Annotated in this window: 45 protein-coding genes and 1 pseudogene (2 of these 46 running past the window's edge); 31 read left to right on the top strand and 15 right to left on the bottom strand. The window is 56.7% G+C overall.

Translation table 11 applies throughout. From position 1 onward, the window contains the following. Window positions 1–736 carry the 3' portion of an aldo/keto reductase gene (locus QMG93_RS11055; protein WP_281936284.1) on the top strand. It extends 281 nt beyond the left edge of the window, so 736 of the gene's 1,017 nt are visible here — the last part of the coding sequence; its start codon lies beyond the left edge, outside the window; it ends in the stop codon at window positions 734–736. A gap of 89 nt (window positions 737–825) precedes the next feature. Here the strand turns inward: QMG93_RS11055 and QMG93_RS11050 are convergent, their stop codons facing one another. Then, window positions 826–1,071 carry a hypothetical protein gene (locus QMG93_RS11050; RefSeq protein ID WP_281936393.1) on the bottom strand — a complete coding sequence of 82 codons (246 nt, stop codon included), beginning with the start codon at window positions 1,069–1,071 and terminating at the stop codon, window positions 826–828. Here QMG93_RS11050 and QMG93_RS11045 point away from each other — a divergent pair. Then, entirely contained in the window at window positions 956–2,437 is a 1,482-nt protein-coding gene (locus tag QMG93_RS11045) for a leucyl aminopeptidase (RefSeq protein WP_309299667.1), read from the top strand. The genes QMG93_RS11050 and QMG93_RS11045 overlap by 116 nt on opposite strands. Before the next feature lie 108 nt (window positions 2,438–2,545). On the opposite strand, the gene QMG93_RS11040 is transcribed toward QMG93_RS11045, so the two are convergent. Then, window positions 2,546–3,136, bottom strand: a complete 591-nt coding sequence (locus QMG93_RS11040; protein ID WP_281936283.1) for a hypothetical protein — start codon at window positions 3,134–3,136, stop codon at window positions 2,546–2,548. Between the two features lie 205 nt (window positions 3,137–3,341). On the opposite strand from QMG93_RS11040, the gene QMG93_RS11035 reads away from it, so the two are divergent. From QMG93_RS11035 to QMG93_RS10985, 11 genes are all read left to right on the top strand, one after another. Then, window positions 3,342–4,298: a Gfo/Idh/MocA family protein gene (locus QMG93_RS11035; RefSeq protein WP_281936281.1), complete on the top strand. Its 957-nt coding sequence runs from the start codon at window positions 3,342–3,344 to the stop codon at window positions 4,296–4,298. Window positions 4,299–4,351: 53 nt separating this feature from the next. After that, a complete protein-coding gene (locus QMG93_RS11030; protein WP_281936280.1) occupies window positions 4,352–6,502 on the top strand; it encodes a PAS domain S-box protein in 2,151 nt (716 codons plus the stop codon). Between the two features lie 114 nt (window positions 6,503–6,616). Then, window positions 6,617–7,228: a sulfite oxidase-like oxidoreductase gene (locus QMG93_RS11025; RefSeq protein WP_281936278.1), complete on the top strand. Its 612-nt coding sequence runs from the start codon at window positions 6,617–6,619 to the stop codon at window positions 7,226–7,228. 220 nt (window positions 7,229–7,448) lie between these two features. After that, entirely contained in the window at window positions 7,449–8,567 is a 1,119-nt protein-coding gene (locus QMG93_RS11020; protein ID WP_281936276.1) for a UDP-N-acetylmuramoyl-tripeptide--D-alanyl-D-alanine ligase, read from the top strand. Between the two features lie 201 nt (window positions 8,568–8,768). Beyond that, on the top strand, window positions 8,769–9,197 hold the full coding sequence (locus QMG93_RS11015) for a universal stress protein (protein WP_281936274.1): 429 nt from the start codon (window positions 8,769–8,771) through the stop codon (window positions 9,195–9,197). Between the two features lie 189 nt (window positions 9,198–9,386). Then, the gene (locus QMG93_RS11010) at window positions 9,387–11,171 is read left to right on the top strand and encodes a LytS/YhcK type 5TM receptor domain-containing protein (RefSeq protein WP_309299665.1); all 1,785 of its coding nucleotides are present in this window, start codon (window positions 9,387–9,389) and stop codon (window positions 11,169–11,171) included. After that, complete coding sequence (locus tag QMG93_RS11005) at window positions 11,146–11,928, top strand: LytR/AlgR family response regulator transcription factor (RefSeq protein ID WP_281936270.1); 783 nt, start codon at window positions 11,146–11,148, stop codon at window positions 11,926–11,928. The genes QMG93_RS11010 and QMG93_RS11005 overlap by 26 nt, the downstream gene beginning before the upstream one ends. 236 nt (window positions 11,929–12,164) lie before the next feature. Continuing rightward, a complete protein-coding gene (locus QMG93_RS11000; protein WP_281936268.1) occupies window positions 12,165–12,494 on the top strand; it encodes a DUF485 domain-containing protein in 330 nt (109 codons plus the stop codon). A gap of 3 nt (window positions 12,495–12,497) precedes the next feature. Next, a complete protein-coding gene (locus QMG93_RS10995) occupies window positions 12,498–14,033 on the top strand; it encodes a cation acetate symporter (RefSeq protein WP_281936266.1) in 1,536 nt (511 codons plus the stop codon). Window positions 14,034–14,179: 146 nt separating this feature from the next. After that, window positions 14,180–16,636: a CoA-disulfide reductase gene (locus QMG93_RS10990; RefSeq protein WP_281936264.1), complete on the top strand. Its 2,457-nt coding sequence runs from the start codon at window positions 14,180–14,182 to the stop codon at window positions 16,634–16,636. Between the two features lie 15 nt (window positions 16,637–16,651). Continuing rightward, window positions 16,652–16,912: a metal-sensitive transcriptional regulator gene (locus QMG93_RS10985; protein ID WP_010493553.1), complete on the top strand. Its 261-nt coding sequence runs from the start codon at window positions 16,652–16,654 to the stop codon at window positions 16,910–16,912. Between the two features lie 124 nt (window positions 16,913–17,036). Here the strand turns inward: QMG93_RS10985 and QMG93_RS10980 are convergent, their stop codons facing one another. From QMG93_RS10980 to QMG93_RS10970, 3 genes are all read right to left on the bottom strand, one after another. Then, complete coding sequence (locus tag QMG93_RS10980; RefSeq protein ID WP_281936261.1) at window positions 17,037–17,876, bottom strand: SDR family oxidoreductase; 840 nt, start codon at window positions 17,874–17,876, stop codon at window positions 17,037–17,039. A 105-nt stretch (window positions 17,877–17,981) separates the two neighbouring features. Continuing rightward, window positions 17,982–18,392, bottom strand: coding sequence for a MarR family winged helix-turn-helix transcriptional regulator (locus tag QMG93_RS10975; RefSeq protein ID WP_281936260.1), 411 nt, complete (start codon window positions 18,390–18,392; stop codon window positions 17,982–17,984). A 161-nt stretch (window positions 18,393–18,553) separates the two neighbouring features. After that, the gene (locus QMG93_RS10970) at window positions 18,554–19,153 is read right to left on the bottom strand and encodes a TetR/AcrR family transcriptional regulator (protein WP_281936259.1); all 600 of its coding nucleotides are present in this window, start codon (window positions 19,151–19,153) and stop codon (window positions 18,554–18,556) included. 163 nt (window positions 19,154–19,316) lie between these two features. On the opposite strand from QMG93_RS10970, the pseudogene QMG93_RS10965 reads away from it, so the two are divergent. After that, a pseudogene (locus QMG93_RS10965) lies at window positions 19,317–19,997 on the top strand (DUF2306 domain-containing protein). 305 nt (window positions 19,998–20,302) lie between these two features. Here QMG93_RS10965 and QMG93_RS10960 read toward each other — a convergent pair. Both QMG93_RS10960 and QMG93_RS10955 read right to left on the bottom strand, forming a co-directional pair. Beyond that, window positions 20,303–22,909, bottom strand: a complete 2,607-nt coding sequence (locus tag QMG93_RS10960; RefSeq protein ID WP_281936257.1) for a LuxR C-terminal-related transcriptional regulator — start codon at window positions 22,907–22,909, stop codon at window positions 20,303–20,305. Window positions 22,910–22,986: 77 nt separating this feature from the next. After that, on the bottom strand, window positions 22,987–25,248 hold the full coding sequence (locus tag QMG93_RS10955) for a helix-turn-helix transcriptional regulator (RefSeq protein WP_281936255.1): 2,262 nt from the start codon (window positions 25,246–25,248) through the stop codon (window positions 22,987–22,989). Between the two features lie 248 nt (window positions 25,249–25,496). Here QMG93_RS10955 and QMG93_RS10950 point away from each other — a divergent pair, with 248 nt between their 5' ends. After that, entirely contained in the window at window positions 25,497–30,929 is a 5,433-nt protein-coding gene (locus QMG93_RS10950; protein ID WP_281936253.1) for an S-layer homology domain-containing protein, read from the top strand. A 128-nt stretch (window positions 30,930–31,057) separates the two neighbouring features. Here the strand turns inward: QMG93_RS10950 and QMG93_RS10945 are convergent, their stop codons facing one another. Continuing rightward, window positions 31,058–31,552 carry a DUF6022 family protein gene (locus tag QMG93_RS10945; protein WP_281936252.1) on the bottom strand — a complete coding sequence of 165 codons (495 nt, stop codon included), beginning with the start codon at window positions 31,550–31,552 and terminating at the stop codon, window positions 31,058–31,060. Between the two features lie 152 nt (window positions 31,553–31,704). Here QMG93_RS10945 and QMG93_RS10940 point away from each other — a divergent pair, with 152 nt between their 5' ends. Then, window positions 31,705–32,406, top strand: coding sequence for a MerR family DNA-binding transcriptional regulator (locus tag QMG93_RS10940; RefSeq protein WP_281936386.1), 702 nt, complete (start codon window positions 31,705–31,707; stop codon window positions 32,404–32,406). An 84-nt stretch (window positions 32,407–32,490) separates the two neighbouring features. Here QMG93_RS10940 and QMG93_RS10935 read toward each other — a convergent pair whose 3' ends face one another. Next, complete coding sequence (locus tag QMG93_RS10935; protein WP_281936250.1) at window positions 32,491–32,928, bottom strand: DUF6843 domain-containing protein; 438 nt, start codon at window positions 32,926–32,928, stop codon at window positions 32,491–32,493. Then, entirely contained in the window at window positions 32,922–33,827 is a 906-nt protein-coding gene (locus QMG93_RS10930; RefSeq protein WP_331488640.1) for a LysR family transcriptional regulator, read from the bottom strand. The genes QMG93_RS10935 and QMG93_RS10930 overlap by 7 nt, the downstream gene beginning before the upstream one ends. A gap of 232 nt (window positions 33,828–34,059) precedes the next feature. On the opposite strand from QMG93_RS10930, the gene QMG93_RS10925 reads away from it, so the two are divergent. The 5 genes from QMG93_RS10925 to QMG93_RS10905 are packed head-to-tail and all read left to right on the top strand — an operon-like array spanning window position 34,060 to window position 38,890. Beyond that, window positions 34,060–35,439: a GntP family permease gene (locus QMG93_RS10925; RefSeq protein WP_281936246.1), complete on the top strand. Its 1,380-nt coding sequence runs from the start codon at window positions 34,060–34,062 to the stop codon at window positions 35,437–35,439. Window positions 35,440–35,464: 25 nt separating this feature from the next. Further along, window positions 35,465–36,250 carry a 3-hydroxybutyrate dehydrogenase gene (locus QMG93_RS10920; RefSeq protein ID WP_281936244.1) on the top strand — a complete coding sequence of 262 codons (786 nt, stop codon included), beginning with the start codon at window positions 35,465–35,467 and terminating at the stop codon, window positions 36,248–36,250. Between the two features lie 35 nt (window positions 36,251–36,285). Continuing rightward, window positions 36,286–36,987, top strand: a complete 702-nt coding sequence (locus QMG93_RS10915) for a CoA transferase subunit A (protein ID WP_281936242.1) — start codon at window positions 36,286–36,288, stop codon at window positions 36,985–36,987. A gap of 15 nt (window positions 36,988–37,002) precedes the next feature. Next, entirely contained in the window at window positions 37,003–37,662 is a 660-nt protein-coding gene (locus tag QMG93_RS10910) for a 3-oxoacid CoA-transferase subunit B (RefSeq protein WP_281936240.1), read from the top strand. Between the two features lie 40 nt (window positions 37,663–37,702). Then, entirely contained in the window at window positions 37,703–38,890 is a 1,188-nt protein-coding gene (locus QMG93_RS10905) for an acetyl-CoA C-acetyltransferase (protein ID WP_281936238.1), read from the top strand. 78 nt (window positions 38,891–38,968) lie between these two features. Here the strand turns inward: QMG93_RS10905 and QMG93_RS10900 are convergent, their stop codons facing one another. The 4 genes from QMG93_RS10900 to QMG93_RS10885 form a co-directional block, all read right to left on the bottom strand. Then, complete coding sequence (locus QMG93_RS10900; protein ID WP_281936236.1) at window positions 38,969–40,393, bottom strand: sugar porter family MFS transporter; 1,425 nt, start codon at window positions 40,391–40,393, stop codon at window positions 38,969–38,971. Window positions 40,394–40,613: 220 nt separating this feature from the next. Beyond that, complete coding sequence (locus tag QMG93_RS10895; RefSeq protein WP_281936234.1) at window positions 40,614–41,960, bottom strand: helix-turn-helix domain-containing protein; 1,347 nt, start codon at window positions 41,958–41,960, stop codon at window positions 40,614–40,616. Beyond that, window positions 41,935–43,389 (bottom strand): histidine kinase, encoded by a 1,455-nt coding sequence (locus QMG93_RS10890; protein WP_281936232.1) that lies wholly within the window; start codon window positions 43,387–43,389, stop codon window positions 41,935–41,937. The genes QMG93_RS10895 and QMG93_RS10890 overlap by 26 nt, the downstream gene beginning before the upstream one ends. Next, on the bottom strand, window positions 43,386–44,372 hold the full coding sequence (locus tag QMG93_RS10885; RefSeq protein ID WP_281936230.1) for a substrate-binding domain-containing protein: 987 nt from the start codon (window positions 44,370–44,372) through the stop codon (window positions 43,386–43,388). The genes QMG93_RS10890 and QMG93_RS10885 overlap by 4 nt, the downstream gene beginning before the upstream one ends. 286 nt (window positions 44,373–44,658) lie before the next feature. Here QMG93_RS10885 and QMG93_RS10880 point away from each other — a divergent pair, with 286 nt between their 5' ends. From QMG93_RS10880 to QMG93_RS10855, 6 genes are all read left to right on the top strand, one after another. Then, the gene (locus tag QMG93_RS10880; RefSeq protein WP_220388992.1) at window positions 44,659–44,745 is read left to right on the top strand and encodes a putative holin-like toxin; all 87 of its coding nucleotides are present in this window, start codon (window positions 44,659–44,661) and stop codon (window positions 44,743–44,745) included. A 220-nt stretch (window positions 44,746–44,965) separates the two neighbouring features. Beyond that, a complete protein-coding gene (locus QMG93_RS10875) occupies window positions 44,966–46,195 on the top strand; it encodes a serine hydrolase domain-containing protein (protein WP_281936228.1) in 1,230 nt (409 codons plus the stop codon). Between the two features lies 1 nt (window position 46,196). Further along, entirely contained in the window at window positions 46,197–46,817 is a 621-nt protein-coding gene (locus tag QMG93_RS10870; RefSeq protein WP_281936226.1) for a TetR/AcrR family transcriptional regulator, read from the top strand. Continuing rightward, window positions 46,814–47,677 carry an alpha/beta fold hydrolase gene (locus QMG93_RS10865; protein WP_281936224.1) on the top strand — a complete coding sequence of 288 codons (864 nt, stop codon included), beginning with the start codon at window positions 46,814–46,816 and terminating at the stop codon, window positions 47,675–47,677. The genes QMG93_RS10870 and QMG93_RS10865 overlap by 4 nt, the downstream gene beginning before the upstream one ends. Before the next feature lie 70 nt (window positions 47,678–47,747). Beyond that, complete coding sequence (locus tag QMG93_RS10860) at window positions 47,748–49,268, top strand: hypothetical protein (protein ID WP_281936222.1); 1,521 nt, start codon at window positions 47,748–47,750, stop codon at window positions 49,266–49,268. Between the two features lie 283 nt (window positions 49,269–49,551). Further along, window positions 49,552–51,597 carry a methyl-accepting chemotaxis protein gene (locus tag QMG93_RS10855; RefSeq protein ID WP_281936220.1) on the top strand — a complete coding sequence of 682 codons (2,046 nt, stop codon included), beginning with the start codon at window positions 49,552–49,554 and terminating at the stop codon, window positions 51,595–51,597. Between the two features lie 58 nt (window positions 51,598–51,655). Here QMG93_RS10855 and QMG93_RS10850 read toward each other — a convergent pair whose 3' ends face one another. Then, window positions 51,656–53,308 carry an FAD-dependent monooxygenase gene (locus QMG93_RS10850; protein WP_281936218.1) on the bottom strand — a complete coding sequence of 551 codons (1,653 nt, stop codon included), beginning with the start codon at window positions 53,306–53,308 and terminating at the stop codon, window positions 51,656–51,658. 327 nt (window positions 53,309–53,635) lie between these two features. Here QMG93_RS10850 and QMG93_RS10845 point away from each other — a divergent pair, with 327 nt between their 5' ends. The 4 genes from QMG93_RS10845 to QMG93_RS10830 form a co-directional block, all read left to right on the top strand. Next, window positions 53,636–55,042, top strand: a complete 1,407-nt coding sequence (locus QMG93_RS10845) for an ABC transporter substrate-binding protein (RefSeq protein WP_281936216.1) — start codon at window positions 53,636–53,638, stop codon at window positions 55,040–55,042. A 70-nt stretch (window positions 55,043–55,112) separates the two neighbouring features. Then, the gene (locus QMG93_RS10840; protein WP_281936214.1) at window positions 55,113–56,051 is read left to right on the top strand and encodes a carbohydrate ABC transporter permease; all 939 of its coding nucleotides are present in this window, start codon (window positions 55,113–55,115) and stop codon (window positions 56,049–56,051) included. Further along, a complete protein-coding gene (locus tag QMG93_RS10835; RefSeq protein ID WP_025849374.1) occupies window positions 56,048–56,863 on the top strand; it encodes a carbohydrate ABC transporter permease in 816 nt (271 codons plus the stop codon). Before QMG93_RS10840 ends, QMG93_RS10835 begins: the two co-directional genes overlap by 4 nt. A gap of 54 nt (window positions 56,864–56,917) precedes the next feature. Next, window positions 56,918–57,671 carry the 5' portion of an NAD(P)-dependent alcohol dehydrogenase gene (locus QMG93_RS10830; RefSeq protein ID WP_281936212.1) on the top strand. It continues 305 nt past the right edge of the window, so the window shows 754 of its 1,059 coding nt (coding positions 1–754); its start codon is at window positions 56,918–56,920; its stop codon lies off the right edge, out of view.

Below are 57,671 nucleotides of genomic sequence, written 5' to 3'. Positions count from 1 at the left end.
GATGAAAACGGACGTCATCGATCTGCTGCAGATTCATTATGTCAACACAGTTCAAGAGTTTAAAGCGGCAATGGAAGAGAACGGCGCATACCAGGCGGCGCTTGAGATGAAGCGCAAGGGGCATGTCCGGTTTATCGGCCTGACCGGGCACCGGCCGGAGCTGCTTGCCAAATGGATCAGCAAAGGGCAGTTCGATCAGGTGCTGTTTCATTTGAACTTGGCGCAGCCGTTCGCTTTGGACGAGCTGATTCCGGAGGCGACCCGGCAGCAGATGGGAAAGACGGCGATGAAACCGCTCTCGGGCGGCTTTATCCAGCCGGTATCCCAAGCGATTCGCTATCCTTACAGCCAGGATGTGCATGTGACGATCTCGGGCATGATCAGCGTGGACGAGGTCAAGGAAAATATCGCCGCGATGCGGGAAGAAGTCGGAGACGACGAACGGCGCGAGCTGGAGGCGCTGGCGGTGGAGCTCGGAGCGCATAACTGCCGCCGGTGCAATTACTGTTCCTGTCCGATCGGCGTGACGATTCCCGACATCATGATTTCAAGCCAGGTGCGCCGAACGTTCGGCCTGCTGCCGAAGGGCGACGGGTTTTACCAGAAGCAAAAGGATAAAATATTGTCCTGTGCCGACTACGAGCCCTGTAAGGAGCAGCCGCTCTGCCAGCAGCAGTGTCCGTACCATCTGCCGATGCGGCAGGTGGTGATGGAGGCCGCCGGGTATTTCGGCTGAATTTTTCGGCTAAGGTCAAGGAGGAACTTTGCGGGGAGCAGCGCCCGCTCAAATCGATAAGGAGTGACGAGAGTGGAGACGTTGGATCGTTATATTACGCAAGAGCTGAAGCTGCGCATCGTATTGGTGAATGAGGAGCGCTTTGGCGGGACTGGAGCCGGTGGAAGCGAAGCGCCGGCGGGAGCGGAGGGAGACGCGGCGGAGGACGTCGCGCTCGCGGTGTTCGTCACGCCGGAGGCGCTAGCGGCGGACGCGTGGACGGCGACGGCCGGCACGGAGGTGCCGGAGCCGCTTGTCCAAGCGGTCCGCTCGCTCGCCGCGCGCGGGCGGTTCAAGGGCCGCCTCGGGGACACCGAGGCGCTGCCCGTGCTCGGCCTGATGCCGGGCTATCAGGCCCTGCTGCTCTGCGGCTTGGGCGACGCCGCCCGCGCCGAAGACACTGACGCCTGGCGCAGCGCAGGCGTCTATGCGGCCCGCGCCGCGCACGAGCATGGGCTCGCGCGCCTCGCGGCGCCGCTGCCGCGCGCCGGGCGCGCGGCCTCCCGCGAGCTGGCGCAGGCGCTCGCGGAAGGGCTCTGGCTCGGCGCGTACCGCATGCCGAGCTATGCCGCCGCCGGCGGGGCGCAGCCGCCCGCGCTGCGGGAAGTCGCCCTGCTGCACGGCAGGGCGGAGGGCCCGGACACGCTCGCGGGACTCGAGCGTGCGGTCTTCGCCGCGGAAGCGCTGGCGCTGGCGACGAACTATGCCCGCGACCTCACGAACTTGCCCGGCAACTATTTGGTGCCGGAGACGCTCGCGCGGGAAGCGCAGACTTTGGCCGCCCGGTACGGGATGGAATGCACGGTGCTCGACGAGCACGGCATTCGCGAGCAGGGCATGGGCGGCTTGGAGGCTGTCGGCAAGGGCAGCGTGAACCCGCCGCGCATGATTGCCGTCCGCTACCGGGGAGCGGCGGAGGAGAACGCCGATGTGATCGGTCTTGTCGGCAAAGGGATCACCTTCGATACCGGCGGCATCTCGCTCAAGAAGCCGGAAGGAATGGAAGAGATGATCAGCGACATGGGCGGAGCCGCCGTGGTGCTCGGTCTGATCCATGCGCTCGGCCGGCTTAAGCCGCCAGTCAATGCGGTGATCATCATTCCGGCGGCCGAGAACATGCCTTCCGGCTCGGCCTTTAAGCCTGGCGACGTCATTGCGGCGATGAACGGCCAGACGATCGAAGTGCTCAACACAGACGCCGAAGGGCGGATCGTATTAGCGGACGGTGTGCTGTATGCGAAAGCGCTCGGGGCGACGCGCCTAATCGATGTCGCGACGCTGACCGGCGCGGTGCTGGTTTGCTTCGGCGACGTGGCGACCGGAGCCGTTGCGAATGACGAGCCGATGCTGCAGGAGCTGCTGTCCGCCGCCAAGCGGGCGGGGGAAAAGGTGTGGCCTTTGCCGAATTATCCGGAATATCACGACATGCTGAAGAGCCAAGTGGCCGATATCCGGAACTCTACCTCGCGCGACCGCTGGGCCGGCAGTATTACGGGCGGGCTGTTCATCGGCTTTTTCGCCGGGGAGACGCCTTGGGTGCATTTGGATACGGGCGGCACGGCATGGCTGTGGAGCGAACGAGGGACGGAGCCGCTGGGCGGCACGGGGGCGATGGTGCGCACGTTAAGCGGCTATCTGTGCCATTCCGTATTGAACGGGTAGAGCCTGGCGAGATTCAAAAAAGCGGATTCCGCAGCGGCGCTGTTGCGTACGCTTGGAAATCCGCTTTTTTGCGATCCAATAAAGCAGAGACTGCGATCGCTCCGGCAATTAAGCCTGAAGCTGTTTGCCCTCGTTCGCCGTTACCGCGCCGGGCGTAACCATCACCTTCATCGCCGCTTCCTCCAGATCGGCCATCCGAATGAGCAGCCGCGACACTTCGTCGGTCGTATAAGACAGGCTGCGGGTCCGCTCGGCCAATTGCGGGAGGTCGATGCCGATCCACCCCTGCTTGCGGGGATGGAGGGACAGGTCAAAAGGAAGTACGGCCAGCGCCGCTTCGGTGCTTTCGGAGCCGCCCGCCGCTTTGGCTTCCGGCGTTCCGGTAGATTCACTATTCCCCATACTGTTTAAGTGAAAATACAGCTTGCGGCTGTGATTCCAACGAATAAATCCGGGCTTGAACGCGATGGTCAGCACCGGATCGCCGCCGATGGTTTGTTTCACGAACCGGACCCCGGCTTTCGGCTTCAAACGAATATATTGAATCCGTCCCAAGTCGGGCAAAAATATGACGATCGCGACCGGCAGCGCGCTAGCCGCATACAAGTAGACGATGGATTCATAGTAAACCGAGAGCCCAAGCAGACCGATAAATACAATAACGGATAATACGAGCAACCACTTGTTTAATTTAAACATGAATGTAAATCCCCCAGATGATCAGGCATTTTCAAAAAACAGCCGACACTTCTATTCTACCATAACCTTCACAGCCTTTGAAAGCGATCAGCCTGTTCGCGGATTGTCAATTTTTTGTAAGGATGGCGTCAGCACTCCGGTTCCTTGCTGTACTGCCGGAGATCAATTGTAACATCAACCAACCATATATCGGGGGGACATCCGAATGAAACGCAAAATCGGCATCATCGGGCTGGGAGATATCGCCCAAAAAGTATATTTGCCACTGTTATCCGCGAGCGAGAAGGTCGATATCGTGGGGCTGTCCAGCCGTTCGATGTCGACGGTAGACCGAATCGGCGAGCAGTACCGGATCGCCGGACGATACGCTTCCCTAGCGGAAATGCTGCGTCAGGCCAAGCCGGAGGCGGTCTTCGTCCACAGTCCGACGGAAACGCACGATACGATCGTGACGACATGCTTAAAGGAGGGAATTCACGTCTACGTCGATAAGCCTCTGGCTTACGACATCGAAGCTTCGGAACGGATGGCGGCCTATGCCGCCGAATGCGGGCTGCTGCTTGCCGTCGGGTTCAACCGCCGCTTTGCGCCGCTGTATGTGCAGGCCAAGCGATGGATGGAGGAAGGGGGCGGCTTCGATCTGGTGACGGCGGCGAAGCATCGGACGAAGCTGCAAAGCCACGGTGCCAAGCACACGCTGTACGACGACTTGATTCACATGCTCGATTTATTGCTATGGCTTGGCGGAGACGACTTCGACGTGGCGTCGTACCGTCAGCGTACCGATCACGAAGGACGGCTTTTGTTCGGAACGGGAACCTTGACTTTCGGACACGGAGTATCCGCATCTTCTTCGCAGGACGCGGCAGTTGCCCAATTCAGCATGGTGCGTCAAGCGGGAGCCGATCTGGAACAGTTGGAGCTGCACGGAAGCGGCCGGTCCGCCGAAGTGCTGAACATGGAAACCGCCGTATGGAGAACAGCGGGCGCTTCCCCTCAAGAGCAAACGTTCGGAAGCTGGGATTCGATCTTGCACCGCCGGGGGTTTGCCGATGCGGTGAATCATTTCCTGGAATGCATAGCAGACCCTTCGCGCTGTACGATCCGCGCCGACCGGACGTTGCCGGCTCATCGCCTGGTGGAGAAGCTTTTCCCGAAATGAAATGAAGCGGGGACCGCATCAGGTTGACATGTCGAAGGAGGTGCCTTCTTTTCATGAAGCAGGATTCCATGATCAAGTACTGCTTCACCTATGCCCCCGGCGGTATCGCGCTCATTTCGCCGGAAGGATATTTTATCCGGGTCAACCCTGCGTTCGGCCGCCTGCTGGGCTACACCAAAGACGAGCTGGTGAACCGGCAGGAGAAGCAGCTTACTTATCCGAAGGACCCCAGCGTTGAGGAGGCAGCCGCCCCGTTGCTTGTGCCCGGCGCCGCAACCGGGATAACGGTGGTCAAACGTTACCTGCACAAAGACGGCGGCACGGTCCGGGTAAAGCTCGACGTCATCCTCATCCGCGATCAGGACGGATCGCACGCCGGCTTCTGCGCCTACGCATCGGAATGGCCGGAAGCCGAGGAACCTCAGATGCTCCAAGCGGCGGAGCTGTACGAGATGGTCTCGGAGCATACGCGCGACGTCATCTCTTACGGGATTGACGGCGTGCTGCAGTTCGTTTCCCCGGCCTCGCTCAAGCATCAGCTTGGCTTCGAACCGGAGGAGCTGATCGGAAAGCACGCCTCCGAATTCATCCATCCGGACGATCTTGAGTCTTTGGGAGAACAAACCTTTCGGGAATCCGATTCGTTTATCTGCCGGATTCGCCACAAGCAGGGGTATTACATCTCGTTTGAAGTTGCCGTGAAGCGGATCGTCGACCCGGAAGGACCCCAAATGAAAGAAATTTATATCGGCCGGGACGTCACGGAACGGGAGCGGGCGCAGGCTGCGCTTCGCCATAGCGAGCAGAATCTGGCGCAATCGCAGCGCATCGCCCGCTTGGGCAGCTTTGAATGGGACGCGCAATCCGGTAAAATGCTGTGGTCGGGCGAGCTGCGCCGCATTCTGCAAGCCGATCTGCATGCAGACGTGACATACGAGGAGTTGATGGCCCGCGTTCACCCGAATGACCGGGAGGCGGCGCGGCATTCGATGCGGCGAGTGTTGGCCGGACACGAAGTTCAATTGGAATGCAGAATCGTCCTGGACGACGGGACGGTCAAGTTCATTCGGATTCAAAGCGCTACGACATTGACCTCGAAAGGAAGACCGCTGCGGATCAGCGGGACGATCCAGGATATTACGGGTCAGAAGCTGATGCTGCAAATGCTTGAAGAAAGCGTAGACCGGTATACATCGCTCAAAAAATATAATTTGGACGCGATCGTCTCGCTTAACAAGAGCGGGATCATCACGTCGGCCAACCCTGCCGCCGAAACCATTACCGGCTATTCGGTGCTGGAGCTGATCGGCATGCCTTTTGCCGATTTACTGGCCTCCGAAGAAGAAGGGACGCAGACGCAGCTTCATCAAATTATGCACGAAGGCGCCTTGTCCGGCATGGAAATGCAGATCGTCCGCAAGTCGGGTGAGCCAGCCTATTTGCTTGCAACGCCGGCCCCGATCTACGTCAACCGTAAGCAGGTCGGCTGCTACCTTATCGCCAAGGATATTACGGAGCAGAAGCGGAAGGACGAGCTGCTGCTCAAGTCCGAGAAGCTGACGATTGCCGGGCAGCTTGCCGCAGGGGTCGCTCACGAAATCCGCAATCCGCTGACGGCGCTCAAAGGCTTCGTCCAGCTGATGGGCCGCTCGGAGCACAGCTATTCGCAATATTTGCCGATTATGAAGGAGGAGCTGGAGCGGATCGAGGTGATTATCAGCGAGCTGCTGATGCTGGCCAAGCCGCAAGCCGTTCAAATGAAAATCGCCGACCTTGCCGTGCTCGTACAAGAGGTCGTGATGCTGACGGGCGCGCAGGCGACGCTTCTTAACATTGAGGTCCGCTTCTTCCCAACCGACGAGCCGCTTCCGATCCGCTGCGATCCGAATCAGATCAAGCAGGTGTTCGTCAACTTTTTGAAAAATGCATTCGAGTCGATGCCGCGAGGGGGGACGATTGACGTAAGTATGGAGGCTGTGGAGCAGGGACTTGCCTTGGTCCGCATCGACGATCAGGGCTGCGGCATTTCGCAGGAGCAGCTGCGGCAGATCGGCGAGCCGTTCTATTCGACCAAAGAAGCGGGGACGGGACTCGGCCTGCTCGTCAGCCACAAAATTATCGAGCATCATAGGGGCCGGATTCATATCGCCAGCGAGGTGGGCGTCGGCACGACGATCCAGGTCACGCTGCCCATTCACCGTTAGCAGCCGGCAGGTATGCGCTCTATGGTGAAGCCTGTTGAGCGACCATAATGTGCGGCACCCTTTTTACGGGTATACTAGAAGGAAAAGACGCAGCGTGAAAAGGAGGCGTAGTTTATGACGATGGATGACAAAATGCCGCAGCCGGAAGCGGGAGGACCTGCGCCGGAGCGTGTGCCCCCCGGCCAGAAGGTGACGGAAGGCTTTCCCGTGCTGCATTATGGCGAAATTCCTTACTACAACGACATGGGCAAATGGAGTTTGCGTCTGTTCGGGCTGGTGGACGAGGAGCTGACGCTGAGCTATAAACAGTTTTTGGCGCTGCCGCGCCGGGAGTTCCGCAACGACATCCACTGCGTGACGACCTGGTCCAAGCTGGACAACGTCTGGGAAGGCGTGGCCGTAGCCACGCTGATGGAGCGGATTAAGCTGAAGCCGGAAGCGCAGTACGTGATGCTGCACGCCGAGCACGGGTGGAACACGAACCTGCCTTTGGCGGATTTCCTGCGCGACACGACGTTTCTCGGTATCCGGCATAACGGCGTGCTGCTCTCGCCGGAACATGGCTATCCCGTGCGCGCGGTCGTCCCGCACCTGTATTTCTGGAAAAGCGCCAAATGGCTGCGCGGCATCGAATTTATGGAGAAGGACAAGCCGGGCTTTTGGGAACGGAACGGGTATCACATGTACGGCGATCCCTTTAAGGAGGAAAGGTACGATTTTGATTGACGGAGCACAAAGCTCCGAAAAGACCGGCATCTGCAACGACAGGTGCCGGTTTTACGTTTGGCTTCCCGGCTTCATCCGCGCTCTGTAATGTCTCTCATTAATCAGGCATGTACCCCTGTTGGGACAAAATGATGATCCTTTAAAATAATCGTAAAACGTGTTCATCAAGGGATAAGTCTTTCAAGAGAGACATTTTACGATTGGCGGTGGACGGGAAAGTATGAGCAAAAAATCAATTCTGTACAAACCGATCATTGCGGTCACCGGCAGCTCCGGTAAAACGACAACAAAAGAAATGATTGCCGCGATATTGAAGAAACGTTGGAAAATCTTCAAATCCCCCCAAAATCGAAATGCCGTGTCGGCCACCAAAAGGCACGCAAAATTGCTCCGTTCAGTTCACCGGGCCGTTGTTTTGGAGTACGGCATGCAATATTACGGAAACATCAAACGCCACTGCCACTATATTCGTCCCAATATAGGCGTTATCACCAACATTGGAAGGGCCCATATCGGCAATTTTGGCGGCCGAATTCAAGGTGTGGCCAAGGCGAAGTCGGAATTAATCCGTTACATGAAATCGACAGGGACCGTATGGCTAAACGCCGACGACCACCATTCCAAGCTGCTGCGCACGAAGGGATTCAAGGGCCGCATCGTGCGAATCGGAATCCGCAACAAAGCTGTTTACCGGGCGTCTAAAATCCATAACGCCAAGCGCGGAATGACATTCCGGGTGAAGCTTGACGGGAAAGAACACCGTTTCTACATCCCTATTTTAGGAAGGCATAATATTTATAACGCGTTGTTTGCCATTGGCATTTCACATCGTTTGGGATTTACACCGAAGCAGATCCAGAACGGCCTCAAAACCTATGAAAAGCCAAAAAGACGGCTATACGTCTACAACTTGAGAAGAGGCATAAGATTAATCGATGATTCTTACAGCGCAAATCCGGATGCGGTAAAAGCCGCCCTTGATGTATTGTCCGCTACCGGCAAAAACAAAAAAATTGCCGTACTGGGTTCCATGTCGGAATTAGGTGCATATGCAGTTAAAGGCCATAAAGAAATAGGAAGCTACGCAGCGCGAAAAAACATCACCCATATATACGCCATTGGAAAACATGCGTCACAGGTTATCGCTGGAGCCAAGCAAGCAGGCTTTCCCGCCAAAAGCTTGCACAGCTTCGTCTCCAGGGCGCAGCTTCACAAGGCATTGGCTCATGTTATACAACCGGGCACGACTATTCTTGTAAAAGGGTCAAATCAGATGAGGATGAACAAAACAGTAGCGTATCTGAAGCAAATTTATTTCAAAAGCAGAGGAAATGCATGATTCGGAAAATGACCGGCGTTCGCATCGGACGCCGGTTTTGCTATGGACATTTGGCGTACCTTATTTCCATTTTCACCGTATCGTCGTGTTTACATTTGTATTTCCCCGTGCTGCAGTGATACTGTGATCAATGTCATTCCGATCGGGGAGGAAGAACGGTAACATAAATGATAATAGATCTCAGGGAAAGGGATGTTTTTCATGCCATATCAAAACATATTAACCGCATTCGACGGCTCGGCATTATCGGTAAAAGCGCTGGAAAAGGCCATAAAATTTGCTCAAGATCATGCCGCGAGGCTTGAAGTGATTCATGTCTGTCACATTCCCGTTCCGGTGTTCGGGGGGCCGCTGTATGCCGCACCGTTCAACGAGGAGAAAGATTACTTGCTCGCCGCCCAAGCTATGATTGATGAGGCCAAACGCTTAACCTCGCAGCTGTCCGGCGTCAAGGTGATCCTGAAGCAGGGACAGCCGGCTCTTGCCATTCTGGAATACGCCGAAGAAAGCGGAAGCGACTTGATCATTATGGGAAGCAGGGGACTAAGCGGCCTGCGCGAGTTTGTTCTTGGCAGCGTCAGCCATCATGTTGTTCAGCACTCCAAAGTTCCGGTGCTGATTGTCAAGTAGCTCGGTTCAACGGACCTGCAAGGTGCTGTGCTTGTCGCGAAAGTGCTCAATTGAAGTAGTAGAGGTGTACGAGGGGGTGGGGTATCCACTTCCGCCCACTCTTGTCCTCGGGTCCACCCAAAAAGTTTACTCTCCCACGCTCATTTCCGGGTATAATGGGGATAACTAGCCAAGAAACGGGGGATGCGGATGCAGCACTTAACCTTGCTGCTCATGGAACGGATGGGCTTGCTATTGTTGATCACGTTCATCCTTACCCGAATCCCGCAGTTCCGCTACCTGCTCGACCGGAGGCCGGATTGGAAGACCGGATTGACGTTTTCGCTCGTTTTCGGTCTGGTCAGCATCGGAGGCACGTACGCCGGGGTGACGATTAGCGGGGAGAGGGCCGACTCTTCCTTTCTGGTGGCTTCCCTTCAGCCGGAGGAGGCGATGGCGGATTCGGCGCTGATCGGGGTGATGGTGGCCGGTCTGCTTGGCGGGGTCGCCGTAGGCACGGGGGCAGGTCTCATCTCCGGCATTCACGCTTACAGCCTGGGCGGAATTACCGGCGTCGCCGATGCGGTGTCTACGCCAATCCTGGGTCTCTTGGCCGGACTGGTCGCTCGTTTCTTTGCCGAAGAAAGAGTCATCGCGCCGGTGAAGGCGCTGTTTATTAGCGTATTTGCTCCCATCCTGCAAATGGGCGTCGTGCTGATCGTGAACGAGTCTTCGCCTGCCGCGATCCGCACGGTGGATCTCATCGGGATCCCGATGGTGGCGGCCACCAGCGTAGGGGTCGGCATTTTGGTCGCGATGATTCAGGCGGTGATGAAGGAGGAGGAGCGGGCTGCCGCCTCCGAGACGCAGCGGGCGCTGCATATTGCGGAAATGGCGCTTCCTTTTCTTAAGCAGGGGCTGACCTTCGAGACCGCCGAAGCGGCGGCCAATGTGCTGCGCCGCGAGCTTCGCGCCAGTGCGGTCGCCATTACGGATACGAAGCAAATCTTGGCGCATGCAGGCACCGGAATGATGCCGGGCATCCAAGGAACGCCGATCGCTTCGGAGTTGTCGAGGAAGGCGGTCCAAACCGGGGAAATTCAGATTGCCCGAACGAAGGAGCAGATTCAGCCGCACCACCCGGCGATCGGCGCGGCGATTATCGTACCGATCCGAAGCGGGGGACAAGTTGCGGGATTAATCAAATTGTATTATCCCGGCGTCCGACAGATCCGTCCGGTGGAGGAGGCATTTGCCCAAGGGCTGAGCAAGCTGATCTCGATCCAGCTCGATATCGCGATGGCGGAGCAACTGAGAAGCTTGATGAAGGATGCGGAATTGAAAGCGCTTCAAGCACAAATTAACCCGCACTTTTTGTTCAATACGCTCAATGCGATCGTCACGCTGATTCGGATCAAGCCCGAAGCCGCCAGACGGGTTACCGTGCAGCTCGGGCATTACATGCGCATGAACCTGACGATGACCCAAGCACCGCTGGTCCCGCTGTATAAGGAATTGGAGCATCTTCATACGTACCTCGGCATCGTGAATATCCGGTTCGAGGACCAGCTTTCCGTCGATTGTCTATGCGATCCCGGCCTGGAATCCGTGTCCATCCCGCCTTCCACGCTCCAGCCGCTGGTGGAAAACAGCATTCATCATGGTTTTAAAGGGCGGACGGACAGGGGCGACATTCATGTCGAGCTCCGTCGCGTAGCGGACGGGGTTCGCATTGTGGTCAAGGACAACGGCAACGGTTTTCCGGCGGACGTATTGGAGACGCTGGGGGCTTCCCCAGTCACGGGCGGCGGGAGCGGGAGCACGGGCATCGGAGTCTATAACGTGAACCGGCGGCTGATCCACCTGTTCGGCCCGGAGGCCGGGCTGAAATTTTCCAATCCGCCCGAGGGAGGGGCGCGCATCGAATGTACGATACCTTATCAAGCGGAGGAAAGGCGTGAAGCGATAGATGAAAGTAATGATCGCAGAGGATGAGCGGCTGGCGCGGGAGGAGCTGACTTATTTATTGTCCCGGGAACGGGACGTCGAGCTGCTGCCTTTTGCTGCGAGCGGCGTCCAACTGCTGGAGCTGGCAGCGGTGCACAAGCCGGATGTCGTCTTTCTTGACATTCATATGCCGGGCCTGGATGGGGTGCAGACCGCACACAAGCTGATGGATGTCGAGCCGCGGCCGCATATTGTTTTTGCTACGGCTTACGAGCAGTATGCCGTGGAAGCATTCCGCTTGGAAGCGGCAGATTATTTGCTAAAGCCTTACGACGAGGAACGTCTTCGTCAAACGCTGCAAAAAATACGCAAAATGCGGACTCCCTCCGAAGGAACGGCGATCCCGCCCGCTGCCGCGACGGCTTCACTGGCTTCGGATGGGGCGATCCGATCCCGGAGTGCATTCAAGCCGAAGCTGCTCATCGATGACGGCAGCCGTATGGTGGTGGTCGAGCCTGCGAAGATCAGCTATGCGGTCAAGGAAGAGAAGCTGACGCAAATTCATATGGCTGACGGGCAGGTACATGCGACCCGGCAAACGCTTCAGGAGCTGGAGGAGAAGCTAACCGGGTATGCTTTTTTCCGGACGCACCGCAGCTACTTGGTCAACGTGGACCGCATCGATGAAATCGAGTCGTGGTTTAACGGCGCTTACAACGTCGTCTTGAAGGATGCCGGGCGGAGTAAAGTGCCTTTGTCCAGAGTGGCGGCCAAGGAATTGATCAAGCGGCTGCAGGGAGACTAGCAGACCGGGAAAGGCCGCCGTTCAGGACGGCTTTTATCCGTTTGAGGGACGTTTTTTGACATTTCGCGCCGAAGTTCAAGTGATCCGTACATTCCTATGCTACAATTATAAAGCGCTTACAAGTAAATTACTGGGATATGGGACCGATGAATAAAGCATCCCGATTCCGATAGCGCGGCGGCCGGTACTTCCGGCAGACGTAGAGCGACGATCAATCTTTGCAGGAGGGAAAGCCCATGAAAGAACAATCCCGAAGGAATGTTTACAGCGAAATCGTACGCTCCGATACGTTTCGCAGGCTGATGGTCCAAAAGAAACGTTTTATCCTGCCGATGTCGATCTTTTTCCTCGTGTTCTACTTCGTTCTTCCGGTCCTGACCTCTTATTCTCAAGTGCTGAACACCAAAGCGGTCGGTTCGATCACGTGGGCATGGATTTTCGCTTTCGCGCAATTTATTATGACCTGGGTGCTGTGCTCGCTGTATACCCGCAAGGCGGTCGAGTTCGACGCCTTGGCCGAACAAATCAAAGACGAATCCAAAACGAGCCTGCGGAAGGTGGGGTAGCCGATGATGAATACGGCCTTTCTCTTGTTTCTGATCATCGTGGCGGGAACGCTGGTCATTACGTATTATGCGGCCAAAAAGACAAAAACCGCCAGTGAGTTTTACACCGCCGGGGGCGGGTTGACCGGCTGGCAGAACGGTCTGGCCATTGCCGGCGACTACATGTCTGCGGCTTCGTTTCTGGGGATCGCCGGGATGGTGGCGTTGTTCGGCTTCGACGGCTTCTTTTACAGCATCGGCTTTCTGGTCGCGTACCTCGTTGTGCTATATTTGGTCGCTGAGCCGCTGCGCAATCTGGGAAAATATACGATGGCGGATATGATCGCGGCCCGTTTCGACAACAAGAAAGTACGGGGTGTGGCGGCGCTGAATTCGATCACGATCTCGATCTTCTATATGATCGCCCAATTGGTGGGCGCCGGAGCCTTGATCAAGCTGCTGCTTGGTCTGGAGTATTCGACCTCGGTCTTAATCGTCGGCGCGCTGATGACCGTCTATGTCGTGTTCGGCGGGATGACGGCCACGAGCTGGGTGCAGATCATCAAGTGCGTGCTGCTGATGGCGGGAACGTTCATCATTTCGCTGATTGTGTTCGCCAAATTCGACTTCAATCTCCTTCATATGTTCGATGCGATGGCCACGGCCACGCCGCTGAAAGAAGCTTTCCTCAATCCGGGCAACAAGTTTACGAACGGGCTGGATACGATCTCGCTCAATCTGGCGCTCGTGCTCGGTACCGCGGGCCTGCCGCATATTTTGATCCGCTTTTTTACGGTAAAAGACGCCCCGACCGCAAGGAAGTCCGTGGTTGTCGCGACTTGGGTCATCGGGCTGTTCTATGTCATGACGATTTTCCTCGGCTTCGGCGCGGCCGCTTTTGTCGGGAAGGATGTCATTGTGCAGGCAAACGCGGCCGGCAACATGGCGGCCCCGCTGCTGGCGAAGGCGCTCGGAGGAGATTTCCTGTTCGCTTTCGTCTCGGCTGTGGCGTTCGCTACGATTCTGGCGGTCGTCGCCGGACTTGTACTCTCCGCTGCCTCGGCCTTCGCGCACGATTTCTACAGCCATATTTTGCGTAAAGGGAAGGCGACGGAGAAGGAGCAGGTTAGGTCCGCCAAGCTGGCCTCCGTTGGAGTTGCGATCATTTCGATTATATTGGCGCTGTTTGCCCAGAAGCTGAACGTTGCTTTTCTGGTCTCGTTGGCTTTCGCCGTCGCGGCAAGCGCCAATCTGCCGGTCCTCGTGTTCACCGTGTTCTGGCGCAGATTTAATACCGCCGGCGCCGTGACGGGAATGCTCGTAGGCTTGATCAGCTCGTTGATTTTGGTGTTGGTCAGCCCCAACGTGTGGGACCCGGTCGCAGGGAAAGCAATACTCGTCGGAGAGCCGCTGATTTTGCTGACGAATCCGGGCATCATCTCGATCCCGATCGGATTCGTGGGCGCCATCGCCGGAACCTTGCTGTCCTCCAAACGCAACGACGAGAAGTATGATGAGATTCTGGTAAAAGCGAACACGGGCATGCAAGAGGTCGTGTGAGTTGAAGAGAATAAGGTTGAAGTTGTTCAGGGAGTCGTGCAGGCGCACGGCTCTTTTTCTCATTGTCCGGTTGACTGATATACCCCCATAGGTATATTATATACCCCATAGGGTATTCATCATGATACAGAAAAGGACTGATTGCCGTGTCTAAAAATATTGTCATCGTTGGCGGAGTGGCGGGCGGCGCTACGGCGGCTGCCCGATTAAGACGTTTGAAAGAGCACGATTCGATCACGATGTTCGAACGTGGGGAGCATATTTCGTTTGCCAATTGCGGGCTGCCTTATTATATCGGGGGGACGATTGCATCTCGCGACAAGCTTCTGCTTCAATCGCCGCAGGGGATGAAGGACCGGTTCGGCATCGACGTTAAGGTGCGCACGGAAGTGACGGCGATCGACCGGACGGGCAAAAAAGTCCGGGTGAAGCAGCTGGATACCGGAGAAGAAGCGGAATATCCGTACGATGTTCTTGTGTTATCGCCGGGGGCGAAGCCCATCATGCCGGAAATTCCCGGCTTAGCCGAGGCGGAGGCGGTGTTCACGCTGCGCAATATTCCCGATACGGACCGGATTCACGGCTGGATTGACGAGCACAAGCCGCGTCATGCCGCCATTATCGGCGGAGGATTTATCGGCGTCGAAATGGCCGAAAACCTGCGTCATCGCGGTCTTGAAGTGACGCTGGTGGAGCGAAACGGGCAGGTGCTGGGGCCGCTTGACCCCGAGATGGCCAAGCCGGTGGAACGGCACATGCGTCTCCAAGGAGTCGATCTTGTGCTTGGTGCGTCCGTCGTCGCGATCGAAGATCGCGGGAAAATGCTGCGCCTGTCCTCGGGGCAAGTTCTCCGGACGGACATGCTGCTGCTGGCGATCGGCGTGACGCCGGAGAGTGGATTGGCCCGTGAAGCGGGGCTTGAGCTTGGTGTAAGAGGAGCCATCCGTGTAAACGACCGGCTGCAAACGAGCGATCCGTCCATCTACGCGGTCGGCGATGCGATCGAAGTCAAAGACCGGACGCTCGGCTTCGAAACGGTGGTGCCGCTCGCTTGGGGGGCTAACCGCCAAGGGCGGCTGGTTGCGGACGCGATTCAAGGGCGGAAAGCGTCCTACCCCGGGGCTTTCGGAACGGCGATTGTCCAAGCGTTCGACCTGACCGCGGCCGTCACCGGGGTGAATGAGAAGACGTTGAACAAGCTGGGGGTTCCGTATGAGGCTATTCACATCCATCCGGCCTCCCATGCCGGGTATTATCCCGGAGCTGCGCCGCTGTCGCTCAAGCTGCTGTTCGATAAAGCAACCGGGACTATTTACGGCGCGCAAGCCGTCGGGCAGGACGGGGTAGACAAGCGGATCGACGTGATTTCCGCGGCGATGCGCGGAGGGTTGACGGCAGCCGAGCTGGCCGAGCTGGAGCTGGCGTACGCGCCGCCATATTCGTCGGCCAAGGACCCGGTTAACATGGCGGGATACGTCGCGTCGAATGTGATGGAAGGCTTGGTCGAGACGATGCAGTGGCACGAGGTGGATGCGTATGTCAAGGGCGGCGGACTGCTCGTCGACGTCCGGGACGACGCCGAACGGATGGCGGGCTACATTCCGGGTTCGGTCTGCATTCCGCTGAACGATTTGCGCAACCGGCTGCACGGGCTTCCGCTCCAGCAGCCGGTTGTCGTCTCGTGCCAAGTCGGCCAGCGGGGCTATGTCGCGGCCCGGCTTCTTCAGCAGCACGGGTACAAGGTGCGCAATTTGGACGGGGGCTACAGGACGTACGCCGCGATGGCTGACGAGCCGCCCCTTCCGGCTCCCGAGACGGGCAGCGGTCCGTCGGCGGTGCCGGCCGATTCCCCGGCCCCAGCTTCTCCCGTTCAAGCTCAGGTTCAGGTCGACGCTTGCGGATTGCAGTGTCCAGGCCCTATTATGAAAGTATACGAAGCGGTCCGGCAGATGGCGCCGGGAGAACGGCTTGAAGTGAAGGCCACCGATTTCGGATTCGCCGCGGATATTGCCAAATGGTGCGAAAAAACAGGCAATCCGCTGGAGACGGTCGAATCTTCACCCGAAGGCGTGCGTGCGGTGCTCGTGAAAGGGGCCGGTGCCGCACCGCAGCAATCCGACCCGGCTTCGTCCAAAAACGGGGCGACCATGGTCGTGTTCAGCGGCGACCTGGACAAAACGATCGCCGCCTTCATCATTGCTTCGGGGGCCGCGGCGATGGGCAAGCCGGTCACGATGTTTTTCACCTTCTGGGGCTTGAACGTGCTGCGCAAGGCTGGAGCCCCGGCCGTCAAGAAGGACGGCTTGGAGGCAATGTTCGGGTTGATGATGCCCAAAGGCGCGGCCGCCCTTCCTCTGTCCAAAATGAACATGGGAGGTCTTGGCGCCAAGATGATTCGCCGCGTCATGCAGCGCAAAAATGTCGATTCGCTGGAAGTCTTGATGGGCAATGCGATCCGGTCCGGCGTCAAGCTGGTCGCTTGTACGATGAGCATGGATATTATGGGCATCCGCAAGGAAGAATTAATCGACGGAATCGATTATGCCGGCGTAGCGGCCTATTTAGGCGATGCCGAGGATTCGGGCTTGAACTTGTTTATTTAAAAGAGGTGAATCGGTGTGGAATACGATAATGCGGTCAAAAACCGGCTGAAGCGGATCGAAGGCCAAATTCGCGGAGTGCTCGGCATGCTGGAAGAAGGAAAAGATTGCAGAGACATCGTAACGCAGCTGTCGGCGATAAGGACGGCCGTAGACCGGACGATCGGCACGGTCATCGGGGCGAATCTGGAGCATTGTATCCGGGAGGAGCTGGAAAAAGGCAACTCGCCCGATCAAGTGATCCAAGAGGCGGTGCAACTGCTGGTCAAGAGCCGGTAGAGGGGGCAGAGGTCTAGGCTGCACGTTGAGACAACCCCTTGCGTCGATACGGAATTTACGGCTGCTCCGGCATCCGGGCATAGAAAGAGGCGCAGCCTAATTAGCCTGCACCTCTCTTTTCGTTTTACATATTCAATTGCAGCTTACGGGTATTCAGCATGCCGTCGAGTCCGGTAGGATCTTGCTCCACCTTGAAGCGTACAAAAGCATCGGCTTGCTCCGATGTGCGGACGCGCAGCGGCTTCGTCTCCATGTTCACCAGCTTCAGCATCACCTCAGCGACGGACTCCGGCGTTTGCGGAACGGCATTCCGCTTGGAGAACGTGCCGATATACGTTTCGAAGACGGGTTTATATTCATCGTCGCGGATGCCGCCGGTTTGTTCGATATGCGAAAGTACGGTGTCGTTGAAATGAGTTGCGATGGCGCCGGGTTCGAGCAAAGTGACATCGATGTTAAAGGTTGGCTTGTAGTAAGTGGCCAAGCTTTCTAACAAGCCTTCGACCGCAAACTTGCTCGCGCAATAAATTTCGTTTAGAGGTTGACCGACTAACCCGCCGACACTTGTTGTAGCTATCAGATGGCCGGATGCCGCTTTGCGCAGGAGCGGGAGCCCGGCACGAATGGTATGCATGACTCCATAGACGTTTGTATCGAAGACGGTTTGAATTTCCTCGAACGCAGCTTGCCCCAGGGGACGTAAAAAGCCAAAGCCTGCATTCGCGAAAAGCACGTCCAAATGCCCGTGCCTCTCTTCGATCGTTGCAAAAGCCCGCTCTAACGACTCGGGCTGCGTAACTTCCATCTGAAGGAAATGAAGGTTAGGGCGGCCTCCATGCTGCTCCTGATCGCGCAGGACGTTGCGGGTGCCTGCATAAACCGTCCATCCATGGTCGGCAAATAAGATGGCGGTTGCGAGTCCGATGCCGGAGGAAGCTCCGGTAATGGCAATAATTTTATTCATGTATTAATCGCTCCTAAGGTATATTGTTTATTAATTAAACAATATAGAAGTTAAATAATAAAGTCAAGACGTATAAAAAAATCCCAACGCGCAAGGCATTGGGATCTACAAAGGCAGCTTCTCCAAAAGCTGTTTCAGGGACGCAAGCTCGTCCGCCGAGTAGTTTGCAAAAAGCTTTTCAATTTTTTTATTGTACGCATCGAGAATAGCAGTTACAAGCTCATTCCCTTGATCCGTCACTTGGAGGGACAAACTCCTGCGGCTGTTCGGGTGCGGCTTGCGGACAACGAGATTCTGCTCTTCCAGCTTATCCAGAAGCTGAGTGACGGCTCCCCGCGTCAAGCCGAACTCATTCGCGATATCAACGGCAATGCAATCCGGATGTTTGCGCAAATATTCGAGCGTATACATCATAATCGGCGAAATGCCATAGGCAGGGAGTATTTGTGTTAAGTAGGCGGAAAGCACACTTTTGATTTCCCGAAATTTAGAAGTAATCAGATGATCAAGTTCCATGGGGACATCTCCCTTAATTGTTAAATTCCTATACATTATAGCAACAGGGTGATTAAAATACACGCCATGCGCTTCAGCACGGGTACATCCCGACAGGGAAAATGGTAAAAGGGAAATAGCCCTGTTCCCTCCTTACAGGCAGCAGGACGTTGTGCGCTTTATTAATCCGAAGCGCGCTTATAGGTGCCCAGCAATTGCTCGATATGCTTCATCGCATAGCCGACATGCTTGTTGTCCCGGGTCAACCGGCTGGCCATAATGCCGCCTTCGATCGTGGAAAAGACGAAGGAAGCGACCGATTCGGTATCCAAATCGGCACGGAATTCCCCGTCGGCAATACCCTGCTGCAACATACTTTGCAGAAACGATAGCATCCCGTTATAAGCTGCCAGCGCGTGCTCGCGCATGCTGGGGTACGAATGATCGCTTTCAATCGCGGTATTTAGAAAGGGGCAACCGCCTTGGAGCGGAGGATGATGAACCGCGTCGCGATAGACGCCGCACATCGCCAATATTTTCTCCGTAGCGGTCTCGGAGCCTTGCATCGCCGCCGAGAAATGCTCCCACAGCACCTTCCCCGCATATTCGAACGCGGCAAAAGCAATTTCGTCTTTATTGGAGAAGTTGCGGTAAATGCCTCCTTTGGTCAAGCCGGTCGCTTCCATAATATCCTGTATCGTTGATCCGGAGTATCCCTTTAGATTAAACAGCTCCGCGGATTTTTTAATGATATGGGCCTTCGTTTGTTCGCCTTTACGCATGGACAGATTCCTTTCTCGTCTTATCGTTGTGCGGATTTCAAGGGCTCTCTTGCTCGTACATATATTGTAACATTTTATGGGTGAGGTATAGTACTTGGTAATATATAATATAAAAAAGAAACCGAACGGTCCGGTCTCTAAAGTGAAAAGGGGGATAGTCCGCATGAGAAAGCTGCAAAGCAGGAGAAAGTCGCTGTACCTGCTGATGATCGTCGTTGCCGTCGTTTACATGCTTTACGTGATGTACGTTAATTTCATTCATGACCCGCAAGCGGCTGAATTTCTGAGTCATAAAACCGGCTTGAAACGTCCCGTCGTTGTCCCGGTCTAGTTAAATGTGATGTATGTTCATATTGTTTTCGCCTGCGTGGCCATGATCGCGGGGGCCATTAACTTTTCGACGAAAATATTGAGCAAGCACCGGAGGCTGCACCGGGTAAACGGCTACTTGTACCTCCTGTCCGTTGCGGTTGTCGTCCTCACTTCCGGCTATATGGCCCCTTACTCGACGGGAGGAAAAATCAACAGCATCGCGTTTAATGTGATGAATCTTATTTTTATGGGATTGACCGTCGCAGCAATTGTGCAAATCAAGCGAAAACAGGTCGACAGTCATCGGAAATGGATGGTTCGCAGCTACGCTTTTTGCTTCACGAATCTATTCATCCATATGTTCACGTTTGTTCTTCATAACGGGTTCGGCGTCGAATACGCGCTCAGCTATACGCTGGGAGTCTACGGCGCGCTGGTGCTGAACTTCGCGCTGGCCGAGTTCGTCATCCGCTGTATTTATACCAGACCTGCGGCCATCGTGCCACCAGGAACCAAGAAGGTCATTGCCTGACATTCGGCTATTTTGCCGTAAAAAAAGCACCATCCGACGGACGGTGCATCAGGCTGTTGAGAAAGTGGATTTTTACAAAAATAGAGAGTGGGGTATCTACTGGAGGAGCGATAGCGTTCGCCTTTGTCTGCAGGAAATATCCGCTACTAAGCGGCTTCAAATCAAAATTTCCTGCTGACCCGGGGGCCCCGCAAAGTACTCGGACTAAGCTTCCTTGATTCACCTTCACTTTGTGGGGTGGAGCAGCGACCGGAAGGAGATACCCCCCCCCCTCGTACACCTCTATTAAATCATTGACCACTTTCTCAACACTCTGAATCCTGCCGATCGAAAAGCCCCAGCTCCTGCGCCCGCAGCAGTGCTTGAGTGCGGGAGGAGACGCCCAGCTTGCCGTATATTCGGGACAGGTATACCTTCACCGTGCCTTCGCTTAATGCATGCTCTTGAGCAATTTGCTTGTTCGAGGCGCCTTGCCGGATGCCGTTCAGCATTCTCCATTCGCTTGGCGTCAGCGCCTCCACGAGCCCGGCGGAAGAGGGAACGGCAGGCGGATCGTCCGGCTGAGGGAACCATCCGAGCAATTTGCCCGCATAGGCGGTCAAGTGCGTTTCCGGCTCCGATGCGCTTTGCTGTGCGACGTATTGCTGAAGCAACCGCGCCATCGCCGGGCCTTCGTCCACAAAGCTGCGGATGTACGTATAGGGCTCGGCGACGCTGAGCGCTTCGTGCAGAAAGTCGAGCGCTTGACCCGACTGCCCGCGCCGCTGCTCTATCAGCGCCTGTTGGATCGGAATCTCGATCATGCTGATCAAGCAGCCTTCTCTGCGACCTTGCGGCTTCAGTTGCTCCAGCAGACGGAGAGCTTCGTCTTCCTTGCCTAGGGCTCCCAGCAGGCGGGTGGCGCTCAAAACCTCCATTTCCCGATTGTACGTCGGCTTGCGGTCTAGCGGGAGCTGCAGCAGGGCGATCTGCCCGGCGGCCTCATCGATCCGGCCCTGCAATAAGTGAATTCGCGCCCGGAACGCCCGTAGCGGGCGAACCCAATGGTATTCGACATGGCGGGAGGCGAAGTCGATCGCTTCATCCATCGTTTCGCCGGCGAGCGACAGACGGCCCTCGGCGATATCGATACGGGCCTGCGTAATGCGGTTCGGCACGAACAATCCGGGAATCCGTTTAGCCCGGGACACTTTCTCCACCTGCTCCGACAATTGACGGCTTTCCTCCAAGCAGTTCCACTCATACATGGACTCCGCCAACGTCTGCACGACATATTGATTGATCAGCGAGTCTTTCCAGCCGCGGGCTTCGAGCATTTGCACGAACCGTCTGCCGATCTTCCCCGCTTCGTCGGACAGCGCGCCCTTCAAACCGAAGGCGGTGCGGCGGACCAAGGGCTCCGATTCGTTGAAATTGAAATTGTAGAAGACCGGGTCTTCCGGCAGCAGCTCATTCATTCGCTCGGCAAACGCATACCATTGCTCATACCGGCCGCTAGAAAACATCAGATTCGCTTTGACGAAAAACAATCCGCTGCGCACGCTGTCCCGGATTTCGGGAGCATATTCGCCGTTGGCGAGCCGAATCTCAACGGTTCGCATCTCGTCCTCGGCGCGTTCGAATTGTCCGGTCACGATCAGCAGAAAAGCATACAGCAAATGCAGCTGAGACGGCCAAGCCGTACGGGCAGGGAAGCAGGCGAACCAGCTCAGCAGGGTGGCGAACTCTCCCCGCAGCAGCACCGTCAAGATGTGCTTGTCGAGGAGGCCCGAGGCGAGCGCGTAATCTTCGGCGGCAATCGCATGGTCGATTGCGTCGTCGAACAGCCCCCGCTCGGCAAAGCCAAGGCTTGCCAGCCGGTTTAACCGGGTCCATTGCTCCGGGTGCTCGTGCCTCAGACGAGTGCGCAGAAATTCCGAGAAGACATGGTGATACCGGAACCACGTATGACGGTCGTCCAGCGCAACGATGAACAGATTGCGGCTGCGAAGCCGTTCCAGAAGAAGCCGGCTGTCGCCGCGAAGCATCACCGTGTCGCAGATCGAAGCGTCCATACGCTGCAGCACGGACGTTTGCAGCACGAACTCATACAGCTCTGCCGGCAGCCGAGACAGCACCTCATGAAACAAATAATCCGCAATGTTAAGATCGGTTCCGGAGAAGTCTTGCACCAGCCGTTCGTAATCCGGGCGCTCTTGGAGCGAGAGGGACACGAGCTGCAAGCCGGCGGCCCAACCCTCCGTCACTCCAAGCACCTTGGCGATGTGATCAGAAGACAATGGAAGGTTCACGACTTCCCGGTAAAAAATCTCCGCCTCCTCGCTGGTAAACAGCATATGGGGCGCCGGAATATCCGTCCGTTCATCCCGCACCAGCCACTTGGCTGTCGAAAAGGGAAGCTCCGTCCGGCTCGCGATCAGCAAATGCATGTTGTCCGGCAAAATATCGATCATGTAGCTGACGCTTTCATGAATGCTTTTGTCGTACACGCAGTGGTAGTCGTCCAGAATCAAGGCCGCAGGCCGATCCAGCGAATGCAGCTCGTTCATCATGACGTCGATCATGGTATCGACGGAACCCTGCGGAAGCGTGTGCAGCACAGGCGCCATCAGCTCGGCGAATCCGGGGATAATGGCGGCGTCCACAGCGTGAACGACATAACGCCAGAAGCGGGCCAGATCGTTGTCCCGCTCGTCCAGCGATACCCAAGCGGCCGCTTGTTCGTTATGACGAACCCATTGGCAGAGAAGGGTCGTCTTGCCGAACCCCGGAGGGGCGCAGACGGTGGTAAGTCTTCCCTTCATGCCTTTGGAAATTTTATGCAGAAGACGATCCCGCGCTACAAGCGTTTCGCGGGTAAGGGGCGGTGAAATTTTGCTTTTTAGCACGACGGGCTCTGAGTAGCGAATCATAATTCCTCCGCAGAACGGTTAAGTTGATCTCTTATCCCATTATACTTGATTCGCCATATTGAGTTCTATCCCCCGGTTCACGAAGTGCGCGCCATCGTTTGCGTTCTCCGGTATTCGCCGGGCGATAGACCGGTGCGGTTTTTGAACATCCGGTTAAACGAGGAAATATTGCGGTAGCCGACCTGCTCGGCGATTTCCTGAATGTTCATGCCGGTTTCGAGCAGCAGCTCCTGTGCCTTCCGGACGCGGATGTCATGCAGATGGTCGGTAAAATTGACCCCGGTCTTCTCCTTAATATAGGTGGAGACGTAAGCCGGCGTCAGGTTCAGCGACCCCGCCAGCGCCTCCAGCGAGAGGTCCTCCGCATAATGCCCTTGAAGTACCCCGAGCACGTGCTCGACGATCGGATCGGAAGCTTCCTTTTTCTCCTTGATGAATACGGTGACGGCGTTCAGGAACGATTGCAGCGTGTTGCGGTATTCCTCCAGCGTACAGCACTCCCCGAGCTGCTGGATCATCGGCTTCAGCCGCCAGGAGGTGCTTGCCTCCACCTTGTAATGCTCCACGATTTTTTGCGCCTGCGCCGAGACGGAGGAGGCGAACCGCCGGAACCGCCGGACGCTCGCTTCATCCCGGTCCAGCTCGTCCAGCCATTGCCCGACAAGGCGGACAGCTTCGGCTGCGTTGGCCGCTTGCAGCGCGGCGTTCAGCTCCTGCTCCTGCGTCAGCGTCAGCGCATAGACGGACGAATCGGTGCGGCATTCCAGCACGATCTGCATCTCCTCAAGCAATCTCGCTTGCCGGGCCATCTCCTGCACCTGCTTGTAGGCGTGCCCGAGCTGGGCGGAATGCCCGAACCACGAGCTGACGGCCGCGGTGACCAGACAATGACGCCGGTCGCGGTCGAGCATCGGCTTCAGTTCCTCCAGCATCGTCACCAAGCGGTCACGTTCGTTGCCCGGCACGACGGACAGGAATTGATGCGCCTCCATCCGGAATGTATAGGAGCTGGGGAAACGCTCGTCCGTCACCAGCTTGAGGTGTTCGCCGATCGATTGGGCAGCTAGCTCCCGGTTGATCGGCATATCGACGAACGCGGCGGAGCGGAAGCGAAGCTCGTAAAGCACGATGGTGAACGTCTCCGCATGATGCGGAATGCTGTGCCAGTCGCTCAGCTCGTGATTGATATTTTTCAATTTGGCGATATAGTCGTAGCCGTTCAACACGGATTGCTGCTGCCGCAGCTCGCCGAGGATCTCGTCTTTCTCCTTGAGCAACGTCTGGATTTTATGACCGATCAGATCGAATTCGTGGATCTGGCTGTCCAGCGCTGTCTCGCCGGGGTTTGAGATGGACGAGAGCAGCTCCCGGACCGGCTTATGGATTCGTTTGCTGAACAGGACCGACAGCACGAGACTGACGATGACCGCCGCCGCCATCACAAGCAGCATAAGCTTGTTCAGCCGGTTCGCCTCTTCCGCGAAGCTTAGGCCCGGAACGGTAAGGATGTACTGCAAGCCGTCCGCATCTTGCTGGCTGAAGTAGTAGTTTCCATCCAGCACCGCATAATCCAGCCCGCTATCGGCTGCCGGCAGCGCGGACAGCAGCCCGTTTGGCAGAGCCGTTCCTTCCGCATCCGTCCGGTACAGGACGCGCCCGTCCGGCTCCAGAATGGTCAGATTGAGAGGGGCGCGCTCCCCGGCAATCGCTTGCCGCAGCCGTTCGGCGTCGATCATCGCGACGACCAGGTAACTCGCCGTCGGCGGCTTGATGGAATACGGAATGAGCGTTTTTTCCTCCGGATGCTCAGCCGGGTTAAAGAACGAAGCCGCCGGATGAATGACATAGTTCGGCTCGCGTTCGAACTGAGCTTTCCAATACGAAAAAGAATACGTTTCGCTCGTGAAGATGTCGGAGAACAGCCGTTCCTCTTCGGTAGCACCCTTCTTGTCCACCAGCAGCGGAACCGGCTTGAACAGCAGCATCATATTGTCCAAATACAGCTCCGGCTCCCGCACGATCACTTGGATGTCATCCACAATCGCGCCGGTTTTGAACGAATCCTTCTGCGTCATCGAGATGATGAGGCGGTTCAGCCGGGTCACGTCCTTGTCCGTGTACTGCTTGTACAGGGCGTTCTTCACCCGCTCGAACTGGGAGTGGTACCGGTCCGCCGCATGACGCAGCGTCAACCGGTTCTGCTCGATCCGTTCGCCGTGAAGGCGGTTTTTGACGAGCGAGAAAATGGCGACATCGACCAATGCGAAGATGACGATCAGGATCATAAAGCTCGTTAATATTTTGCGGAATAAAGATTGGCGAACAAGCAAAGAAATCATGAAGGCGGGCTCCTTTATCGTCTGGATGCTTCCTTATATTGTAGCGCAAGACCGGCTTCCAAAGGTATGGGCACTTTTTTGGATCCTGCGCTTTTTTAACGATTTGGCGCTTCACAAAAGCTTAACGGGAGGATGCCAAGCGGTGCAAAGGATCAAAGAAGATGTGTATAGGCAGCCGGGAGGCTCCCGGGTATAGTTCGGTGTGGAAGATAGATCCACCTACAAGACCAGACGGGAGTGTGCAAAGCGTGTTTAACAGGAAGTGGAAATCATGGGTTTCGGCGCTGACGGTGGGCGGTCTGCTGCTTGGACTGCTGCCTTCGGGCGGATGGGGAACGCCGGCAGCGGAGGCGGCCGGTACGCCGGATTATGGCAAAGTGCCGAAGCTGCTTATTACGGAGCTTGTCCCCGACAGCTCGAATGTGGCGGGAAAAGCTGTCGATGCGTACGAGTTCATCGAGGTATACAACAATTCGAAGCAGACGGTCAACTTCAAGGACTATACGCTGGCCTATCTTGCCGGATCGAGCGAGACGGTGTGGTCGGCGGTCTATAACAACGATATGGCGATTCCGCCTCAGCAGACGATCGTGCTGTGGGTCATGAACGCTGACAATACGAATGAACCGACGGCGGCCTTCAATGCGAATTACGGCACGTCGCTGCAGGAAAACGTCAATTTGTTCCGTGTGAATGGTGGCGGAGGCATGTCGAACAGCGCGCCACGGAGCCTGCTGGTGAAGGATAAGAGCGGCAGCGTCATCTCTTCGGCTTCGTATCAGAACGACGCCCAGACGGTTCAGGACATGGGCATCGTGTATCAGTATCCGACGGACGGCAGCGTCAACATGACGATGAGCAGCGCGGGAACGACGGCGGCGTCGCCGGGCCGGGTCGAGACTTTCCAGGTACCGGCGCTGACGCCGGACGACGTGCCGTCGGGATCGAACCTGCAAATCAGCCATACGCCTCCTGCGGAAGCGTCGAATGCGGACGATTTGCCGATTTCGGCCGTGTTTACCGGGAATCAGCAGACGGTAACGGCTGCGGTCTATTATAAAACCGGGTCGCAGTCGGCGTTCACGTCGCTGCCGATGTCTGCTGCTCCGGGCGGCGGCTATACGGCGAAAATTCCGCGAGAGTCGCTGGCCGAATCCGTGCTGCAGTATTTCATTCAGGCGAAGGACGGCAGCCGGACGGTGACCTCGGAGACGTATACGGTAACGGTGAAGCTGCCCGACTTCGATTATTCGAAGCTGCCACCGATTCTCGTGACCGAATTGCTGCCGAACAGCACGAATGTCGGAGGAGCGGACGGCTACGAATTTATCGAGATTTACAACAATACGGACAAGCCGATTAACTTCAAGGACTACAAGCTGTTCTACCGGTATACCGATTCGGGGCCGGAGGACGACGTCATCTGGCCGACGGACCGGGAAGACTTGATTCTTCCACCGAAGAAGCCGTTCGTGTTCTGGGTCATCAACAGCCAAAATACGGCCAAAACCGTAGCGGATTTTAACGCGGCCTACCAGACGAATCTGGTGGAAAATACGGACATCGTCAAAGTATACAGCGACGGGATGGCCAATGGCTCCAAGCGGGGCGTTTCCATTGGAACGAATACGCACGTCGACGTGTCCGTTGCGTATTATGACGGCTCGCTGCCGAACGAAACGAAAGAAAATTACGGCATCGTTTACAAGTATCCGATGGACGGCACGGGCATGATGATCAAGGCGAGCGCCGGATTGAAGCCGGCCAGTCCGGGAAGCCTGGAGCCGTGGCAAGTGCCGGCGCAATCGCTTACCGTTACCCCGGATACGTCGGCTCCGACGGTGGCGAACCTGACCCAGACGTCGCAAGTGGAGCAGTGGAGCAACCTGGAGCTGGTCGCCGATGCCATGGATGACCGTCAGGTGCTGACGACGGCGCTGTATTTCCGCTCCGACAATCAGGCGGAGTACACGAAACGGTACCTGTACCAGAACTACAACGATAAAAAGTATCATTATACGGTGTATTCGCCCGACCTGATCGGCAAAACGTACATCGAGTATTATTTCAAGGTGTCCGACGGAACGAATGAGACGACGTCTCCCGTATACCGTTCGAACGTGACCGGGGGAATGAATAAAGACGGCCTCCGGCTGAACCTGAAGGACGGGGAGCTCGTATCCGGCCAGCGTATCGTCAAGGCGGCTGCAGGGCAATCCGGCCCGGATGCGGTGAAGCTGGCCATCGACGGTCAGGACCTGTCTTCCCAGACGTATGCTGCCATGGAGAGCGATGCCTATTTTGCTTTCGAGGCGGCCTCGGTCGATTATTATTTCAAAAATGCCGTAACCATTGGCAAAGAAATTATTTATACGTTCCAAGATCCGATCCCGACGTACCAGACCCTTTCGGTGCCGATCGGCGCAGACCGACTGCGGGTAGGCAGCAACGTATTTTCGATCCGGGCGGGCTCGAAGTCTTCTCCGTTCGACGATCGTCCGGAGGAGAACAAGGACGATTTCAATGTGAAAAACGTGCGGCTGGTGCTCGCCGACGGAACGGCCCTGTATGATCCCAAGTATGCCAATAAGGAAAAAGAGATCAAGATGGGCGACAGCGAAGGCCGTTTCGAGGCGCTCGATTTCCAATTCAATCTGGATGCCAATCAATTGAAGGCCAAAGCGTACGCTTGGGATACGAAGCAGCTGAGCGACGGCGTCCACCAAGTGACGGCCACCAGCGCGGTGTACGGTACGGTGACGGCGAACGTGACGGTCGACAACACCGCTCCGGTCATCGAGCCTTCGGTCGAAAGCGGCAAGGTGTACCGGGGAGCGATCACGCTTGATGCGAAGGTAACGGATGCGATGACGGGCCTGAAAGCCGTCGAGGCAGTTTTGAACGGAAAACCGGTAACGCTGCCGTATGCGACGACCTCTTCCCAGCTTGGCAAGGGGACGCATACGCTCGTGATCCGGGCAGCGGACAACGTGGGCAACAAGGCGGAGAGCACGGTCAGCTTCGAGGTGCCGGAGGAAGATCCGCACAAACCGACGGCTGTGGCGCCTGTCGACGGGCAGACCGGTGTCGATCCGAACGCCGTGCTGAAGGTGAAGGTCGAGGACCCGAACAACGACGCGATGAACGTGGCGTTCTATCGCGGGTTCCACTATGGCGGCAGCCATCGGGCCGGTTTGACCGCCAAGCGGGGCGCGGCGGATATCGAGCCGCCGAAGCAGCTGGAGCTGGCCGGGGAGAAGGCGTTCACCGAGGAAGACTACCGGAAAATCAGCGCGGCGGACGGCGACTATCTGATCGACGACTCGGTCGGTCAATTCCCGTACCACCGTTTCGAAGCGAAGCTGGACCCGACCGTTCAAGCGACGGACCGCGTGAAGGTGGAGTGGAAGGGCAAGTCGCTCGAAGGCCGCAAGGTCAGCCTGTACGGCTGGAGCCCGCAGGCGCAGCAGTGGACGATGCTCGACAGCAAGGTGGCGGGAGCGGACGATTTTGCATTAACTGCTAAAGTGGCTGCCGGAGAGTACAATACGAACGGCACGATCCAGTTAATCGTGCAGGACGAGCTTCCGGTGTCGCAGCAGCCGTACGATTTTTCGTTCTTGTGGATGTCCGATACGCAGTATTACTCGGAAAGCTACCCGGAAATTTACCGGCGCAACGTGCAGTGGATTGCCGAGAATCAGGACGCGATGAAAATCAAATACGTCGTCCATACCGGCGATATTGTGGATGAAGCGGACAAAGAGTATCAGTGGATCGAAGCGGACCGTAATATGAAGGTGTTGGAGGACGCGAAAGTTCCTTACGGCGTGCTTGCGGGCAATCATGACGTGTCCCATCAGCTGTCGGACTATACGCAGTACTGGAAATATTTTGGCGAGAACCGCTTCAAGAAGCAGCCGACCTTCGGCGGGTCTTATCAGAACAATCGCGGGCATTACGACTTGGTTTCCGCGGGCGGTAACGATTTTATTTTCGTCTACATGGGCTGGAACATCGGCGATGCCGAAATTCAGTGGATGGACGAGGTGCTGAAGCAGTACCCGGACCGCAGGGCGATTTTGAACTTCCATGAATTTTTGCTCGTTTCCGGCAACCGGGCCCCGATTGCGGATAAAATTTACGAGCAGGTCGTGAAGCCGAACAAAAACGTTATTGCCGTCTTGAGCGGCCACTACCACGATGCGGAAACGAAGATCGATCCGATCGACGACGACGGCGACGGCAAACCGGACCGCACCGTGTACCAAATGCTTGCGGATTATCAAGGTGCCGAAAAAGGCGGGCTCGGCTACATCCGCCTGCTGCAATTCGATGTGAACAAGAACAAAATTTACGTTAAAACGTATTCGCCGTTTTTGGACGAATACAACTACTACGATCCGAAGGAGTATCCGGGCAAGGACGAGTTTGAGCTGGACGTGAACCTGACGCCGATGCAGAAGCGCGTGGCGACGGACTACATGAGCATCAGCGTGTATACGGACCAAGCTATCGGTCAGGCGGCTCAGGTGGCCGCAGGCCAGGAGGCGTCCGTCGTTTGGAGCGGTTTGCAGCCGCAAAGCTACTACCAATGGTACGTGCGGGCAGCGGACAACAACAGCGGGCAATCGCTGTCGGACATCTGGGGCTTCACGACAGGCTCTGCGCCGACGGACGGCACGGACAAAACCGCTCCGGTATGGCCGGAGGGAAGCGCGTTGAAGGTGTCGGACGTGACGGAAACGGCGGTAACGTTGAGCTGGAGCGCCGCGACGGACAATGTGGCGGTAACCGGCTACCGGATCAAGAACGGGGATCAAGAGCTGGTCAGGCTGTCTGGCGACAAGCTGTCGTACCGCGTGACGGGTCTGAGCAGCGACACCCGCTATACGTTCCAAGTCGAGGCGGTGGATGCCGCGGGGAACTGGACGGCCGGTCCGAACGTCACCGTGCGGACGGAAAGCTCGTCTTCGAGCAGCGAAGACAGCAGCGGTAGCAGCAGCAACGGAAACGGCACCGGGGCCAATCCGGGAACTCCGGCTAAACCGGAGCAACCGAAGCCGGAGCAGCCGGCATCTCCGAAGCCGGGCAAGGAAACGCCAACGGCTCCGACGCCTGCACCGGTAGCAAATCCGTTCCGCGACGTGACGGAGAGCTACTCGTGGGCCAGCGAAGCGATTGCCGTGCTGGCTTCCAAAGGAATTATTCAAGGCACCTCCGACACGACGTTTGAGCCGGGCCAAAACATAACAAGAGCCGATTTTATCACCTTACTGGTGCGCGCTCTTGGCTTGAAAGGCGACTCCGATTCCAACTTCAGCGATGTAAATCCTAGCGATTATTATTATCAGGCCATTGGCATTGCGAAGAAGCTGGGCATTACCGACGGAGTGGGAGACAATAAATTCAACCCGAAAGAAAAAATATCGAGACAAGATTTGATGGTGCTTACGGCAAGAGCGCTGGACGTATCCAAAAAGCTCGAAATTCGGGGAGCTGCGGCAGATCTGGCTTCCTATAGCGACAAAGCCGCCGTCGCTTTGTACGCAACGAACAGCGTGGCCGCTATGGTCAAAGCCGGAATCGTCGAAGGCAACGGCAGCGGACTGAATCCGAAGGGACAGGCGACAAGAGCCGAGACGGCCGTTATTCTGTACCGGATCTTCAAAAAGCTGTAATTCATCCTGTTAAAAACTATATTAATAAGGGGTTTCGCATACTAGACATTTCTAATATGTGAAACCCCTTATTGTTAAACTATCGTTCTCTGTTTAATTTCGTTGATCTTCAAACTTGTTTTCTCCCACTACTCCTTAAGTTGCCGAATCCCTTGAACGATCTGCTCCTTGATGCTTTCCCGTATCGTGTAAAACACCGGTGCTGAAGGGATATCAAACTTCAAATGAGAGTGAGGAATATCTGTCAGTAAAGCTCCAATCGGATGACCTTGCTTATTTCGGACGACGTTCCAGAATACACGCGATCTGTTGTCTTCCGGTCCCCATTTTTCAAGTGAGTTTCGAAAAATCAAGCTTTTGCCGATGACAAAATCGTCCTCTTCAAGGGTCTCCGATACCTCCAATCCAGCCTCTTCCATCCTCTCAAATACAACCGGCATCAATTGATCCAAGAAAAGACCGTACGCTGCATCCTCGATTTCAAGAAAAGCAGCAGTCAATTGTACATACATCGACTCGTACAAGGCCCTCCATTCAGATGCAATGTATCGGTTACCTTCCGCACCGATTTCTTCGATCGTCATGTCACAATGGTAGGTTGGAAATTGTTTACTCATCATCATACACCTCTTTCTCAAATCTACTTTCATTCTATAACATACAAGCCAATTGAAAGGTTTACCGCAAAATGAGAAGGAAAATCAAATGTAATTCCAGAAAATCTTACAAGTAACTTTAATCCTGATCTTATTAGGGGAGAGATCGCGAGTTGACCATGCGTCCAAAGAAACTGGCGGCCACATACACGATTAGCGCCAGCACCTTACGGAATTACGAGGCCAAAGGCCTCATTCCTCCAGCAGAACGATCCGTCAATGGCTATCGTATTTATACGGACCTGCACGCAGCATACCTGGCATGTATTCAAGCCATCGCTCCGGCTTTCGGGATGGAAGTGACAACCGAAGTGCTTCATTATCTGCGGCTGGACAAGACGCATGATGCTCTGTGGGTCATTAGGGAAAAGGAAGTCGCTTTATACGAGGACAAAGAGAAGTTAGAGAAGTTGATCGAGGATATTCGACGACAAGTGAACGAAAATACATCTCCATATAAAAAAGAACGCTTCACCATCCATGAAGTATCCGAGCTGACCCATGTACCTAAATCAACGATTCGCTACTGGGAGCAAGCAGGTTATGTAATAGTGAACCGAGACCCTGAAAACCGTTATCGTTGTTACGATGGAGCTCATCTGCTAAAAATCAGGTTGATCCAAATGCTTCAAAACTCCGTTTATTCAGAGGAAACCGTAACATTTAAACAATCAATCGCCACTGCCGAACATACGGATCTGCAGATGCTCATGAAGATAGCCGAGAAAATCCGCATCTACCAAGATAAGAGGATCGAGTCCCAAATGCACGGGATATCTTGTTTATACAAATTAATTCAATTGGCAAAAGCACCGATCTGACTCGGACGGAATCATACGTTCATGGGGCCACCCGATTACGTCCGCGGCGGCCCCATGATTTGTTTTATAGATAGAAAGCACGCTTCAATTGCGGCTTCTCTCCTCATTCCATTGCTGTTCCGTACCGACGAAAAAAACGTTGACTGAGAGTTCTTCCTTGGTTCCGTTTGAGGCAAGAACGTCCTTCGTACTCATCCCTTGGGTGCGGATCATGTCAAGTTCAATTTTTTTACGGTTCCCTTGTTCGTCAAGATAATAAAATTTCATTTCTCCCGATGTTGGCGAATCCGACGTATTCAAAATCCCCGTGCGAGGAATGAGATGGACATACTCCTTCCCCTCGCGAATTAGCGGTGGACTGTCTTTCTGCTCGTATCTGATTTCGACCCATCCCGTATAGCCGTCCGGCAATACATAACTATGGCTTTCCTGATCGTTAATCCCGTAACTCCCGATAACAATTGCACCGATGGAGATTGCAAAAAAGACGACAAGATAGACCACATATAATTTTTTCAACAAACGGGCTCACCGCCAGCCGTGCCGGAGGTTTGCTCGACGAACCGGAGGAATTCGCGCATCGCGTAGGAAACGTAGCGCTCCTTGTTCCAAATGACGACGAGATTCCATGGAATCGCCGGATTCGTCATCGGCAGAACCCGGACGTCCGGGTTCACGACCTTGGAGCAGATCGCTTCAGGCAGCAGGGCGACGCCCAGTTCGGCGGCGACCATCTCCACAAGCAAATCCCATTGGGAGCTTTCGTGCGCGATGAGCGGATGAAAGCCGGCCTGGTGGCACGCTTCGAGCACGTGATGGCGGACACCGAAGCCTTTGGCGAACATGAGGAACGGCTCCCGGCTCAGGTCGGCCAGCTTCACGAGGGGTTGCTCCGCCAGCGGATGCGACCGGTGAAGCACCAGCGCCAACTGCTGCCGGATAAAAGGCATCGTCCCGAAGCCGGCCTCCTCGTCGGGAGAGATGACGACGCCCAGATCGATCGATCCGTTCAGGACGCGCTGCTCGACGTTTTTGGCGCCTTCTTCGACCATCTCGAATTGGAGACGGGGGTACAGCTTCTGAAACGGCGCGATGACGCGCGGGAAAAAAACGGAGCTGATCACGGGAGGCAGGCCGATCGTAAGCGTTCCGGTCTTCAGCTGGGAGACGTCGTCGAGCGTAATATACAGGTCATTCACCGCTTGCAGGATGTGATGGATTTGCTGGATCGCCGCACTGCCCGCGTCGGTTAACTTGACCTGCTTGCCCGAACGGTCGAACAACGTAACGCCCAGCTCTTCTTCCATGCTCCGGACCAGCTTGCTTAACGTCGGCTGCGTCATATGGAGCGCTTCCGCGGCTTTGGTGAAATTTTGCAGCTTGGCGACCTCAAGAAGATAAGTCAAATTTCGCAAATCCAAAAAACTCATCCCCACCTATAATTTTTTGGCATCGTTGTTATTCGATGTATGAATTTTACCTCGTGACGTTCCTCATTGTAAACTGGAAGAGCCGCGGGAACTTCCAATTTCGGGATGCAACATTTCCAGAACAACACAGCTTCGACAACCCGGTGGACCAAGATTTGTAATCGCTATTTTTGGAAGGGTTTGCAATGTATTCATCTTAGAGAGAAAAGAGGACAAGCGCGAGATGATCATCGAAGTTCTGGCCATTGTGTTCGCTTTGGGATTGCTCATGTTTTTTGCTTACCGGGGCTATCCGGTCATTGTATTTGCTCCGATTTTCACCTTGCTGGCCGTCGTCATCTCGGGCAATGCGCTCATGCCCAGCTATACGGAAACGTATATGACGAACGCGGCCAACTATGTAAAAAACTTTTTCCCCATATTCCTGCTGGGGGCTATTTTCGGTAAAGTGATGGAAATGAACGGGGCGGCGGCTTCCATTGCGCAGTCCATCGTGCGGGCGCTCGGCTCGAAGCGGGCGATTCTGTCCGTTATCCTGGCCTGTGCGGTGCTGACGTACGGCGGCGTATCGTTGTTCGTGGTCGCGTTTGCGGTGTATCCGTTTGCCGTGGCGATTTTCCGGGAAGCGAACGTGCCGAAACGGTTAATTCCGGGGACGATCGCGCTTGGCGCGTTTACGTTTACGATGGACGCGTTGCCGGGCACGCCGCAGATTCAAAATATTATTCCGACCAGCTATTTCGGGACGGACGCTTATGCCGCGCCGGTTGTCGGGATCATAGGCAGTCTGATGGTATTTTTCGGAGGGCTCTGGTGGTTGGAACGCCGGCGCAAGCAGGCCGAAGCCGCAGGAGAAGGGTATGGAACGGATCATAAGAACGAGCCGGAGCTGCTGGAAAACCAGACGTATCCGAGCCTGTGGATCTCCGTGCTGCCGCTGCTTCTTGTGCTCGTCTTCAACTTTTTGCTCAGCCGCGGCTTTTTGGACGTAACGACCTGGTATAATGCGGAGCTGCTGAAAACGTTTAATATCGCCAACGTGAAAACGGTTGCATCATCTTGGGCGCTCATTATTGCGCTATGCATCGGTATCGTCAGCGCCCTGTGCATTAATATTCGCCAGGTGCAGAGCAAGCTGGCGGCCGGACTGACGGCGGCGGCGATGGGCTCGCTGCTGGCGATTTTCAACACCGCCTCGGAGGTCGGCTTCGGGAACGTGGTCAAGACGCTGCCCGGTTTTAAATTGATTCAGAACTGGATTATGGGGCTGAGCTCGCAGCCGCTCATCTCCGAAGCGGTGTCGGTGAATATCCTCGCGGGCGTAACCGGCTCGGCTTCCGGCGGGTTATCCATCGCGCTTGAAGTGATGGGCAAAACGTACATGGCCGCGGCTCAAGCGGCGGGCATCAGCCCGGAGCTGCTGCACCGGATCGCTTCGATGGCCTCGGGGGGCATGGATACGCTGCCTCACAACGGCGCGGTCATCACGCTGCTGGCGATTACGGGCCTAACGCATCGCCAATCGTACAAGGATATTTTTGCGGTTACCGTGCTGAAGACGTTAACCGTGCTCATTTTGGCCGTGATCTTCTCGTTCATTTAATACATACCCAGCGGAGGGATGGACTATGGGAAATTTCTTAACGAATAAAGTCGCGTTAATTACGGGGGCCGCCAGCGGCATCGGTCTGGAAATGGCCCGCACCTTTGCGAAGGAAGGGGCCTGCGTGGTCGTCTCCGACATGCACGGGGACAAAGCGGAGAGCGCGGCGGAGGAGCTGCGGAGCGCGGGCCACGAAGCGATGGGTGTGAGCCTCGACGTGACGCGGGAGAGCGATTTTGCGGCTGCAGTCGAAGCGGCCCGCGGCACTTACGGGAGACTGGATATTCTGGTCAACAATGCGGGCCTGCAGCATGTCGCGCCGATCGAGGATTTTCCGGTGGAGAAGTTCGACTTCATGCTGAGGGTGATGCTGACCGGCGCTTTTATCGGGATCAAGCACGTGTTCCCGATCATGAAAGAGCAGGGCTGGGGCCGCGTCATCAACATGGCATCCATCAACGGGGTGATCGGCTTCGCAGGCAAAGCCGCCTATAACAGCGCCAAGCACGGGCTGATCGGCCTCACGAAGGTCGCGGCCCTGGAAGGGGCGGCGCACGGCATTACCGTCAATGCGCTGTGCCCGGGCTACGTCGATACGCCGCTCGTTCGCGGCCAGTTGAACGATCTGGCGAAAACCCGTCAGGTGCCGCTGGAGCGGGTGCTGGAAGAGGTCATTTACCCGCTCGTCCCGCAAAAGCGGCTGCTGTCGGTCGAAGAAATTGCCGAATTCGCTGCACTCATCGCCAGCGACAAAATGAAGGGCGTCACCGGGGCATCGCTGCTGATCGACGGAGGCTACACCGCACAATAAACCATAATCTACCAGATTTTAGAGGAGGAGAGGACATGGGCACAAGTAAAGTGATGGGCTCCATGGCGGAAGCCGTACGGGATATTCAGGACGGAGCCGTGCTGATCGTCGGCGGCTTCGGGCTGTGCGGCATTCCGGAGCATCTGATCGCGGCATTGAAGGAGCAAGGGACGAAGGATTTGACCGTCGTCAGCAACAACTGCGGCGTCGACGACTGGGGATTGGGGCTGCTGCTCGCCAACCGGCAAATCAAGAAAATGGTGTCTTCCTACGTGGGGGAGAACAAAACGTTCGAGAAGCAGTTCTTGAGCGGCGAGTTGGAGGTCGAACTGGTGCCGCAGGGCTCGCTCGCGGAACGGATTCGGGCAGGCGGCGCGGGGATTCCCGGCTTTTACACAGCGACCGGCGTCGGGACTCCGGTTGCGGAAGGCAAGGAGCACAAGACGTTCGACGGGCGGACGTACCTGCTGGAGCGGGCGATTATCGGGGATTTTGCCTTGGTCAAGGCTTGGAAGGCCGATCCGATGGGGAATCTCGTCTTCCGCAAGACGTCGCGCAACTTCAATCCGATGGCGGCCACGGCCGGCAAAATTACGATTGCGGAAGCGGAAGAGATCGTCGGCGTCGGGGAGCTGGACCCGGACGAGATTCATACGCCGGGCATTTACGTGCAGCGCGTCGTACGGGGCGGAAGCTACGAGAAACGGATCGAGCGGTTGACGGTCCGCAGTGTCTAAAGAGGAGGGTTCCACATGAGCGATAGCCGAACCAAAATTGTGAAACGGGCCGTTCAGGAAATTCGAGACGGCATGTATGTGAATTTGGGCATCGGGATGCCGACGCTGGTCGCCGACGAAATTCCGGCCGAGCTGAGCGTCATGCTGCACTCGGAGAATGGGCTGCTGGGGATCGGACCTTATCCGAAGCAAGGCGAGGAAGATCCGGACTTGATCAATGCCGGGAAAGAAACGGTCACGGCGATCCCGGGCGCTTCGTATTTCGATAGCGCAGAGTCGTTCGCGATGATTCGCGGCGGCCATATCGATCTGGCGATTTTGGGCGGGATGGAAGTGTCCGAAGGGGGCGATCTGGCCAACTGGATGATTCCCGGCAAAATGGTCAAAGGCATGGGCGGCGCGATGGATCTGGTAAACGGAGCCAAGCGGATCATCGTCATTATGGAGCATGTCAACAAGCATGGGGAAGCGAAAGTGAAAAAGGAATGCACGCTCCCGCTGACCGGCCAAGGCGTCGTGCACCGACTCATTACCGACCTCGCTGTCTTCGACTTTACCGCTCAAGGGATGGTGCTGGTCGAATTGCTGGGCGGCGCAGGGCTGGACGAGGTTCGAGCGAAAACGGAAGCTTCGTTTACGGTCGATCCCCGGCTGGCGGAGGAATTGGGCGCTTGAATTATAAATGTCGTTTGAACAAAGCTTTAAGGAGGTTCTCATGAATAACGATGCGGTGATCGTAAGCGCCGTCCGTACGGCGATCGGCGGGTTTCAAGGAGGGCTGTCGGGCATTCCTGCTACGGAGCTCGGCAGTCTCGTGATCAAAGACGCGTTGGAGCGGGCAGGCGTCAGTGAGGAGCAGGTCGATGAGGTGATCATGGGAAACGTGCTGCAGGCGGGGCTCGGACAAAATCCGGCGCGCCAGGCGTGGCTGAAAAGCGGCTTTTCCCATGCCGTTCCTGCGGTGACGGTGAACAAGGTGTGCGGCTCCGGCCTCAAGGCCGTCATGCTGGCAGCACAAAGCGTGCGGCTGGGCGACGCGGAGATCGTCGTGGCGGGCGGCATGGAAAATATGAGCCAAGCGCCTTACTTGCTTGAAGGCGCCCGCTCGGGACTGCGCATGGGCGACGGAAAGCTGGTCGATTCGATGGTCCGGGACGGACTGTGGTGCGCCATGTGTGATATCCATATGGGGATCACGGCGGAAAATATCGCGGACCGGTATGAGCTTTCCCGTGCGGAGCAGGACGAATTTGCCGCCTGGAGCCAGCAGAAAGCGGAGCAGGCGATCCAATCGGGCCGTTTTCGGGATGAGATCGTCCCCGTATCGATTCCGCAGCGAAAAGGCGATCCGGTCGTCTTCGATACCGACGAGCATCCGCGCTACGGCACGACGGCGGAGACGCTCGGCAAGCTTCGCCCTTCGTTTCGCAAGGACGGCACCGTGACCGCCGGGAACGCGTCGGGCATCAACGACGGAGCGGCTGCGCTGGTCGTCATGTCCGCGGCCCGGGCAGCGCAGCTCGGACTGAAGCCGCTGGCGCGGATCAGAGGCTATGCGCATGCGGCCTTGGACCCTTCGGTTATGGGACTCGGTCCTGTGGATGCGGTCCGCAAGCTGCTTGGCAAAACCGGCGTGTCGATGAACGACATCGACCTGCTGGAGCTGAACGAAGCGTTCGCCGCCCAATCGCTTGCGGTCGGACGGGACCTCGGCGTGCCGCGGGAGAAGCTGAACGTGAACGGCGGCGCCATCGCACTTGGCCATCCGATCGGAGCGAGCGGCTCGCGCGTGCTCGTCACGCTGCTCCATGAGCTGATCAAGCGCGACGGGAAGCTCGGCCTCGCGGCGCTGTGCATCGGCGGAGGGCAAGGGGTTGCGATGCTGGTGGAGCGGGAGGCGTAACGGCTAACGGGATATTTGTACGTAAAAAGAGGAGCGCGCAGGGTGCGGCTCCTCTTTTTCGTATGATATGCAATGCCCTTAATCGACCGCTGCAGCCAGAGTCGGTTGGTCGCCCGTTTCGGCTTTCGCTTTGGCTGACCAGACGGCTTCGATTTCCTCCAGCGATTTGCCTTTCGTCTCGGGCACGACGCGCCACGTGAACAGGAAGGTAACAAGCGACAGCGCGCCAAAAATCCAGAAGGTCATCGCAGGCCCCGCGGTATTCAGCATCGGCGGGAACGACTGGGATACGATATAGTCGGCCGCCCAGAGCGACATGGAAGCGATCGCCGTCGCCCGGCCGCGGATGCGGTTCGGGAATATTTCGGACAGCAGCACCCAGACGACCGGACCGAGCGATATGGCGAAGGCGGCGACATAGACCAAAATAAAGACCAGCACCAGCGGACCCGATGTCTGCCCGCTATGGAATGCGATGCCGATAACCAGCAGAGAGACGGTCATCAAGGCCGAGCCGACCAGCAGCAGCGCTTTGCGCCCCGCTTTATCGATCAGCCACAGAGCCAAAATCGTGAACAGGAAGTTGATCAGTCCGACCAAAATGGTTTGGACCAGCGAAGCGTTCGTCCCGGCTCCGGTTTCTTTGAAAATTTCCGGGGCATAATACATGATGGCGTTAATTCCCGTCACCTGCTGCAGCACGGCCAGCACCACGCCGACGAGTAAAGCGGTGCGCAGCCCGGGGCTGAACAGCTGGCGGAGCGAGGCGTTTTCCTGCTTGAACGATTCCTTGATGTCGAGCACTTCCTGCCGGGCCAGATCGTCGCCGTGAATCTTGAGCAGAATCGGCAGCGCTTCGACCGGTCTTCCCTGCTTGATCAGCCAGCGGGGGCTTTCCGGGACGAAAAACAGCAGCACCAGGAACAGCACCCCCGGAACCACTCCAACGCCGAACATCCAGCGCCAGCCGGTCGCGATATTCCAGGCGTCATCAGCGTAGCCGGCAATGCCCGAGTTGACAAAGTAAACGAGGAAAATACCGGTCACGGTGGCAAACTGGTTCAGCGCGACCAGACGGCCGCGGTACCGGGCCGGAGCGATTTCTGCGTTATACAGCGGGCACAAGGTAGAGGTGATGCCGATCCCGATTCCACCGATCATCCGGGCAATAATGTAGCCGGTGAACGTATCCGGGACAGCGGAGCCGACCGAGCCGATAATGAATAGCGCCGCCGCGGCAATCAGCACCTTTTTCCGGCCGAACCTGTCGCTCAGCATACCGGAAACGGCGGCCCCGGCAATGCAGCCAATAATCAGGCTGGAGACGGCCCAGCCGACCTCCAGTTCGTTCAAATCGAAGCGCTGCTTCATGAAACCAATTGCGCCCGAAACGACAGCCGTATCAAAACCGAACAATAAGCCGCCCAATGCGGCAACGATAGAAACAAGCGTAACGAACTTCATGCTGACTTGTCCGTTTTGCGTGGTGGGAATGGTACTCATAATACATTCTCCTTTCCGTGAATCCGGAAGTGGGTTCATTATAGCACGTGAATCTGCGCGTCTTACCTCTAATTACCCGCACTTATTTGTGCTATTCCCGCATTTAATTCGGAAATCCCTTGCTTCGAAATCTGCCCGGCGCGGGCTAGCATTTTCTTGTTCTCCGAACGCAAAAAAGTCCATGCCTTCTTAAGAGAGCATGGACATCCGCATGATTCGTTTATTTCGTTTGGCCCCGGTAGTCGGTTGGCGTCACGCCGGTCACTTTTTTGAACACGCGGCTGAAATAGTTTGGGTCTTTATACCCTACCTCGAAGCACACTTCCTTCAGGCTTAAATCCGTCGAGGCCATCAGCTCCTTGGCTCTGCCGATCCGCAGGTTCGTCACAAAGTCGATAAACGTCTCGCCCACCTGCTGCTTGAAAATTTTACTGAAATAGTGGGGATTCAGGTGGACATAATCCGCCACTTCCTCCAGCGACAGCTCTTCGGCAAACCGCTCTTGAATATAGCCCTTGGCTTTGTCGAGGACGGTGACCGTCTGCCGCTCGCGTTCCTCCCGAATGCGCTGCAGCGCCGAGATTACGTACGACTGCCGCGCCGTTTCTCTGTGGGCGGACCTTGCTTCGGGCTCTTGGAGCACACCCGTCTTGTCTTCTTTCAGCTCGTCGAAGAGGCATACTTTGCCGCCCTGCTCGAAATAGGTGGAGGCAAAAACGGCCTCGAAATACGAGGTGCGTAGCCCTGCTGCTTCCTTATGGACCGACCCGATGCCGACCGATACCGCCAATTCGAGCTGCCGCTCGGTTAATTCGCACAGCTTTTCTCCGCACCGCCTGATTTTGTCCTTCCATGCGGCCTCCGAGGCTTCTTCCGGCTTCTTGCGTACGAAAATTGCTATGTGGCGGTCGATTAGCGAGCTCACAATGCATGGCTCCCCCTGCGCCTTGACGAAGCTGCGGATAAGGTCGTAAATTTTCTTCTTATCCGGTATGAAAGCCAGCTCCGGAAAAGCGACGACCATCGCGCAGCCTTGATCAAGAGGGAAGCCGAGCCATTCGGACAGTTGCCCGGCACCGGCGTCCAGCACTTGGTCGACCATGAACATCAGGGCCAACTCGTTTTCCATCAAAGGGAGCTGCTGAGACATTTTGTCCCGGAGCTCCAATTCTTCCGTCCGTTTGCGCTTCTCCCGTTCCAGTTCCTCCACGAGCTGCTGCAAAATGCGGACGATTTGCTCCCGCTTCGCCGGCTTCACAATATATTCCTTTACGCCGAGCGACAAGGCTTCCTTGGCATAAGCAAAATAGTCGTAGGCCGTGACCACGACCAGCTTCGCGTCGGGCAGCCGCTCTTTGATTTCGCGCAAAGCGGCCAAGCCCTGAATGCCGGGCATATTGACATCCATCAAAATAATATGCGGACGATGCTCCTCCGCCAGCTCAATGGCTCTCCGTCCGTTCTCGGCATGAACGACCCGGAACGTATCCGGCATCGCGCGCCGGACGATCCATTCCAGCCCTTCGCGCTCCAGCGCTTCGTCATCTGCGATCATCAACCGGTACATACGCCGTCTTGCCCTCCTTTCTGCGGGGAATCCGGATCGTCACCGTCGTTCCCTCTCCCGGTTTGCTATCGATGTCTACCAGATCGCTACGCCCGAAAAACAGCTGCAGCCGCTTGAACACGTTGCGCGTTCCGAGCCCGGTGGATTCCTTTTTTGCCGCGCCTTGCTCGGGTCTTGCGCCGTTGTCGTCCTCCAGTCTCAGCAAGGCTTGCCGGACTTCCTCGCTCATGCCGTGGCCGTTGTCCGAGACGGTCAGACGCACGTGCTCCGGCTCGCTGCGGACCGTCAGGCGGATCACAGCGCCATGCTCCATCCGTTCGATGCCGTGCACGAACGCATTCTCCACGATCGGCTGAAGCGTCAGCGCCGGGACGGGCTCCTGCAGCGCGGACTCGTCGATGTCCGTCTCGAACCGGAAGCGGTCGCGGAAGCGGGCCTTCTGGATCGTCACGTACTCCCGGACGTGCTCCAGCTCTTCACGCAGCGTCACCGGCCGGTCCAGCTTGCGCAAATTGTAGCGCAGCAGGTTCGACATCGACACGATCAGGTCGCTTGTCCGCTCCGCGCCTTCCAGCAGCGCCAGCTTGGAAAGCGCATTGAGCGTATTGAATAGAAAATGGGGATGAATCTGGCTTTGCAGCGCCTGAAGCTCCAGCTCCTTCACCAGCCGGCCCATCTCCAGCCGTTCTTTATCCTTCTCGATCAAAAGCTTGAGGTCGGCCAGCATCCGTTTGAAGGCATCCGATAAAATGCCCAGCTCATCCTCCGATTGCAGCGGCGGAGGCTCCGGATTCAGATTTCCCCGGGAAATTTGCCCGGCCATCTCGACCAGCCGGTTGACTGGTCCCGTAACGCTGCGGGAAATCCAGACCGCGACCACGACGCTGAGCAGCGTATTGACGACGAATACGGCTGCGGCCAGCCGGTTCATGCGGTCGTTTTCCGCCTGGATTTGCTTGTAGACCGGCTGATACGTGCTCAGCTCCAGATCGACGAGATGCTGCTCTTCCTCGCGGATAAACCGGGTCGTCGTCTCCGCTTCCTCATAACGGGCCGGGGCAGCGCCGGGCAGAGCGGTGAGCGCCTGCTCCATCTGCGTATCGAGCAGATGGAGGTAGCCGGTCAGCTCCGACGTATGGGGAGACGCGCCGCTCACCCCGGCGAGCGCAGCCCGCAGCTCCAGCAGCTTGGTCCGCTCCCGGTCGAGTTCCGTTTTCCGGTCTTCGCCCGGGTTCAGCAAATACGCATAGAGCGTTTTGAGATGATCCTCCGCCGCCTGAGCGGACTGCTTGTACAGCAGAATCCGGTTCATCATCAGATCGTAGCTTTGCTGCACGACTTTTCCGCTTTGGAATAAAAAGAACGTGACCGAGTTGACAAGCAGCACGAGCAGGGGAATAAACAGCAGCAGCTTTTTACGGATTGTCACGGGCAGCTTCCCCCGATCCCCAAGGCGCTGCGGTCGAGCACGGACGTAGCGGTATAGTGCTGCGGCTGTGGCGTTTTTCCTTGAAAATAATCGTGCAGCAGCGCTACGGCATCAAAGCCCATTTGACGCGGCTGTTGGACGATCGTAGCGGCAAGCTTGCATTGCCGGATGCCTTCCGTCGTTTCCGGCAGGTCATCGAACGCGAAAATGCGCAGCCCTTGCGGCCGGACGCGCCCTGCGGCTTCCAGCATTCCCGGGCCGTCCAGGGCGCTGAACCCGACGAGATAGCCGGTCCGGGGCTGTGCGCTCAGCATGGCTGCCGCTTGCTCGGCCGCTTGCAGGCGCGAAATGTTCGACGAGCGCACCTCGGTGATTTCTAGCTTCGGATAACGGCCGATTACCGAACGGAAGCCTTCGAGCCGCAGACGTTGATTGGGCGCTTCGCTTCCGATCAGAACGCCGATCGTTCCCGAGCCTCCCGACGCCTGCGCCACAAGCTCGCCCATCCGTTTTCCCGCTTCCGTACTGTCCGTGCCGACATAAGCCAACCGCCGGCTTTCCGGCTCGTCCGTATCGACGGCGATCACGGGAATGCCGCGGTCGGCCGCTTTGTCGATCAGTGCTCGGTACTGCGGGTCGCCGATGCCCTGAAGCAGAATCGCATCGGCTTTGGCTGCGATCGCTTTTTCCAGCAGCCTGGACTGTTCGGTCGGGTTGATGCGGAACGGTCCGGTATAGTCCAGCTCCATGCCGTACTCCCGGGCCGCCTCGCGGGCGCCTTGCTCGATAGACCGCCAATACGGGTTATCCAGCTCCTGAGGGATCAGGACGATATGGCGGGGGCGGTCTCCGTCCGGGGGACCGGATTCGAGCGGCCGGACCAGTTCCCTAATGCGCAGGGTAGAGAACACAAATTGCAGCAGCAGGCAAGCAAAGACGGCAAAGAGGAGAAGAAGTCCCAAATTCCATTTTCGGTTTGACATGCGGACGCTCCTTATATTCCGCGTTGAAATATAGGCTCATTATACGTGACGGCTTCCCGGGAGTAAACGTAGGACTACCCGGAATTTGCAAGCTTGTCATTCCCGACGGTTCGTCAAGCTTGCACCTAGTATTCCCTGACAAGCCAACATTCGCTAGCGAAAAATGTTGAAACAAAAAGTTCAAAAATAGTTCTTAATGTTCTACCAGTTTTAACCATTTTGGGCTAAATTTAAAGTACAACTTGTAAGATGGTGGAGCAGCTCTTCGAAAGGAGGAGGCTGTTAAATGGATTTATTTCAGGCTCTTTCTGTTCTCTTCGCGTTCGGAATGTTTATAATTACATTGTTGGGTTATATTGAAAAGAGGAAATAATCCGCTTGGTTCTTGTTTTGGTGTGAAACCATACTGACTGAGAAACATCCGCCAATTACAAGTTGATTAATGAGTTGGATCATCCGATCTGACTCATCTTTTTTGAGGAGAGAATTCGATTTCTGTTGAATGGGCTTCGGTAAGAAGCTTTTTTTATTGCTATTTATATGACTATAAATTATATTTTAGTCATATAAAATAAATAAGAGGCGACATTATCATGATACGATCGAAGAAGTCCACCCTCGTCGGCGGAACGGTTAAGTGGGGTTTTGAGGGTGTAAAAGAGGCTTTTGTGCGCAATTTCGAGTGGCTTGGGGAAACCGGTGCCGCGTGCGCCGTCTATTGGCGAGGCGAGAAGGGGGTTGACCTGTGGGGCGGATACGCGGACCCGGTACGGCGGATTCCGTGGGAGGAGCATACGATGGTTCCCGTGTTTTCCAGCACGAAAGGGTTCGCGGCGCTGTGTGCCGCCGTGGCTCATTCGCGGGGGTGGTTTGGTTACGACGACCCGGTAGCGCGGTATTGGCCGGAATTCGGGAAGCACGGGAAGGAGCGGATCACGATCCGGCAGCTGCTGTCTCATCAGGCCGGCTTGTGCGCGCTGGATGGGCTGGAGCTCCGCCGGTACGCCGATTTGGATACGGCGAACGTCGCAGGCAAGCTGGCGGAGATGAAGCCGGAATGGGAGCCGGGCTCGGCGCACGGCTATCATACGTGGACGATCGGCTGGTTTATCGGGGAGCTGCTGAGGCGGACCGATCCCCGGGGCCGAAGCCTCGGGCGGCAGCTGCAGGAGGAAATCTGCGCGCCGCTGCAAGCGGAATTTTACATCGGCTTGCCGGACGAGGTGCCGGATTCGAGACTCGCCAAGATCCGGGGGATCGATAGTCCCTTGGACTTATTGTTTCACCTTCATGAAATCCCGATGGCGCTGTTCGCCGGATTTTTGAATCCGAGATCGCTTACGTCCCGCAGCATGGTGGACCGCAGACGGCTGGTGGCCAACGTGAACTTCAACGATCGGGACATGCTGTCAATCGAGTTCCCGTCAGGCAACGGAATCGGCGAGGCCCGGGCCATGGCGCGGATTTACGGCGAATTCGCTACGGGTGGGGAGAAGCTCGGGCTGGCTGCCTCTACGCTGAAGGAGCTGTGCCGGCCTGCGGAGCCGCCTGCCTCGGGCTGGTTCGACCGGGTAAACCGGGTCGACCTCGGTTATTCGCTCGGGCTGTGGAAGCCGATCCCCAAGCGGATGTTCGGCAGCAGCCTGCACGCGTTCGGGCATCCCGGCGCGGGGGGCTCGTTCTGCTTCGCGGACCCCGATCATGGGATCGGCTACGCCTACGTTTTGAACCGGATCGGCGGGTATATGGACCGCAATCCGCGGGAAAATGCCGTGCGCCGCGCGGTATACGACTGTCTGAAATCAATGGGGGAGGAAGAGTAAGATGCCCAAATTTCGCAAAGAGGAAAAAGAAGCGATTCGCGAATGCTTGTTATCTAAAGGAAAGGAACTGTTCGTCCAGTACGGCTTGAAGAAGACAAGCCTGGACGATATCGTGGCCGCTTGCGGCATCGCGAAGGGCTCGTTCTACAGTTTTTTTAACACCAAAGAGGAGCTGTACTTCGAAATCGCCAAGCGGGAGGAAAGCTTCAAAGACCGGCTGCTGGCGGATATGATGTCCTCGGAGCTTCCGCCTAAAGTCCTGCTCCACGAGCTGTTCCGAGCAAGCTTTGAGACGATCGATGCGAATCCTTTTTTGCAGCGGGTATTCCGGCAGGACGAATGGGAGCAGCTCGTCCGGAAGCTGCCGCAGGAAACGCTGCAGCAGCATGCGGAGGAGGATACCCGCGCCGCGCAGGGGCTCTTCGAGAAATGGCAGAGCCAAGGGGCTATGCTTCCGCTGGAGCATGAGGTCGTGTCCGGGCTGCTTCGGGCGATCGTCTTCGTCTCGTTGCATAAAGCCGAGCTCGGGGACGTCTACGAGCGGGTGGTGGAACTGCTGATCCGTTTTGTCGTCAACGGACTGACGGCTTCGGATGGCGATGGAACGAGAGAAGGCCAATGAACCGACGTGTGGACGTTTGCCGTTTTGAAGACCAGCTACTGGAATACTCGGTTGCAGGAGAGGGCGAGCCGATTCTTGTAATGCACGGCGGACATTCCAACTGTTACGAGGAGTTTGGCTACGAGGCCTTGATCCGTCAGGGCTATTCCCTGATTACTCCGTCCCGGGCGGGGTACGGCGGCACCTCCAAGGAGCTCGGGTCGAGCTTGACCCGGGCCTGCCGGGCGTACAATGCTTTGCTGGACCGGCTGCAGCTTGGCGGAGTGCATTTGCTGGCCGTCTCGGCCGGCGGCCCGAGCGGCATTCGCTTCGCTTCGCTGTTCCCTAATCGTGTCCGCACGTTCACGCTGCAATGCGCGGTGACGAAGGCTTGGCTGACTCCGCAGGACAAGGAATATCGCGTAGCGCGGCTGCTATTCCTTCCTCCTGCGGAAAAGGCGGTCTGGAAGCTGCTCGGCCGCTTGAACAACCGGTTTCCGCGCTTCCTTTTCCGGCAGATGGCGCCTTCGTTCAGCATGCTGTCCCGTAGCGAAATCGTCGCCAAGATCGGCGAGGGGGATTGGGAAGCGTTCCGGCGGATGAACAACCGGCAGCGGTCGGGCGACGGCTTTTTCATCGATTTGTCCCAGACCGGGGACATCGTCCCGTCGGAGCTGGAACTAGTACGATGCCCGGCCCTCGTACTGCACAGCAAAAACGACCGGCTCGTCCCGTTAGAGCACGCATTTCACGCGCATCGCCATCTTCCGCAGTCGGAGCTTCGGCTGTTGGATACATGGGGCCACTTGATTTGGCTCGGGAAGGGCGCGGAGGAGACGGACGAGGCGATGCTGGCTTTTTTGCGCGGAAATCAGATATAGGCGGGTGCAGTGCTTGCTTAAGCAACCATTTGCACGCCTTCGCGTCTAATGGTCAAAAGGAGGATGTTCCATGAACTGGAAAAAGCCTTTGGCCTGGCTGACGCTATGGGCGATACTGCTTCTTTGTTTCCCCGCGGCGATTCAAGCGGCTTCTGGAGACAAGAAAGTGCGGCTCCCCGATTTTTCCGTGCTCATCAACGGTCAGGCGCTGGATAATTCGAAGCTGAAATACCCTTTTTTCGTGTACAAGGACATAACTTATTTGCCGCTCACCTGGGAATATACCCGGGCGCTCGCCATCTCGCTTTCCTTTGATCAGGAAAAGGGGCTGCAGCTCGGTAGAGGGGGAGGGCAATTAAGCGGACGCTTTATCGGATGGAAAAAGGAGGCGTTCCGCCCCGACTTGTCCGGGGCCAACCCGCGAAATCGCGCGTATACGGCGACCATGCCCGATTTCCCGGTGACGATAGGCAACAGCTATATCGATAACGGGAGCGAGCCGTTTCCATTGCTGGAATGGAACGACGTCACTTATTTGCCGCTGACTTGGAAATACGCTCACGACATGCTGGGACTGGAGCTCGTATGGGATGATACTAAAGGATTGAACGTCATCGGCGGACAGCAACAGGTGCTCGGGGCGATTTACTACGACGATACGGATTACTTGTATATGTACCCCGAGCTTGTTACGGAACCGGGCCGCGGCGGCCTGAAAGTAAAAAAGTCATTGGAAGAGACGCCGGTATGGATGACCGAAGAAGAGACGGGGGAGCAGCGAAAGCGCGTCGAAGAGCTGGAGAGGAAGAACGCAGGCGAACCGGTTTCTTTGGAGACGAAGGACGACGGGCTGTATTATCAAGGGCTGCGTCTGCTGACCAAGGAGCAGATTACGGTAAGTCCGGGAGAAGCGGGCATGGCGGAAATCAGGGAACTGAAGGGTACGCGTTTTGAGCTGCCTTCCGGCATAACGCTGGTGTCCGTTGAAAAAACCACGGCTTACAATACCGGCCATTCATTATATGAATATCGCACGTTCCTGATTCTTCGGAAAGAGGTATCGGAAATCAAGGAGCTGCAGCAGCCTCTGGATCGGATCATTGCAAATGACGACGGGAGTTTCTGGCTGGTTTCCAACGGTGTCGATCTGATGCACGGGAAGCTGCTGGCCGGCTCCCGACGGATTGCGCTGTTGGACGCCAAGGGCAACGTCCGTCTGGCGAACGAGGCGCTGAGCGAATCGGGTATTGTGGTGCCCGGCGTATCGACTCCGGGACTGAAGGATTTGTTAACGGATGATGGAAAGCTGCTTATTTACCGCAGCGGCATAAGCAACGACGGAAATTTTACGCCTCAGGATACGCAAGGGTATTACTGGCTGGACACCGGCTTCAACGTCTCCAAAGCCGACGCTTTGGATGCATTGGCCAAGGAAGAGAGTTCTCCGGACCGTCCGAGCCTGAACAAGAGTGTCTATATGGGGAGCGACCGCAAATTTTACCTCCTACGCACAAAGAACAATACGATATTCAACTACTCGGATAACAAAACGGGCAGATGGTACGATACTGAACTGCTCGCCTCGCCATAAATAGCATGACGTTGGAGTTGATGCATATCGATGCGGTTCGAAGAAAGTATTTTATGGCGGATTAGGAAGATGCATAAGAAGATCCGCTCCATCCCCAGTCCCACAATCCGGACTGGGGCTTTTTGCGATTCATCGACCGGCCGAATAGAGGGAGCTGAGCCGCTGCTTGGGCGAAAATATAAATGCTTTGTAAACTTGCGGGAGCCAGAGGGTTTTGGCGAAATATGTCGAATTATGTTCAGCATATTCCTCTAAATTTTGCGTCCGAAAGGGAGCTGCCTTCATGAGACTTCGAAGCGTCAAAGCCAAAACGTTCCTCTTGTTTATGCCTGCTGTGCTTGTTTTGTTTGCTGCCGTCCTAGTCGCCGCTTATGTTTATGCCAAGGGGATCATTCTCGACCAGAGCAAATATGGCATGAACGAGCAATTGAAGAGCATCGCGAACGATATCGACACCCGGCTCGTTGCGCATACGAGGCTGCCCGAGATGATCGCCCATTCAGTCGCGGATACCTATACGAAGCTCACGCTTCAGGATTACCAGTCCATGACGAAGGGCGGTTTGCAAGTGAACGGGGAGACGTTCGGTCTCGGGATTTTTTTCGAACCCGGCGCCTATAACGCGAAAACAAAATATTTCTCCACGTATGCCTTTCGGGACAAGGACAGCATCAAATCGACGGAAGACTACAACGATCCCAACTACGATTATTTGAGCAAAAACTGGTACAAAGCCGGCGTCAATCAAAAGGCTGCCGTTTATACCGATCCGTATTACGATGAAATAACGAAGGTGTCCATGGTGACGGCGTCGGCTCCCGTCTATAATGCCGGGAAACAGTTTATCGGCGTGGTGACGGGCGATATCGATCTATCCACGCTGCAAAAGACCGTGTCGGACATGAAAGTCGGGGCCACGGGCTGGGCGTTGCTTATGCATAAGGATGGCACCTATTTGGCCGGCCCGGATCAGGGGAAAGTCATGAAATCCAAGCTCCAGCAGGACACCGACTCCGCCTTGGCCGGTTTGGGTCAAGAGCTGCTGCAAAACAAAAACGGGAACACGACGTACGCAGGCGCAAACGGCGTGAATCATGTTTTCTATAAAGAAATTCCAAGGACGCAGTGGATTCTCGCGGTCGTGATGCCGGACAAGGAATTGACGGAGCCGCTTACGCAGCTGCTGTTTAAGCTCTGTCTGATCGGACTGGCGGGGATTGTGCTGATCGCGGCGGTCATTCTGGTCTACAGCCGCGGGATTACCGTTCAAATCGCCAAGCTGAACAAGCTGTCCGAGAAGCTGGCGGCCGGGGATTTCACGCATCACATTACAGTCTCGAGCCGAGACGAATTCGGGCAAATGTCCGAGCACTTTAACCGGACGACCAGCGAGCTTAGACAGATGCTGAATAAGGTGTCCGAGCATACGCTGCATGCCGCGTCCACCTCCGAGCAGCTGTCCGCCAGCGCCGAACAGACCAGCAAAGTGGCGGAAAACATTTCTACGACGATTCAGGAGGTGGCGATGGGTTCCGATGTGCAGCTTCGGGGAGCGGAGGAAACCGTCCGGGCGATGGATGAACTGACGCTCGGGATTCAGCGCATCGCCGAGTCGTCTTCCTTAGTCCGCGATTCCTCCGAAGAGACGACGGCGAAAGCTTCCGAGGGCAACGAGAAAATTCAGGAAGCGGTAGCCGGCATGAATCACGTGAACGAGAACGCCAAGCAGACGGCCGATATCATCCGACAGCTCAACGCACGCTCCCGGGAAATCGGCAAAATTATGGAAGTGATCACCGGGATCAGCAACCAAACGAATCTGCTCTCGCTGAACGCGGGGATTGAAGCGGCTAGGGCCGGGGAGCACGGCAAAGGGTTTGCCGTGGTGGCCCACGAGATCCGCAAGCTGTCCGAGCAAACCAAGCAATCCGCCGAGCAGGTCGGAGAGCTGATCGGCCAAATCCGGGGCTTCGCCGCGGAGGCCGCCGCCTCGGTGGAAACGGGCGCCGTGGAGATGGAGCGGGGGACCCGCCTGGTTGGTCAAGCGGGCGAGGCGTTCCAGGCCATTTTGCATCATATTCATGCGATGGACGATCAAATCCAAGAGGTTTCCGCCGCTTCCCAGCAAATGTCCGCCAGCTCCGAGCAGGTGAACGCAACGACGCAGGAGCTGTCCCGGATCGCACGGGAGGCTGCGGCCAATGCGCAGCATGTGGCCGCCTCCAGCGAGGAGCAGCTCGCGGCGATGGAGGAGATTGCCGCCTCCTCCGAATCGCTGACGCTCATGGTCGAGGAGCTTCGGGAACTGATGTCCCGGTTTAAGGTGTGACCCGCAGAGCGGGATTCGCGAATTCGAACGATTTCGCGCCAACAGCCTTCCACCGTCGTCATGCGTCCTGAGCTGGATGCCCGCCGGACTCGCGGCTCAAAATCTGCATCAAAGCCAGAACGAGCGTCTGTCCGTAGTCGTCCGTGCCGCCGTCATCGCTTCGCCAAGCGACAAAGCCGTCCGGACGGACCAGCACGGCCCCGCCGGGACTCAGCCTGAACGCCTGCTGTCCGAGGCCGTCGGGGTCCGCCAGATCGCCATCCGGCCCGAGCAGATAGCAGTCGATGCCGATCCCCAGACGTCCGCGGGCCGTTTCGGCAGCTGTACGCCACGGCGCCCCGTCGGGTCCGGCCACAAGCACGAAGCTCCGTTCGAACAAGTCCAGCGTGGAGATTCGGCCGCTCCGATGCCCGACCCAGACGTGCGGGGCCCGGGTGCCGGGAGCCGCGTGAAACTCCGGCTGGTCTTGCGGCGCTTCGCACTCGTCGCTAGCAAGTACGGCGGTCGACTTGTAACGGTACCCCATGGCGGTGACGAGCACGTTGGCGAGTGTTCCCTCCGTTCTCCCTTTGAACAAGGACAGCATGCTGTTCGCCGCAATCAAGCCGGCCTGCTTCGCCGTAAACCGGGCGACGGGCCGGCGTTCGTGTTCATACGTTTCCAGCAGCCCGGGGCCCGCATGGCCGCGCAGCACCGCCGCCAGCTTCCAAGCCAAGTTGTGCGCATCCTGCACACCGGTATTCGCTCCGAAACCTCCGGTCGGAGGCATGACGTGCGCCGCGTCTCCGGCGAGAAACACGCGACCCGCTTGGAATCGCTCGGCTACGCCTTCGGCGGCTTCCCAAGGCAGCACGCTGAGGATTCGAATGTCGAGGCCGGGGAACCCGAGCGCTTTGGCTAACAGATCCTTGCACCGTTCCGGCGTATAATCCTCCGGCGATTCGTTCTGCGGGTCGTAGGGGGCATGGAAGCACCAGCGGTCGCTGTTGTTAATGGCGACGAGCATTCCGGTCGCTTCCGGATGCAGGATGTTGCAGATGCTGAATTCGTGCCCCTGCACCACATCGCGGAGATCTGCCTGAAAGTAGATATTGATCAGAAATCCGTGCGAGTACTCATCCGTCATGGAAATGCCTAGCGCTTGCCGGACCGAGCTTTTCGCTCCGTCGGCGGCGATCAGGTAGCGGGTTCTGACGGTTGAGGCCGTTCCGGTGGCCCGATCGACCAGCTCGGCCGTGACTCCGTCGATATCCTGCCGAAAGGAACGGAGCTCCGTCGAAAAGCGCAGATCGCCGCCGCGGTCGCGTGCAGCCTGCAGCAAGAGCGGCTCGACGACGTCCTGCGTGCAGCGGTTGCCGCGCGTAGGACTGATGTCGTCGTTCGGAACGAACGGGTTCATAAGGCGAAGCGTCGATTCAGGCACGCCGTTTTGGGGCAGATCCAGCTCGGCGGAGGCCAGCGTTTCGGCCGTAAACATCCCCTTGCTTTTCGACAAGGATGCGCCGGCCTCGCGGATCGGCTGCTCCAAACCCAGATTCCGGTACAGCTCCATCGTGCGCAGATTGAAGCCGCGGGATCGGGGATGGATGGACGTGCCGGAATGCCTTTCTGCCAACAGATAAGAAATGCCCTGCCGGTTTAGAAACAAGGCGGCGGACAAGCCGACCAAGCCTCCTCCGACGATAATCACGGGTACGCTGTACGTTGTCATCAAAATGACTCCTTTCCCCAATTGGGATTGAATGTAAAAGATGGTTCTGCGCTTAAGCTTACTGCACGTTTTTAAATACAGTGTAAATAAATTACATTTTCTTCTCTGCTGGTCGGCGTCCATGGTAATCGGCGCCGGCTTTTTTTATCCCTAAGCCCCGGACTATTTAATCCTGGCATCAATGAGATGGTGTCAAACTTCCGTATGATGTTATATACATCACATTTTTCCCCCCGTTATAATAGCTTCAAGGGATCGCATAATTAAAAATTGTCATGATTGCCCTAGGCAGTCTCCGTGAGAGGTCCCTAACCAGAACAGGGGGTAATGATCTTGAAGAAATGGACAATATCGCTCGGACTGCTTTCTTTGTCCACGTTGGTAGCGCTTACGGCATGCGGGACGCCGGCGTCCCCGGGAAAAGAAGGCAAGGATGCCGCAACCGGTGAAGCGACGGCTGCGGACGGCGGCAAGAAGACGCTGACGATCGCGACGGTGAACAACCCTGATATGGCCATTATGCAAAAGCTGGCCAAAGACTACGAGAAAGAAACCGGGACCACGGTGAAGTTTTCGGTGCTGCCGGAAAACGATCTTCGCAAGCAGGTGACGGTCGACGTCTCCATGGGCGGGGGCAAATACGATATTGTGACGATCGGCAACTACGACGCGGCGATCTGGGCCAAAAACAAATGGATCGAGCCGCTTACGTCCTACTTCGACAGCATGCCTGCCGATGCGAAAGCGAAATATGATCTGGAAGATATTTTTCCGGCTGTCCGCGACGGCTTGACTTACAACAAACAATTGTATGCGCTTCCTTTCTACGGCGAAAGCAGCATGCTCTATTACAACAAGGACATGCTGGCGAAAGCCGACGTGACGATGCCGGAGCATCCGACCTGGGAGCAGGTGGCGGAGATCGCCAAAAAAGTAAAGGCCGCCAACAACGTGCCGGGCATCGTGCTGCGGGGACTTCCGGGCTGGGGCGAGGTGCTTGCGCCGCTCAACTCGATCATCCATGCGTTCGGCGGCTCCTGGTACGACATGAACTGGAACGCGAAGCTGAACAGCCCGGAAACGGTCAAAGCGGTGAAGTTTTACGCGGACCTGCTGAAGGAAGCGGGACAGCCCGGAGCGACGACGACCGGCTTTACGGAAGCGCTCACGCTGATGTCGACGGGAAAAGCGGCCATGTGGTATGACGCGACGGTCGCGGCCGGATTTTTGAACAATCCGAAAAACTCTCAGGTCGTAGGTAAAATCGGCTATGTAAAAGCGCCTTCGGCTGCTAAAGACAACACTGGCTGGCTGTGGTCCTGGAACCTGGCGATCGAAGCGGCGAGTAAAAACAAAGCGGAAGCGTTCAAGTTCATGACGTGGGCGACAAGCAAAGAATACATCGCCAAAGTCGGCGAAAGCGAAGGCTGGGTCGTCGCGCCTCCGGGCACGCGCAAGTCGACGTACGAGAATCCGAAGTACAAGGAAGCCGCGCCGTTTGCCGACATCGTGATGCAGTCGATGATGTCCGCGGACTACAAGAAGCCGGCCAAAGATCCGGTGCCGTACCAAGGCATTCAATTCGTGTCCATTCCGGAGTTCCAGCAGCTCGGCACGGAGGTCAGCCAAGACATCGCCTCCGCGCTGACCGGCAGCATCAGCGTCGAGGACGCAATGAAGAAGGCGCAGGAAAAAGCGGAAAAAGTCGCCGTCAGCGGCGGATACAAGAAATAAACTCATCCGGCGAAAGGGGAGCGGCCGGTCCGTTCCCTTTTCCCGCACTACATCACGCGAGGAGAGGCGAATGAACACGGTAGAATGGAGTAAAGCCGATATGAAACCTTATACCGCGAAGGCCAGACGGGCGGACAATACGTCCGCCGCGGCAAAAGGGCTATTGTGGCCGGGCATCGCTTTTGTCGCTTTAATTACGCAAATTCCTTTTCTCGTCACCCTGTATTTGAGCGTCCATCAGTGGAACCTGATGCGGCCGGATCAAGGCATTACGTTTACGGGGCTGTCCAATTTTGTCGCGATTTTGGGCGAAGCGGCTTTTTGGGAAGTGTTGAAAAATACGTTTTTGCTGACGATTCTTTGCTTGGCGTTATGTCTGGTCGGCGGCATGGGGCTGGCGCTGCTGCTGAACCGCGACTTTTTTGGCAAGGGCATTATCCGCACGTTGTTTGTTTCGCCCTTCTTCATCATGCCGGCTGTATCCGGCATCGTATGGAAGACCGTCATTTTAAATCCGAATTTCGGCTTTAGCGCATATTTGGCTGCGAAGCTGGGCTTGCCTCCAGTCGATTGGCTCGGACAGTATCCGCTGGAAACGATTATTTTCGTCGTCGCCTGGCAGTGGATTCCGTTCTTCATGCTGGTGCTGCTCGCCGGATTGCAGTCGGTTTCCCCCGATCTGATGGAAGCCTCCGTCCTGGACGGCGCCAACCGGATTCAGCAATTTTTCCATGTGACTATTCCTCATCTGTTGAGATATATAGAGGTGGCTTTGCTGCTCGGCTTGATTTTTATTATGGGAACGTTCGGCGAAATTTACGTGACGACGGCGGGCGGCCCCGGCTACGCGTCGACGAACCTGCCTTTCTATCTGTACCGGATCGGGTTCCAGGGCTGGGATATCGGCGGCGCTTCGGCGGTCGGCGTCATGATCGTCATCCTGATGACGGTGTTTATGACCGTGCTGTTTAAGTTTATGCGCAGAACGTTTGGAGGGGAATTGTCATGAGACGACCGCTGTCTATGCTGCTGACGGCCGGAACGTATGTGCTTGCGCTGATTTATTTTTCCCCCGTACTGTGGCTGTTGATTACCGGGTTCAAGCAGGAGGGGGACGCCGTGGCGATGCCGCCGTCGCTCGTGTTCCAGCCGACCTTGGACAATTACCGGCTGATCTGGGATTCGGGCGCGGGCTCGTTCATGGGGCACTCGGCGATCGTCTCGATCGTCTCCACGATCTTTGCGCTCGCGTTCGGCGTGCCGGCCGCATATGCGCTAGCCATGTTCAAGATCAAGAAGGCGGACGACATTTTGTTCTGGTTCATCTCGACCAAAATGCTTCCGGCGGTCGGCGTCATCATTCCGCTTTATCTCGTGTTCAAGCAGTTGCATTTGCTGGATTCGTTAACGGCGCTGATCGTGCTGTATACGGCGATGAACGTACCGCTGGTCGTCTGGATGATGCGCTCGTTCTTCAAGGATATCCCTTACGAGACGATCGAGGCGTATCAGGTGGACGGGGCGACCGGACTGCAGGGCTTTTTCAAAATTACGCTGCCGCTGGTCCGGCCGGGGATCGTTTCGACGTCGCTGCTCTGTCTCGTCTTTGTCTGGAACGAGTTTTTCTTCGGGGTCAGCCTGACCTCGACGGACGCGGCCACGATGCCGGTCTATATGTCGTCGTTCATGACGCAGGAAGGGCTGTTCTGGGCCAAAATGTCGTCCGTCGCTACGCTGGCCGTTCTTCCTGCGCTGGTGCTGGGCTGGTTTACCCAGCGGCAGTTGGTCCGCGGCTTGACGATGGGCGCGGTGAAGGGCTAGGAGCCAGACGAGAAGATATATATAAATTTCCAAATTCGGAAGAGGGAGAACCCTATGCAAAAGCAAATGATGAAAGCGGCGGTGCTGGACCGCCCGTTATCGATTGAAGTCAAGGACGTGCCGGTACCCGAGCCGCGTCCGGACGAAGCGCTGGTGCAGGTGCACTGCATCGGGATTTGCGGCTCAGACGTGCATTATTACGAGCATGGCCGGATCGGCCGGTACGAGGTCAAGCAGCCGATCATCCTCGGGCACGAGGTGGCCGGCACGGTGGTGAAGGTCGGCAGCGCGGTGACGAATGTCGCGGTCGGCGACCGGGTTGCCGTGGAGCCGGGCGTGACGTGCGGCCGGTGCGATTACTGCAAGTCGGGCCGGTATAACCTGTGCCCGGACGTCGTCTTCATGGCGACGCCGCCCGTGGACGGGGCTTGGGCGGACTACGTCGCGGTGCGCAGCGACTTCCTGTTCAAGCTGCCGGAGGCGATGAGCTTCGAGGAGGGGGCGCTGCTGGAGCCGCTGTCCGTCGGCATTCACGCGATGACCCGGGGGCGCGTCAAGCCATCCGATCGCGTGCTCGTGACCGGGCTCGGGCCGATCGGCCTGCTGGCGCTGGAAGCGGCCAAGCTGTTCGGCGTGACCGAAATTTACGGCAGCGACGTCATGGAAAGCCGCCGGGAGCTGGCGCTGGAGATGGGCGCGGCCGGAGTGCTTGATCCGGCGGGTGCGCCGGTGAAGGAGCAGCTCGACCGCTTAACGGGCGGCGAGGGCGTTGACGTCATCATCGAAACGTCCGGCAGCGCCCGAGCGA

The organism is Paenibacillus tyrphae (assembly GCF_027925525.1).
Lineage (GTDB): Bacteria > Bacillota > Bacilli > Paenibacillales > NBRC-103111 > Paenibacillus_G > Paenibacillus_G tyrfis_B.
Note: the sequence above shows the minus strand (reverse complement) of the source record. Positions and strands in the feature narration are given on the sequence as shown.

Bases quoted from the DNA above. Each gene is read 5' to 3' on its own strand.
- QMG93_RS11020 (WP_281936276.1), top strand. From the start codon at position 7,449: ATGAGCAAAAAATCAATTCTGTACAAACCGATCATTGCGGTCACCGGC.
- QMG93_RS10995 (WP_281936266.1), top strand. From the start codon at position 12,498: ATGATGAATACGGCCTTTCTCTTGTTTCTGATCATCGTGGCGGGAACG.
- QMG93_RS11000 (WP_281936268.1), top strand. From the start codon at position 12,165: ATGAAAGAACAATCCCGAAGGAATGTTTACAGCGAAATCGTACGCTCC.
- QMG93_RS11035 (WP_281936281.1), top strand. From the start codon at position 3,342: ATGAAACGCAAAATCGGCATCATCGGGCTGGGAGATATCGCCCAAAAA.
- QMG93_RS10940 (WP_281936386.1), top strand. From the start codon at position 31,705: ATGCGTCCAAAGAAACTGGCGGCCACATACACGATTAGCGCCAGCACC.
- QMG93_RS11030 (WP_281936280.1), top strand. From the start codon at position 4,352: ATGAAGCAGGATTCCATGATCAAGTACTGCTTCACCTATGCCCCCGGC.
- QMG93_RS10880 (WP_220388992.1), top strand. From the start codon at position 44,659: ATGGATTTATTTCAGGCTCTTTCTGTTCTCTTCGCGTTCGGAATGTTT.
- QMG93_RS10860 (WP_281936222.1), top strand. From the start codon at position 47,748: ATGAACTGGAAAAAGCCTTTGGCCTGGCTGACGCTATGGGCGATACTG.
- QMG93_RS10900 (WP_281936236.1), bottom strand. From the start codon at position 40,393: ATGAGTACCATTCCCACCACGCAAAACGGACAAGTCAGCATGAAGTTC.
- QMG93_RS10885 (WP_281936230.1), bottom strand. From the start codon at position 44,372: ATGTCAAACCGAAAATGGAATTTGGGACTTCTTCTCCTCTTTGCCGTC.
- QMG93_RS10920 (WP_281936244.1), top strand. From the start codon at position 35,465: ATGGGAAATTTCTTAACGAATAAAGTCGCGTTAATTACGGGGGCCGCC.
- QMG93_RS10960 (WP_281936257.1), bottom strand. From the start codon at position 22,909: ATGATTCGCTACTCAGAGCCCGTCGTGCTAAAAAGCAAAATTTCACCG.
- QMG93_RS10865 (WP_281936224.1), top strand. From the start codon at position 46,814: ATGAACCGACGTGTGGACGTTTGCCGTTTTGAAGACCAGCTACTGGAA.
- QMG93_RS10840 (WP_281936214.1), top strand. From the start codon at position 55,113: ATGAACACGGTAGAATGGAGTAAAGCCGATATGAAACCTTATACCGCG.
- QMG93_RS10945 (WP_281936252.1), bottom strand. From the start codon at position 31,552: ATGATGATGAGTAAACAATTTCCAACCTACCATTGTGACATGACGATC.
- QMG93_RS10980 (WP_281936261.1), bottom strand. From the start codon at position 17,876: ATGAATAAAATTATTGCCATTACCGGAGCTTCCTCCGGCATCGGACTC.
- QMG93_RS10870 (WP_281936226.1), top strand. From the start codon at position 46,197: ATGCCCAAATTTCGCAAAGAGGAAAAAGAAGCGATTCGCGAATGCTTG.
- QMG93_RS10875 (WP_281936228.1), top strand. From the start codon at position 44,966: ATGATACGATCGAAGAAGTCCACCCTCGTCGGCGGAACGGTTAAGTGG.
- QMG93_RS10835 (WP_025849374.1), top strand. From the start codon at position 56,048: ATGAGACGACCGCTGTCTATGCTGCTGACGGCCGGAACGTATGTGCTT.
- QMG93_RS10855 (WP_281936220.1), top strand. From the start codon at position 49,552: ATGAGACTTCGAAGCGTCAAAGCCAAAACGTTCCTCTTGTTTATGCCT.
- QMG93_RS10915 (WP_281936242.1), top strand. From the start codon at position 36,286: ATGGGCACAAGTAAAGTGATGGGCTCCATGGCGGAAGCCGTACGGGAT.
- QMG93_RS10895 (WP_281936234.1), bottom strand. From the start codon at position 41,960: ATGTACCGGTTGATGATCGCAGATGACGAAGCGCTGGAGCGCGAAGGG.
- QMG93_RS10955 (WP_281936255.1), bottom strand. From the start codon at position 25,248: ATGATTTCTTTGCTTGTTCGCCAATCTTTATTCCGCAAAATATTAACG.
- QMG93_RS10905 (WP_281936238.1), top strand. From the start codon at position 37,703: ATGAATAACGATGCGGTGATCGTAAGCGCCGTCCGTACGGCGATCGGC.
- QMG93_RS11025 (WP_281936278.1), top strand. From the start codon at position 6,617: ATGACGATGGATGACAAAATGCCGCAGCCGGAAGCGGGAGGACCTGCG.
- QMG93_RS10910 (WP_281936240.1), top strand. From the start codon at position 37,003: ATGAGCGATAGCCGAACCAAAATTGTGAAACGGGCCGTTCAGGAAATT.
- QMG93_RS10975 (WP_281936260.1), bottom strand. From the start codon at position 18,392: ATGGAACTTGATCATCTGATTACTTCTAAATTTCGGGAAATCAAAAGT.
- QMG93_RS11040 (WP_281936283.1), bottom strand. From the start codon at position 3,136: ATGTTTAAATTAAACAAGTGGTTGCTCGTATTATCCGTTATTGTATTT.
- QMG93_RS10850 (WP_281936218.1), bottom strand. From the start codon at position 53,308: ATGACAACGTACAGCGTACCCGTGATTATCGTCGGAGGAGGCTTGGTC.
- QMG93_RS10845 (WP_281936216.1), top strand. From the start codon at position 53,636: ATGATCTTGAAGAAATGGACAATATCGCTCGGACTGCTTTCTTTGTCC.
- QMG93_RS11005 (WP_281936270.1), top strand. From the start codon at position 11,146: ATGAAAGTAATGATCGCAGAGGATGAGCGGCTGGCGCGGGAGGAGCTG.
- QMG93_RS11015 (WP_281936274.1), top strand. From the start codon at position 8,769: ATGCCATATCAAAACATATTAACCGCATTCGACGGCTCGGCATTATCG.
- QMG93_RS10925 (WP_281936246.1), top strand. From the start codon at position 34,060: ATGATCATCGAAGTTCTGGCCATTGTGTTCGCTTTGGGATTGCTCATG.
- QMG93_RS11010 (WP_309299665.1), top strand. From the start codon at position 9,387: ATGCAGCACTTAACCTTGCTGCTCATGGAACGGATGGGCTTGCTATTG.
- QMG93_RS10970 (WP_281936259.1), bottom strand. From the start codon at position 19,153: ATGCGTAAAGGCGAACAAACGAAGGCCCATATCATTAAAAAATCCGCG.